The organism is Bradyrhizobium sp. SZCCHNR2028, assembly GCF_032380995.1.
In the GTDB taxonomy this organism is placed as follows: Bacteria; Pseudomonadota; Alphaproteobacteria; order Rhizobiales; family Xanthobacteraceae; genus Bradyrhizobium.
Genome location: NZ_JAUHJF010000007.1, coordinates 57672 through 115342, shown reverse-complemented (window position 1 = coordinate 115342; position 57671 = coordinate 57672). Strand labels below are relative to the sequence as shown.

General features: G+C 66.8%; 25 protein-coding genes (2 of these 25 cut by a window edge). All 25 read right to left on the bottom strand.

What is annotated here, in order from left to right:
- Positions 1-243, bottom strand: partial view of a (2Fe-2S)-binding protein gene (locus tag QX121_RS13985; protein WP_315776971.1) — the 5' portion only. The gene continues 237 nt to the left of window position 1, outside the view; only the first 243 of its 480 coding nucleotides appear in the window; it begins with the start codon at positions 241-243; the stop codon falls past the left edge of the window.
- 3 nt (positions 244-246) lie between these two features.
- Positions 247-1068 carry an FAD binding domain-containing protein gene (locus tag QX121_RS13980; protein WP_315812232.1) on the bottom strand — a complete coding sequence of 274 codons (822 nt, stop codon included), beginning with the start codon at positions 1066-1068 and terminating at the stop codon, positions 247-249.
- Between the two features lie 15 nt (positions 1069-1083).
- On the bottom strand, positions 1084-1527 hold the full coding sequence (locus QX121_RS13975) for an SRPBCC family protein (protein ID WP_315812231.1): 444 nt from the start codon (positions 1525-1527) through the stop codon (positions 1084-1086).
- Between the two features lie 4 nt (positions 1528-1531).
- A complete protein-coding gene (locus tag QX121_RS13970; RefSeq protein ID WP_315758248.1) occupies positions 1532-1969 on the bottom strand; it encodes an SRPBCC family protein in 438 nt (145 codons plus the stop codon).
- Between the two features lie 6 nt (positions 1970-1975).
- Positions 1976-4873: a flotillin family protein gene (locus tag QX121_RS13965; protein ID WP_315812230.1), complete on the bottom strand. Its 2898-nt coding sequence runs from the start codon at positions 4871-4873 to the stop codon at positions 1976-1978.
- Between the two features lie 75 nt (positions 4874-4948).
- The gene (locus tag QX121_RS13960; RefSeq protein WP_315739529.1) at positions 4949-5794 is read right to left on the bottom strand and encodes a phosphoenolpyruvate hydrolase family protein; all 846 of its coding nucleotides are present in this window, start codon (positions 5792-5794) and stop codon (positions 4949-4951) included.
- 4 nt (positions 5795-5798) lie between these two features.
- A complete protein-coding gene (locus QX121_RS13955; RefSeq protein ID WP_315812229.1) occupies positions 5799-8018 on the bottom strand; it encodes an ABC transporter permease in 2220 nt (739 codons plus the stop codon).
- The gene (locus QX121_RS13950; RefSeq protein ID WP_315776976.1) at positions 8011-8793 is read right to left on the bottom strand and encodes an ABC transporter ATP-binding protein; all 783 of its coding nucleotides are present in this window, start codon (positions 8791-8793) and stop codon (positions 8011-8013) included. The genes QX121_RS13955 and QX121_RS13950 overlap by 8 nt, the downstream gene beginning before the upstream one ends.
- A complete protein-coding gene (locus QX121_RS13945; RefSeq protein WP_409999337.1) occupies positions 8786-9874 on the bottom strand; it encodes a branched-chain amino acid ABC transporter permease in 1089 nt (362 codons plus the stop codon). Before QX121_RS13945 ends, QX121_RS13950 begins: the two co-directional genes overlap by 8 nt.
- 1 nt (position 9875) lies before the next feature.
- Positions 9876-10886, bottom strand: a complete 1011-nt coding sequence (locus QX121_RS13940) for a branched-chain amino acid ABC transporter permease (protein ID WP_315812228.1) — start codon at positions 10884-10886, stop codon at positions 9876-9878.
- A gap of 199 nt (positions 10887-11085) precedes the next feature.
- Positions 11086-11910 carry an AraC family transcriptional regulator gene (locus QX121_RS13935; RefSeq protein ID WP_315812227.1) on the bottom strand — a complete coding sequence of 275 codons (825 nt, stop codon included), beginning with the start codon at positions 11908-11910 and terminating at the stop codon, positions 11086-11088.
- Positions 11911-12028: 118 nt separating this feature from the next.
- Complete coding sequence (locus tag QX121_RS13930; RefSeq protein ID WP_315781202.1) at positions 12029-13279, bottom strand: ABC transporter substrate-binding protein; 1251 nt, start codon at positions 13277-13279, stop codon at positions 12029-12031.
- A 313-nt stretch (positions 13280-13592) separates the two neighbouring features.
- Positions 13593-13946: a hypothetical protein gene (locus QX121_RS13925; RefSeq protein ID WP_315812226.1), complete on the bottom strand. Its 354-nt coding sequence runs from the start codon at positions 13944-13946 to the stop codon at positions 13593-13595.
- A gap of 198 nt (positions 13947-14144) precedes the next feature.
- Positions 14145-15476 (bottom strand): lysine N(6)-hydroxylase/L-ornithine N(5)-oxygenase family protein, encoded by a 1332-nt coding sequence (locus QX121_RS13920; protein WP_315739521.1) that lies wholly within the window; start codon positions 15474-15476, stop codon positions 14145-14147.
- A 19-nt stretch (positions 15477-15495) separates the two neighbouring features.
- The gene (locus QX121_RS13915; RefSeq protein ID WP_409999336.1) at positions 15496-16635 is read right to left on the bottom strand and encodes a GNAT family N-acetyltransferase; all 1140 of its coding nucleotides are present in this window, start codon (positions 16633-16635) and stop codon (positions 15496-15498) included.
- 55 nt (positions 16636-16690) lie between these two features.
- Positions 16691-18424 (bottom strand): cyclic peptide export ABC transporter, encoded by a 1734-nt coding sequence (locus QX121_RS13910; protein WP_315812225.1) that lies wholly within the window; start codon positions 18422-18424, stop codon positions 16691-16693.
- Positions 18421-19404: an alpha/beta hydrolase gene (locus tag QX121_RS13905; RefSeq protein WP_315812224.1), complete on the bottom strand. Its 984-nt coding sequence runs from the start codon at positions 19402-19404 to the stop codon at positions 18421-18423. Before QX121_RS13905 ends, QX121_RS13910 begins: the two co-directional genes overlap by 4 nt.
- 7 nt (positions 19405-19411) lie before the next feature.
- Positions 19412-35827, bottom strand: a complete 16416-nt coding sequence (locus tag QX121_RS13900; protein ID WP_315812223.1) for a non-ribosomal peptide synthase/polyketide synthase — start codon at positions 35825-35827, stop codon at positions 19412-19414.
- The gene (locus QX121_RS13895; RefSeq protein WP_315812222.1) at positions 35820-42419 is read right to left on the bottom strand and encodes a non-ribosomal peptide synthetase; all 6600 of its coding nucleotides are present in this window, start codon (positions 42417-42419) and stop codon (positions 35820-35822) included. Before QX121_RS13895 ends, QX121_RS13900 begins: the two co-directional genes overlap by 8 nt.
- Positions 42416-52141, bottom strand: coding sequence for a non-ribosomal peptide synthetase (locus QX121_RS13890; protein WP_315812221.1), 9726 nt, complete (start codon positions 52139-52141; stop codon positions 42416-42418). Before QX121_RS13890 ends, QX121_RS13895 begins: the two co-directional genes overlap by 4 nt.
- A gap of 43 nt (positions 52142-52184) precedes the next feature.
- Positions 52185-53111 (bottom strand): TauD/TfdA family dioxygenase, encoded by a 927-nt coding sequence (locus QX121_RS13885; RefSeq protein WP_315776988.1) that lies wholly within the window; start codon positions 53109-53111, stop codon positions 52185-52187.
- 98 nt (positions 53112-53209) lie between these two features.
- The gene (locus QX121_RS13880; protein ID WP_315812220.1) at positions 53210-53938 is read right to left on the bottom strand and encodes a thioesterase II family protein; all 729 of its coding nucleotides are present in this window, start codon (positions 53936-53938) and stop codon (positions 53210-53212) included.
- Between the two features lie 20 nt (positions 53939-53958).
- Positions 53959-54189 (bottom strand): MbtH family protein, encoded by a 231-nt coding sequence (locus QX121_RS13875; RefSeq protein WP_315781226.1) that lies wholly within the window; start codon positions 54187-54189, stop codon positions 53959-53961.
- A 332-nt stretch (positions 54190-54521) separates the two neighbouring features.
- Positions 54522-56801 (bottom strand): TonB-dependent receptor, encoded by a 2280-nt coding sequence (locus QX121_RS13870; RefSeq protein ID WP_315812219.1) that lies wholly within the window; start codon positions 56799-56801, stop codon positions 54522-54524.
- Positions 56802-57488: 687 nt separating this feature from the next.
- Positions 57489-57671, bottom strand: the 3' portion of a protein-coding gene (locus tag QX121_RS13865) for a hypothetical protein (RefSeq protein ID WP_315812218.1). The gene runs 87 nt beyond the window's last position; the window shows 183 of its 270 coding nt (coding positions 88-270); its start codon lies beyond the right edge, outside the window; it ends in the stop codon at positions 57489-57491.

The following is a 57671-nucleotide window of genomic DNA, read 5'->3' as shown; positions in this document are numbered from 1 at the left end:
CTTGATACCGTCGAGCGTCTCCACCGCGCGGCCCTCGACAGCTTCCGCGAGCGTCAGACACGACAGATGCGCGTCGCCGTCGATCAGCACGGTGCAGGCACCGCAGCCGCCCTGACCGCAGCCGAATTTCGGCGTGACGTCGCCGATCATCTCGCGCAGCACGACCAGGAGATTGGTGCCGCCGTCGACGAACAGCGCGACGTCGCGACCATTGTGCCGGAACTGAAGTGGGGTCTTGGCCATGGTCTAGCTCTCCTGTCCCGACAGCAGCCGCCGCAGATGCACGCCGACCACTTCGCGGCGATACCACGCGCTCGCCAGCGAATTGTCCGTGGGTGCCGTTCCCTCGGCTGCCGCAGCAGCGGCGGCGCTGATCGCGCCGGCATCGAGCGGCCGGCCTTCGAGCGCGCGCTCAGCGGCCTTGGCGCGAACAGCGGTCGGCGCCATCGATCCCAGCGCGATCCGCGCGCCGGTCACGCGACCGCCGCTCTGTGGAAGATGCGCCGCGAGCGTGACCACCGATCCGCCCTTCGGCTTGATGCGCGCGATCTTGCGATAGCGGAACGCATCCGATGACGCCGGCCTGATGCAGGACACGGCGACCACCAGCGCAGCACCCTGGCGGTCGCGCGATTGCAGGAAATCCTCAATCGGCATATCCCGGACGCCAAAGCCGCCCTGCAGCGAGACCATGCCGTCGAGCGCCAGCAGCGCCACCGTGAAGTCGCCGAACGGGGCCGGCGCGAACAGATTGCCGCCGACGGTCCCCATGTTGCGAACCGCCGGGCCGCCGATCGAGCGCGCCGCCGGATGCAGGAAGGACAGCTCGCGCTCGGCCAGAACGCGGGCGAAGGTGACGCCGGCGCCGATCCGGATGCGCCCGCCCGTGGCGTCGATGCTCTGCAGCGCGCGATCGGTGGCGCGGATCACGGTGGCGATCGAGACGTCGCCTTCGTTGAGATCGCGCATGACCAGCGTGCCGCCGCCCAGATAGCGCGCGGCGCGGTCCGACGACAGCGCAGACGCAGCTTCGCTCGCGGCCTGAAACGTCTTCACCGTAACCGGCATCGATTCACCTCGTCCTCATGCCGCCTGCTTCAGATGCGATCGGATCGCTTCGAAGCCGGCTTGGTAGATGTCTTCCGCCACCATGCGAGTCAGCGTCTCGGCCTGTTCGGGCCGCGTCGTGAAACGGCTTTCCCAGTGCCAGAAGGTGCGGTCGCCGTCGGTGACCGGCAGCAGCCGGACATGGGCGACGTAGTTGAACAGCTGTAGCGGCGTATCGAGCAGGCAATAGCTGAAGCTCTGTTCGAGATCGGACAGCGCCAGCAGCTGCTCACGCAGCTCTGAGCCATCCTTGAGACGGAAGCGCCTGACACAGCCGATCTTGTCAGACGTCTGCGAACGCTCGATCGCCGACGTCGCGACCGCCGGGTGCCAGCGGTCATGGCCGTTGAAGTCGCGCAGCACCTCCCACACGGCCTCCGTCGGCGCATCGATGATGGTGCTCTTGACGACGTGCGGCACGGCGTTAGCCTCCGAACGCGCGCTTGAGCGCATCGAAGCCGCCCTGGAACACGCCGCCGCCGATCGAGGCGACGAGATCGGCCTCGCGCTCCGGCGCGCAGTCGAACTCGGCGGTCCATTCCAGGAAGGTCTTATCGCCATCCGTGACGGGGGTCAGCCGCAAGGTGGCGACGTAGTTCGTCACCCCCATCGGCGATTCCAGGATCGAATAGGTGCAGAACATGTCGTAGTCGGACAGGCCGAGCAGCTTCTCGCGGATGCGGTCGCCATTGCGTAAGCGGAAATCCCTGACGCAGCCGATCTTGTCGGCGGGCTCACCGCCCTCGATCCGGCTCTCCGCAATCGCCGGATGCCAGTTCGGCAAGCCGTTGAAGTCGCGGACGCGCGCCCACACCCGATCGTTGCGGGCGCTCACGACGGTGGAGACGTAGACCCTCGCCATGGTGCCTCACCCCTTTTTGCGCGGACCGCGGTCGGCCGGCGGTTCGGTTGGGCTGGTCTCATTTGCTCCACCTCCGCCGCCTGCGTCCTTGCGCGCCGCAGTCTCTTTCCGGATGCCCTGCATGTCCCTGGCTTCGCGGATCAAGCCCGGCATCTTGGCAAGGCTGCCGCCCTCGACGCCGATGTCGGAGAGGATGGAGTCGATCAGCGGCGCCTGGACACGGTAGCGCAGCGCGGAGTCGATCACCTCGTCGGTAGCGCTGCGGCCCCCATTGCCGTTGCCGCCATTGCCGTTCAGGCCGTCGACCTGGAGGATCCGGATGCCCTCGATCTTCTCCATCGGCTTGACGCTCTCGCGCACGATACCCTCGATGCGGTCGAGCAGCTTGCGCCGGAACAGCGAGTAGCGCGCCTGGTCGGTCAGCACATTCTCGGCCTCGTTGAGCAGCTTCTGCGCTTCCGCCTCGACAGCCGCGCGGACCCGCTCGGCCTCGGCGGCGATCCGGGTCTCCTCCGCCTGCTTTTCGGCAATCAGCACCTCCACGGTCTTGCGCCGGCGGGCGATCTCGCTCTCGCGCGCAGTGATCACCTTTTCCGTTGCCTCGGTGGCACGCGTGCGCGCCTCCTCGGCGGCGACCTTGGCCGCGGATTCCTCCAGCGACTTCTGATACAGCGCGATCGCCTTCTCCATCAGCGCCGTCTCGACGTCCTTCTCGCGGTTCACTTCGAGCTTGCGCAGCTCGCGCTCGCGGCCGATGCGGGCCTCGTCGAGACCGCGATCGGAGGCGATGCGCGCGCGCTCGACCTCCTCGCGGGCGGCGATCTCGGCCTCCTGCAGCGACTGCACACGCGCGACCTCGAGCTGCTCGATGGCGCGGCGGCGCTCCAGCCGGACAGCCTCCAGCGCCTGTTCGCGCGACACGTCCGCAGTCTCGACCTGCTTGCGCGCGACGATCTCGGCTTCCTTGACCTGCCGATCGGCATCGATGCGCTCAGCGCGCTTGGCGGCGAGCTCGATCACCCTGATCTCATCGGCGAGCTCGATCGCCTTCTTCTGATCGATGTTCAGCACCTCGCGCGTCCGCGACGAGGCGATGCGCTCAGCCTCCAGCGCCAGCTCGACCTCGATGCGGCGCCGCTCCACGGCCTCGCGCCGCTTCAAATCCGCGGCTTCGACGGCCTCGGTGCGCTGGATCTCCAGGCTCCGCGTCTCCTTCTCCGAGCGGATGCGCTTCTCGGCGACTGCCTGCTCCTGCGCGATACGGGCCGCCTCGATCGCCTCGCGCGAGGCGATGTCGGCCTCCTCGATGGTCCGGATGCGCGCGATCTCCAGCGCACGCACCCGTTCCTCCTGCGCGATGCGGCTGGCTTCCGTCGCCTCGCGCGCGGCAATGCCGGCGATCTCGATGCCCTGGTTGCGCTCGATCTCCAGCTTGCGCGTGGCATGCTCGGCGGCGATGCGCTCTGCGGACAGCACCTGCTCGCGGGCGATGCGCGCGGCCTCGACCGCCTTCTGCGCCGCGATCTCGGCCTCCTGGATGTTGCGCACCTGGGCGATCTCGGTGGCGCGCGTCCGCTCGTCGGAGCTGATGCGCTCCAGATTGACGATCATGGTCTGCGCGATCCGCGCCTTCTCGGTCGCCTCGCGCGCCGCGATCTCCGCCTCCTCGATCGCGCGGGTTCGCTCGATCTCGCGGCGGCGCGTCTCCTCGTCGTTGGCGATGCGCGCATCCGAGACCACGCGATCCTGCTGGATCCGCGCCTTCTCCACTGCCTCGCGCGCCGCAATCTCGGCCTCCTCGATGGTACGCGTCCGCTCGATGTCGCGCTGGCGCACCTCCCGCTCGGATTCGATGCGCGCGGCATCGATCGCGCGCTGGTTGGCGATCCGCGCCTTCTCGATGTCCTCGCGCGCCAGCAGCTCGCGCTCCTCGACCGCCCGCGTACGTTCGATCTCCCGCTGCCTTGTGTCGCGCTCGGCCGCGATCCGCGCCTCCGCAATCGTCAGCTCGTTGGCGATGCGGGACTTCTCGATCGCCTCCCGTGCCATGATCTGTGCCTGCTCAGCCTCGGTCTCACGCAGCGCGCGCTCGCGCGCGACCTCCGTCCGCTGCAAGGCACGGCGCATCTCGATGTCGCGCTCCTGCTCCAGCCGTGCCGTCTCGCTCTCCCGCTCGATCTCCAGCGCCTCGCGCTCGGCTTCGAGATTGCGGGTGCGGATCTTGATCATCGAGTCCTGCTCGATGTCGTTGCGCAGCTTGCGCTTGCTTTCGATGTCCTCCATCAGCCGTGTCAAGCCCTCGGCGTCGAACCGGTTCGAGGGGTTGAAGAATTCGAGATCGGTCTGGTCGAGATCGGTGATCGCGACCGATTCCAGCTCGAGGCCGTTCTGGGCCAGCGCCTCGGCGGCCGCCGCTTTGACGCGCGAGACGTAGTCGCCGCGCTGCTCGTGCATCTGCTCCATGGTCATCTCCGCGGCGACCGCGCGCACGGCGGAGATGAACTTTCCGGACAGCAACGCGTGCAATTTTTCCGGCTCGAGCGTGCGGCGGCCAAGCGTCGCCGCCGCGATCGACACGGCCTCGCGGGTCGGCTGAACGCGAACGTAAAAATCGGCCTCGACGTCGACCCGCATCCGGTCGCGCGTGATGACGGCGTCCTGCCGCGCACGCGTGATGCCCATCGGCAGAACGTTCATGTTGACCGACGTATAGTCGTGGATGAACGGCAGCACGAAGGCGCCCCCATTGATCACGACGCGCTCCCCCATGAAGCCGGTGCGGACGAAGGAGACCTCCTTCGAGGAGCGATGATACAGCCAGTTGACGATGTAGACGGCGACCACGATGACGACGATCGCGACGATCAGCCAAAGGATCAGCTCACCAACCAGAACCCCGGACATCTCATTCCTCCCTCGGTCTCCCGTCCGGCGAGCGCCGCGCCGCGCACCGTTGCTGCCGAATCTCGTGTTGTCGCCTCAGACGCGGCGTGGCCGCGAGCTGATCGCCTTGAAATGTCGCACCTGCTCCGTCAGCGCCCGCTCCACCGGCAGCCGTTCCATCGAGGAGGCGCCGTAGAAGCCGTGGCAATTCTTCGTATGCTTCATGATGAAGTCGGCATCGGCCGGCTCGGCGATCGGGCCGCCATGCGCCAGCACCAGGATCTCCGGGTTGACGCTGAGCGCAGCCGAGGCCCAGCTATCGATCAGGCCGGGGCAGTCATCGAGCTTGGGCGCGGTCTGCGCGCCGATCGAGCCGCCCGTGGTGAGACCGAGATGGCAGACGATGATGTCGGCGCCGGCGATCGCCATGCCCGCGGCCTGGGCCTCGTTGAACACGTAGGGCGTCGTCAGCAGGTCCTTGTCATGGGCGCGCCCGATCATGTCGATCTCCAGCGCGTAGGAAATGCCGGTTTCCTCCAGATTGGCGCGGAAGGTGCCGTCGATCAGGCCGACGGTCGGAAAGTTCTGCACGCCGGAGAAGCCGAGCGTCTTCAGCTCATCGAGGAAGACATCCATGTCGCGGAACGGATCGGTGCCGTTGACGCCCGCCAGCACTGGGGTGGACTTCACCACCGGCAGCACCTCGCTCGCCATCTCCACGACGATCGCATTGGCGTCGCCATAGGCCATCAGCCCGGCGAGCGAGCCGCGGCCGGCCATGCGATAGCGACCGGAATTGTAGATCACGATCAGGTCGATGCCGCCGGCCTCCTCGCATTTGGCCGACAGGCCGGTGCCGGCGCCGCCGCCGATGATCGGCACACCACGGCGCACCATGTCGCGAAACTTCTTCAGCAGCGGTGCGCGCTCATATCTCGCCATCCCCTCACCTCGCCTGTCTGCGCCGCGCCGGCAGCCGCCCGAGCATCGGCCTGATGGCGCCGACGACCACTGCTGCGAACTCATTGTCGTTGATGTGATGCGGCACGCGGATCAGGCGCCGGCTCGAGGTCTGCCGCACGGTCTGTTCGAGGCTGCGGAACAGCGCCTCGTCCGCCTCGCGATCGAAGAACGGCTGGCCCGGCGCATCGAGCGCCGAGACGCCCTTCTCGGGCAGGAAGAACCGGACCGGCCCGTCCATGCGATTGAGCCGCTCGCCGATCCAGCGCCCCATCTGCGCGTTCTCCGCCGCCGTCGTCCGCATCAAGGTGACCTGCGGGTTGTGGACGTGAAACTTGCGGCCGCGATAGCGCTCGGGAATGGTCTCGGGCGCGCCGAAATTCACCATGTCGAGCGCGCCGACCGAGCCGACATAGGGCACGCGGCTGCGGATGATGGCGCCGAAGCGATCCTCGATGGCCGGAAACACACCGCCCATCAGCAGGTCGCAGACCTCGGTCGTGGTGAGATCGATCACGCCGGCGAGCATGCCGGACTCGACCAGCTTCTCCATCGAGCGGCCGCCGACGCCGGTGGCGTGGAAGACCAGGCACTCGTAGTCGTCGCGCAGCTCGGCCGTGAGCTTCTGCACCGCCGGCGTGGTCACGCCGAACATGGTGATGCCGATGGCGGGACGTTGCGGTCGGGTGCGGTCAGCGACGGCGGACTGCTGCTCGCGCGCCGTCACCATGCCGGCAAGCGCATGCGCGCCATTGCTCAGCACCGCGCGCGAAATCGAATTGAGTCCTTGGACGTCGGTGACCGAGTACATCATCGCGATGTCGGCCGGCCCGACATAGGCGCCGACGTCACCGGATGCGACAGAGGAGATGATCAATTTCGGTACACCGACCGGCAGGTCGCGCATTCCCGGCGCGACCAGCGATGTGCCCCCAGACCCTCCGGCCGAGATGATGCCGGCTACGTTGTCCTGCCGCCGCAGCCAACGTGCGAAAGCTTCTGCCATCGCGGTGACCGATGCGCCGCGATCGGGGCCGAACACGGCGGAGCCGCCGCGGGGATGATTGAGTGCGACCTCCTGGGCCGAGACGTCGCAGCTCGCGTGCCGTCCGCTGGTGGAGACATCGACAAGTCGGGTGCGCAGGCCGTGGCCCGCGACGATGTCGCGGATGAAGCGCAGCTCGTCCCCCTTGGTGTCGAGCGTGCCGACCACGATCACCGCCGGCGGGCCCGCCGCGATCGACACGGCGCCCTCGCGACTCTGGCGAGTTGCCTCGTCGAGCCGGGTCACACTGGTGGACAGCGTGCGCGCCTTGGCCTCGATCTGCGCGATCGGCACCGGCTGCGACCAGCGCGTCGGCAGCACGGGATTAGAGACGTAGACCTTGACGGGCGCAGCTTTCGGCGTCGTTGACACCGCCGCACGTGCGACGGGCACCTCCTGAACCTCGCCTGTCCCGAGATCGGTCTCGTCGCCGGCATGCTGGCCGACGCCGAGCAGACGCTGCTGCAGCTCGCGATCGGCGGCGAGCCGGCCCGAGTCGATGATGCGGTTGATGCGGCCGTTGACCATGATGGCCACGCGCGGCGAGATCGCCGTGGCGACGCCGATGTTCTGTTCGATCACGAGGACCGCCATGTCGCCGTCCTGGCCGAGCCGGATCAGCATCTCCTCGACCTGGGCGACGATGACCGGCGCCAAGCCCTCTGTCGGCTCGTCCATGATCAGGAGCTGCGGATTGGTCAGCAACGCGCGCGAGATCGCCAGCATCTGCTGCTCGCCGCCCGACAACTGGCCGCCGCCATTGTTGCGCCGCTCGGCCAGGCGCGGAAATGTCTCGTAGACGCGCTCGACGGTCCAGGCACCGCGGCGCTGGCCCGCTGCCAGGCGCAGATGCTCGTCGACGCTGAGCGAGCGCCACAGACGCCGCCCCTGCGGCACATAGCCGACGCCGAGCCTTGCGATGCGCGCCGGATTGAGCCCGGTGATATCATTGCCGCGCAGACGCACCGTGCCGCCGGACGGCCGCAGCAGGCCCATGATGGCCTTGCACAGCGTCGTCTTGCCCATGCCGTTGCGGCCGACCAGCGAGAACACGCCGCTGTCGAGCCGGAGATCGACGCCCTGCAGCGCATGCGAATGGCCGTAGTACACGTCGAGGCCGCGGACCTCGAGCGCAGGCGCGGAGCGGCGGATGTCATTCATGACCGCCTCCGAGATAGAGCTCCTGCACCTCCGGATCAGATTCGATCTCCTGCGGCGCGCCCTCCTTGAAGATGCGGCCGTTGTGCATCATCGTCACGCTCTCGACGACGCGCAGCGCTACGTCCATGTCGTGCTCGATGATGATGTAGCCGATATGCGGCGGCAGTGACGTCAGGATCTCGACCAGCTCGCGCCGCTCGGTCGGCGACAGGCCCGCCGCCGGCTCGTCGAACAGGATGAATCGCGGCGCTCCCGCCAGCGCCAGCGCGATCTCGAGCTGGCGCTGCTGGCCATGGGCCAGCTCCGACACCAATTGATCGCGCACTGACGTCAGATGCACCGCCTCGATCAGGCGTTCGGTCGCCTGCATCAGTGCATCGTTGACGCTGGGTCGCAGCATGGAAAACCGCGCGCGCGAGACGCCGCGGCAGGCCAGGTAGACATTGTCGCGCACCGAGAGGCCGAGGAACAGCGCCGAGATCTGGTAGGTGCGGCGCAGCCCGCGGCGGATCCGCTCATAGGGCGGAAAGGCAGTGATGTCCTCGCCGAAGAAGCGGATCGTGCCGGAGGTCGGCAGAAAGTCGCCGGTGACGCAATTGAACAAGGTGGTCTTGCCGGCGCCGTTCGAGCCCAGCACCGCGCGCCGCTCCCCAGGCCGCACCGTGATCGTGATGTCGGTCAGCGCGGCGAGCGCACCGAACATCCGCGTGACACCGCGCAATTCGAGGGCTGCAGTCGAGCCGAGCGCCGAGAGCCGGTCCGCGACCCTATCCATGGCCGTGACCTCCGGGACGCGACCGCGTCTGCGATGCCTCGCTGCGACGGCGCCACCGATCATAGAGGCCGATCACGCCATCGGACGACCAGAAGACGATGGCGAGGAAGCCGAGCCCGATCAGCAGCCGGAACCGGTTGCCGTCGAGCCCAACCTTGACCAGGAAGTCGAGCGCAAAGGTGCGCAGGATGACGAAGATGAAGGCGCCGATATACGGCCCGACCGGCCGGGTGATGCCGCCGACGACGGCGACGATGAGAATGTCGATGCAGCGCTCGACCGCGACCGATCCGGGCGAGATCTGCCGATAGTTCCAGACCTGCAGCACGCCACCCATGCCGGCGATCAGGGCCGCGAACGCATAGGCGGCGATGCGATGCGCATTGACGTTGAAGCCGAGCGCCGCCATGCGCCTGGGATTGTCGCGTACGCCCTGCAGCGCCAGGCCGAATGGCGCGCGCGACAGATAGAGCACGGCGAAATAGCACAGCGTGGCCACCGCGAGCGTCAGGTAATAGAACGCGATGTCCATGCGCCAATCGACGCCGAGAAAATGCGGCGTCGCAATCGTATTGATGCCGGTGTGGCCGTTGAAGATCGCCCAGTTCTGGTTGGTGAAGTAGTAGAACGCGGCGCCGATCGCGAGCGTGATCATGATGGTGTAGATGCCCTCGGTACGCACCGCGAGCGCGCCGCCGAGCGTGCCGAACAGCACCGCGAGCACCAGCGCCATGGGCGTCGCCAGCCACCACGGCCAGCCCAGGCTGATATTGGCGTTGCCGCTGACGCCGAACACGGCAACCATGTAGCCGGCAAAGCCCGCAATGGTCAGTTGCATCAGGCTGACCATGCCGCCATAGCCGGCGAGGAACATCAGGCTCAGCGCGATGGTGCCGAGGATCAGGGTGGTGCCGAAGATCTCGATCAGGAAGAAGCCGTTGGCGATCAGCGGCATGATCAGCAGCAGGGCCGCGACCGCCCAGGCCCAGGGCTGCTCGGTGGCCGACCACGCGGCCGGCTGCCGTGCGGCGCCGCCTACCAGCATGCTCTCCCGCGCGCGAGCCTCCTGGAAAAGCGACATCTCACCGCCTCGCCAGGAGGCCCTGGGGCCGCAGCGCCAGCACCAGCACCATGATCAGGAAGGTCACGACGATCGCATAGGTCGGGATGTAGACCGAGCCGAGCTGCTCGGCGAGCCCGATGATGACAGCGCCGAGCGCCGCGCCAGGGATGGATCCCATGCCGCCGACGATGACGACGACCAGCGAGGCCAGCAGAAAGCGCGTATCCTCGCCGGGCGAGATCGACTGGAAGGTTCCGCCGACCACGCCGGCAATGCCGGCCAGCCCCGCGCCCAGCGCGAACACCAGCACGAAGACGAGCTGAATCTGCACGCCGGTCGCCGCCAGGATCTCGCGATCATCGACGCCGGCGCGCACGATCATGCCAACACGGGTGCGGTTGAGCGCGAGCCACATCGCGAGGCCGATCACGACCGAGCCGCAGAAGATCACCAGCCGTACCAGGGGATACTGCAGGAACACCGGCTCGCCCGACGATTTCATCGCCGTCATCAGCGGGAGCTGCACCGGTCCGATCAGCCAGGCCGGCGTCTGGATCTGATAGAAGTCGCCGCCGAACGCCCACAGCATCAGATCGGCGAATACGATCGAGAGGCCGATCGTCACCATGGTCTGGCGCAGGTCCTGGCCCTCCATGCGGCGAAAGACGAGCAGCTGCAGGAGAACGCCGATGGCCGCGACGACGATGAAGGCGGCGACGAAGGCGAGGATCCATGACCCGGTCGCGGCGGACAGGCCGTAGCCCACATAGCCGCCGAGCAGATAGAGCGAGCCGTGCGCAAGATTGACGTTTCGCATCAGGCCGAAGATCAACGTGAACCCGCTCGCGACCAGGAAATACAGTCCGCCCAGCGTGATGCCGTTGAAAACCGCACTCAGGAACACCTTCTTCCGACCGATCGCCTCCTCGAGCCCCGGCGGCCAGACGGCGACGATCAGCCACGCCAGCAGCGCCAAGGCGAGGAGAATGATGAGAGACCAGATCGGGTGGCGCTCGATGAAGCGGCTCATCGTCCCTCCCTCATGGTCAGAGGGACGGATCCGTCATCACAGCGGAAAGGCGCATTCAGCCGAAGATCGCCGGGTGTGCCGGCCATCGCTCGTCCTCCCTCGTCGGATCCTTTTCCGGATCACGTTCCGAAGAGTGTAGCGGCAGACAAGCATGCGCACTTGATCGACAGTCTCTTTTCGCGCGACGCGCAGCAGCGCGTCAGGCGCGCAGCACTTTTGCAGCGCGGCGATAATCGGTCGGCGCCATGCCGACATTTCCGGCGAAGAAGCGCGTGAAGCCGCTCTGGGAGGTGAATCCGAGATCGAAGCCGATGTCGGCGATCGGCGACTCCGTCGCCACCACCGCATCGAGCGCCCGCTCCATCAGCAGCGTATTCAAATAGAGGTTGGGCGTTACTCCGGTCTGGCTACGGAACAGCCGATAGAAATGAGGCCGCGACAGTCCAGATTCGCGGGCGATGTGATCGAGCTCGATCTCGGCGCACGGACTGTCCGACATCAGCTTGATGCACTTGCGAACTCGAAAATCCGTCACTTCCGCGCACGGCCGCTCGGGCATCTGATCCGAGACGCGCCAGCTCTCCTCGTAGCAACTGTCGATCAGCTGCCGCAACTCGCCGTCGAGGCAACCGAGCGATGGCGCGCCACATACCAACGCTGCGGCGCGGCGAATGCAGCGGTCGAGGACGGCGGTTCGCCGAAAGCAGGTACGACCAAACCGCAGGCCCTGCTCGCGCGCGGCCGACGGCGTGAACCACTCCGCATTGACGTAGAGCACGAAGAAGATGGCGCCGTTGCCGACATCGTTCGGCAGGAAGTTGTGCGGCTCCCACGGATTGACCGCGACGATCCAGTCCTCGCCGATCTGATAATGCTGGTCGCAGACGTCGATATCGGCCGGCGTCCCGCCAACATGAAAGATCAGATGTCCCTCGCGGTGGGCATGCACATTGAATGGCCGATTGAGCTGATAAACCGTCGCGCGGCCGAAGCGAGCATGAAAGACGGCGAGCGCCCTACTCATCACTTCCTCACCGAAATGGTTCTTATTGTTCGTCAGCGTCGATCATTGTTTTGCAGAAAGCAAGAGACGCGACGACGCGGCCCGAGCCCGCTCGAGCCGCGTCGCTCTCTGCAGAAGGTCAGTACTTCTTACATTCGGGCACGGTGCGGCTCGGCAGGCCGATCTTGGCGAAGGTGGCGGCGTCGTATCCCAGCGTCTGGTTGACGTCGGGAATCACCTTCACGACCTTGCTGAACAGCGCGCCCTTGCCATCGTCGACGACCTCGGTGACGAAGTTGGTGCCGATCGCCTGGCGGTTGGCGTCGAGCTTGATCTTGCCGTTGGGAGCATCGATCTCGATCTTCGCCAGCGCCGCCTTTAGCTTGGCCTGGTTGTTCGACAGATCGCCATTGACCTCGCGCAGCGCCAGGATCAACGCCATGGTCGAGCCATAGTAGTTGGTGGCAAGCAGCGACGGGCTTGGGAAGCGCTTCTCCGGCGGGAACGAGTCCTGATAGGCCTTCACGAACTTCTGCCAGCGCGGATCCTCCCAGGTATCGGCCTGCCCCGATGCCGCAATCGTACCGATCAGAGCGTTCTTGGCATTGCCCTTCGACGACAGGATGGTCTGGTCGATCATGATCGAGCCGCCCATCAGGTGCGCCTTGCCGCCGGCCTGTTGATATTGGTTGAGGAAGTTGACGGCATCGGCGCCGCCGAGACCGAGATAGATCGCATCGACATCATCGGGCAGCGCCGCGATCACCGACGCGAAATCCTTGGTGCCGAGCGGCACCCATTGCCGGCTGGAGATCTTGCCGCCCAGGCCGCAGAACTCCAGCGCCAGGCCGAACACCTGGGTATAGATGAAGGAATAGTCCTCGCCGACAGTCGCGATCTTGCGATAGCCCTTGGTCTCATAGGCATATTTGCCGAGGCCGACCTGCCATTGGGCGCCATCCATGTTGAAGCGAAAGAAGTTCGGCGCGGGATCGACATAGGTCGTCTCCTGCGCACCGGACGCCGCGTTGACGAATGTCAGTTCCGGGTGCGTCTTGGCGAAGTTCTTGACGGCGATGCCCTCGTCGCCCGACAGCGGCGACAGCAGGATCTGCACCTTATCCTGCTCGATCAGCTTGCGCACGGCACGGACGGCCGAGTCCGGCGTGGCATCAGTCGACGCGACGACGAACTCCAGCTCCTTGTCGCCGACCTTTTTGCCGAGCACGTTCAGCGCGGTGACATGGCCGCGCATCCCGTCCTCGCCGAGCACGGTATAGGTGCCCTCCAGCGTCGCTGTGACGCCGACCTTGATCTTTTCCTGCGCGAATGCCGTGCCGGACAGCAAAAGCGCCGTGAACACGGCGATACCTACACTTCGCATGTGCATCGAACTCCTCCCTTGTCGCCCATTGCAGGGGCACACGAGCGTGTGCCGGCCGCTGTTTGTTGGCCATGTTGGCAGCGGACCTTCCCGACGCCTCGCGTGATCTCTGACGAGCGACGGTGAGCCCCCATCGACCGCGGAGGCTAGCGGATGAGCCGAGGCCGGGCGCAACCCGCCCGGCCTCGGCCTTGACGACGAGTCTCATTTTCCATGATGCGACGCGATAAGCCTGTGATGCACTCCGCGTGCATCGCGGTCCCGTCAGGGCTTCGGCGGCGTGGCAGCGGCCTGGCCGCGCTGGCAGAGCACGGGCAACTCAACTGCCTCGGCCCGGCTCCCTTGGGATCGTCTTGGAGTTCAACCGACGCGATCGTACCGCCACCCGAGACCGCCGGATGCGCCGCTTCCGAAATTCCAATCCGCACATGGCAATATCGATGCTTTCGTTCGGATGCCGCAGACGGCGTCCGTGGAACGCGAGCCATTTCTCGACCTGGCGCACGACCACGCGGCCGAGTCCCAGTCGCCGCACCAACTCGTCGCGCGTATGCAGCGAGGCGATGTCGACGATGTAAGCGAGCCGTTCCGACATGGTCCGGCCGACGAGCCGCGCGTATTCACTCGACACTAGCAAGGTTACGACCCGCTCAGGCAGATGCGGCTCACCCATTTCCAATCCTGCACTCCACCGTGCCCGCCGGCCGACACGAGATGTCGGTCATCCAGCAGTTGCAGGCACGGCGCCCCCCGATGACAATTCGACCGTGACACGCCAGGGACGGCCAGGTCGTCGCAAAGATGCCCTTTCGGCCTCAATCCACGACGTCGCGCGCGGCGCGCTCGTCGCGGCTCCGCATTCGGCTTTCCATCACGAGTACACGCGCTCGGCCCGGTCATGCGAGGACGCTGCGTCCTGTTCTCTCGCCGTTGTCGACACGAGCGACTTCGTGATCTCCTGAGCCCGCATCGGCAGCACCGAGAGCAGCGTATCGCTGAGGCCGTGCGAGGTTTCGGCGCAGCCCTGCACATAGACGTGTGGACGAAACGCGGGACTTGTCTGCAGACGATAGTCGCGATCAAGCGACGCCGACTCGATGTAGCGGCTGATCGGATCGAGACACCCCGGGATCGGAGATCGCTCGTAGCCGGTGGCGAGCACGACGGCATCGTATGCCGCTCGGCGGCGGACCTCCTCGTCCTTGTTATTGAACTCGAGCACCACCCCCTCGGGGGAGGCATGAGCTGCGACGATCTCGCTGCGCGGATGAAGCGCCAGCTTCCGAGCTCCGGCAACGCGCTGCTGATACGTCATCCGGTAGAGCTGATCGAGCAGGTCGGGGTCGACCACCGCATAATTGGTATTGCGGAAGCTGCGGACGATTGTCTCGCGCTGCCCGTCGGACCGCGAATGGAAATAGTCGGTGTAGTCCGGGTTGAAGATCTCGTTTACGAACGGGCTGCTGTCGGCCGGCTTGAGCGCATGCCCGCGGAAGACCAGATCGATCTGGGCGCCCGGAATCCGCTCGCTGAGATCGAGGGTGACCTCAGCCGCACTTTGCCCGCCGCCGATGACCGCCACCCGCGGCGAGCGGCCGTCCGATCCTGCCGCAAGCGTCGAGCCGAGATAGCCGCTGGTGTGCACGACCCGCGGATCCATCGCGACCGCTCGAAATACGGACGGGATGTGCGGCACGCCGCCGACGGCGGCCACGAGGTGCCGCGTGACGCGTGACCGTTCTTTCCCGTCAGCCATGCGCGTGAGCACGCGAAGCGCGGTGACGGACTGACCGGCGTGCACGGGCTCGACAGCCTCGACTGTCTCTCCATATGCGACCATGGCGCTGAACTGGCCGGCGACCCATCGGAGGTAGTCGTTGAACTCGATCCGGCTCGGATAGAACGTCTTGCAGTTGGTGAAGTCGAGCAGCCGGCCGGATTTGTGAAGATAGTTGACGAAGGTGAACGGACTGGTCGGATCGCGAAGCGATACCAGATCCTTGAGGAAGGAGATCTGCATGTTGCTGCCGGGCAGCAGCATTCCGCCATGCCACTTGAAGTCCTGCTGCCTTTCCACGAACAGGGACCGGCATTTCAAGCTTTGCTGCCTGGCGCAATCGTCGAGTGCAATCGCCAGTGCGAGGTTCGATGGCCCGAAGCCAACGCCGACGACATCATATTCAGGGGCAGGATGATACGACATGAGTGATGCTCCGTCCGCGCTAGGCTTCTATGGGTGCTTCCTTGAGCGCCGGCTGCCACAGCCGGTCGCCGAAGAAGCGCTCGCGCAGCAACATGACCAGGGTTGCCCGCTTGTGTGGGAAGTCGAAGTTCTTGATCCGCGCAAAGCCCGCCAGATCCAGGTTACGCAGCTGCTGGGAATGCGCCGCCGCCGGCTCGCCGACGATGCGCTCGGTGCGGCAATCGTCGAGGAACATGTAGTGCATGAGCGAGGGAAGCCAGGCCGTGATGAAGCGGCGGCCCCGGAAGCCGTCCTCGCCGACGATCACATGCCAGCCGCGATCATAGTCCGCCGCCTCGTAGAACGGCGCGATGCGATTTTCCTTCGCCCAATAGAGCTCGAAATAGCCGAATGGCTGATCACCGAAGGAGCCGATCAGCGGCACCATGTGCGGGTCCGACATGATCCGCGACAGATACTCCCGGTGCTTGTCGACGTCCCCCGCCTCGTTCCAGAACGAGTCCACCCGCGGGTCGTTGAGCCAGCGGTGGACCAGCGGGAGATCGTGAGCGATGTCGACGACGCGAAAACTGACGACGTCGGACAGCCAGGGAATGAAACGGGCGTAGACGGTGCCGACCGGCTTGGGCGGTCGCCGTGGATGGCGCCTGCCATCGGTCATCGTGTAGGATAGTGGAAACGGCGGACATGCGGCGTCCGTCAGCCAGTTCTCGCGTCGCTGCATCACCATGTCCGGACGCAGCGTCAACCTGCCGTCAGTGACCACCGCAAGGCCGTCTCTCGCCAAGGCCGATGCTGCTGCCGGGTTGTCGTCGAGCGCAAGGACGAGCCTCTCCAGCGACGGCGTCCAGCCGAAGACCGCTTCGGCCATTGCCGCTACTCCGCGCGACACCCGGCGAAAATCACGGGGTTCGTCGCCCACAGTCAGCCGCATCAGCTCGCCATCTGACCGGAACGACAACAGCGCCGCCCCATCCGCGATCACCTCTATCTCGTCATCGTCGCGAACGACCGACATTGTCGCGTCAATTGCGACGGGAAATGTTCGGGCGCTGCCTGCAGCGCTCGCGGTCGCGCTCATGCGAAACCCTCCCCCTTCATTGATCTGCACGGGCGTCATCCCTGTCCACTCCCGTTCAGGATGTAGATCGGCCGGCACGACGAAAACAAGAAGGTCCGAGGCACCGCGTTTAGATTAACTACAAAGCTGCGCATCACGGCTTCGTTGCCTCAAATGACTCAATGGACTCCTGCAGAGCCGGCGTGAGCGAGCGTTGCCTTCGTGCCGGCTCGCGGCGCTCGGAGGGGTCGCCCACGTCAATATTCCCGTTGCGCAGGCGCACGATCCGATCGGCGCAGTGGAAGTAGCGATCGTCGTGCGAGATCACGATGATCGTCTTGCCGAGACGTTTGAGGTCGGCGAGCAGCTCGGTGTAGAAGATTTGACGGAACGCCGGATCCTGATCGGCCGCCCATTCGTCGAACACCAGCACGGGCCGTCCCTCGATCCAGGCATTGATCAAGGCGAGCCGCTTGCGCTGGCCTGTCGACAGGTCGGTTGTGGAGAATGCGCCGCCTTCGATCGAGACTTTGTGCGCAAGCTCGAGGCGGTCGAGATAGCGCTGTGCGAGCTCAGATCTCTGATTGCTCTGCTGTGCAAGGGTGTCGAACAGGAAATAGTCCGAGAATATTGTGGTGAAGAGCTGCCGGTAGTCGTCGCGGGTCTCGCTGACGACAGGACTGCCGTCGCGCAGCAGCACGCCGCGATCGGGCACATAGAGTCCGAGCAGCAGCTTGATCAGCGTCGTCTTACCGCTGCCGTTCTCACCGACGATGAAGACGATCTCGCCGCGGCGTATGCGAAGGTCGATCGGTCCGATGGCAAAGGGCCGTTCGGATGAGGACGCCGGGAATGCGTAGGAGACTCCGCGCAACTCGATCGATTCAATCTGGTCGGCAGTCCGACCGGCCGGATCATCAAGCAGTTCCGCCTCTTCGGTGGTGAAACGGTCCGACAATTCGGCGATCCGACGCATCGCGAGCTGGGCGCGGCCGAGCGACGGCAGCATACCGATCAACTGGTCGATCGGTCCGCGCATGAACAGCAGCACCAGAACGAAGCCGCTGGACACCGAGGCCGGGCTGTCGGGCCACAGCAGCGGACGCAGCACGAGCGTGGTCCCGATCACCAGAAACAGGAGAACCGTCCCGAGCGCACGCGCCGTCACGAGCAGATTGATGGCCTTGATCTGGACGTCGCCAATCCGGTCGACGGTCTGCCCTATCAGATCGACATGGACGTGGCGTCGGCGCGGGCGGTGCAGCCGCAACTCCTTGGCGCCGTCGGAGATCGCGCGGTAATGCTTCTGCAGGTCGTCTTCGTATTGGCGCGCAAGATTGAAGCCCGTCATTCCACGCTTGCGAGCGAGATAGTGGACGAACGACCCGAGCGCGATCAAGGCTGCCGTGACCAGGAACAGCGGCCACGAGAGCACCGCCAGGTAGATCAGGCAGCCGGCGACGATGACGGCGGACACCAGGAAGGCCGGAAAGAAGAAGGCGAAATCGCTGATGGCGTCGACATCCTTGGTCAGGACCGGGATGAGGCGGTGGGACCGATAGGATTCGAGCTGGTCGATCGGCGCCATCAGGATCTTGGCGGCCAGCGACTTGCGCAGCGAGGCGACGATCCGCTGTCCGACGACGTTGGCGCTGATGTCCGAGCCGACGGAGCCGACCACGATCAGGACACAGAGACCCGCGAACGAGGCGACCAGGCCGCCGACGTCGCCGGGCCCTGCGTAGAGGCCGCGGTTCACCACGGCGAGCAGGCCCGCGACGCTGGTGCCGCCGAGCAGGCCGAGCAGGATGGCTGCGACGAGCAGCAACCAATAAGGCCGCAGCAGGCTTCCGACGTTGGCAAGTCCTGGATTGGATGACGTCATCATCGGTTGCCAGCTCCCATCGGCGTGGCGAAGACAGTGGCGAGCTTGTTGCCGATGTCGGCGCGGGCCCGCAGAGCGTCCGGCACGACGTTGCCCATGCGCAGGAACTCGTGGATCATGCCGGGATAGACCTTCAGATCCACGGCGACCCCGGCCGCGCGCAAGCGTTCAGCATAGGCCCGCCCCTCGTCGGCCAGCGGATCGAACTCGGCGAGCACGATCAGCGCAGGCGCGACGCGCGTGAGATCGGATGCCGCCAGCGGCGCAAATCGCCAGTCGTGGCGATCGGCGTCCTGGGGGAGATAGTGGTCGAAGAACCAGTCCACGGTCTCGCGCTCGAGCAGATAGCCCGAGCCGTATTTTTCGTAGGAATCCGAGATCTGCTGCGGGCTGAGGCCGGGATAAGCGAGGACCTGAAGGACAGGCTGCGGCAAGGCCCGGTCATCGCGCGCGGCGATCGCCAGGGCTGCAGCGAGCGTGCCGCCCGCACTGTCGCCACCGACCGCGACACGCCGCGGGTCCAGACCAAGCGCAGGCCCCTCGCGCCCGATCCAGGCGAGCGCATCCACGCAGTCCTCGAACGCGGTCGGAAACCGATGCTCCGGCGCCAGCCGGTAGCCGATCGACAGCACCGCCGCGCCGCTGTCATCGGCAAGACCCCGGCACAGCGGCTGGTGCGAGTCGAGGCTGCCGACGACGAAGCCACCGCCATGCATGTAGAGCAGCACGGGCATCGGATCGGCGACGTCCAACGGCCGCGGCGCATAGAGCCGCGCGGCGATCTCCGTCCCGTCGCGCATGGGCAGCACAAGCTGTCTCTCGCATGCGAGCGGCGGCGGATCGATATCCAGCAACGGCGAAGAGGCGTCGAAATCGGCACGCGCCTGCGCCGGCGTGAGTTGCGGAAACGGAATGCGCGCGCCGGATTCCGTTCCGAGCTGAATCATCTCGAGCAGCGCGGCGATATCAGGATGAAGGCTCATGATCACCTCATTCAGCCGGTTCGGGCTGCAGATCCGGCGATGCCTGCGCCGCCCGGACGGGCACCAGCCACGCGCCGAGCGCCGCCAGGAAGGATTCGTTGCTAAGGATCGAGAAGTGGTCGTCGCCGGCCACGCCACAATCCGCCGCGTGCGGCAGCCGCGCCGCGAGCCGATCGCGCTGTCGAAGCCGGCCGGACGTCCACCAGCAGCCGGGTGCTGCAACGAGATCGGCCGGCCATTCGGCCGCCCGAGCCAGTTGCGCGAGGTGGCGCCCGACCCTGAAGGCCGCGACGATATCGTCGACGCCGAGAAGACCGTCGCGCGGCTGCAGTGGCGCCATGCCGATTGCATCGGCGACCAGGCGCCGGATCACCTCGTCCGTCACCGGCGCGTCGGCGGAGCGGATCGCCGACACCTGCGACGTGATCGCTGAAGACTGTACGTCCGGTACCGTGACCGACAGCAGCGCCAGCACATCGTCGGTCCAGTGCCGTCCGACCGACGGGTGCTCGCCACCATGCGGATGCGGAACGAAGCTGTCGATCAGCGCCAGGCGCTCGACCCGCTCACCGCGCCGCTCAAGTTCTGCAGCAACCAGGCACGCGACCAGTCCGCCAAGCGACCAGCCGATCAGATGATAGGGTCCCTTGCTTTGCTTCCGCACGATCTCATCGACATAACCCACGGCCATTGCCGCCAGCGACTCGTCGATGAAGGACGGTTCGATCAGCGTCCGGCACTGCAGTCCGATCAGTTGTCTCTGTCCCTCCAGACGGCGCGCCAGCGGCGCATAGTCGAACACCGTGCCGAATCCGCCGTGAAGGCAGAACACCGGCGGCGTGCCATCGACCGGCGAACTCAGGGGCAGCAGCGCCGACGGCCGCGTGGATGATGCTGCGGGGGTGCCGAGCAAGGCGCGAATGGTCGGCTTCTGCAGGAGATCGCGCAGCTTGATCTCGCCATCGAGGACCGGGTCGCGGCGAAGTCGCGCGATCACCTTGAGGCTGAGAATCGAATTGCCGCCGAGTTCGAAGAAGTTGTCGGTGACGCCGACTTGCGCGACGCCGAGAACCTCCGCCCACAGCTTCGCCATCGCGACTTCGGCAGCGCTTTCCGGCGCGATGAACGCGGCCACGGCAGCGGTGTCCGGCGCCGGCAACGCCTTGCGATCGACCTTGCCGCTCGACAGCGTCGGCAGACGCTCGAGCACGATGATGCGAGCCGGCACCATGTAGGCCGGCAAGGTCCGGCGCAGCGCGGCAGTCAGCGCCGCGGACAGCCGCTCGGCCGCAGCGGCGGCGGCGTCGCATGGCGCTCGCGGCGCCACATAGGCCACCAGCTGATTGCCACCCGCTCCGGGTACGGCGATCACGGCGGCCTGCGCGACTGCTGGGTCGCTCAGCAAAGCCGATTGGATTTCGCCAAGCTCGATCCGGAAGCCGCTGACCTTGACCTGATCGTCGCTGCGTCCGAGATATACGATCGTGCCGCTCGCATCCCATCGCGCAAGGTCGCCGGTGCGGTAGAGACGTGCGCCCTCGTTCGTCGAAAATGGATCCGGCACAAAGCGTTCCGCCGTCATGCCTGGCTTGGCGTGGTACCCGCGCGCGAGCCCGAACCCGCCGATGTAGAGCTCGCCGGCGGCGCCCGCTGGAACGAGATTCAGGAAGACATCGAGGATGTAGGCCGTGCGGCGGCCGACGGGACTGCCGATCGGTGCATAGGCCTTGTCGCAGTCCGTGTTGCCGTCGACCTTCCAGACCAGCGGTGTCACGACGGTCTCGGTCGGACCATATCCGTTGATCAGGATCTGCGGCTTCAGCGTCCGTCTGACCTTGTCGAAGCCGGCCTTCGGCATGGCCTCGCCGCCGAACGAATACAGCCTCACCGGCGGCGGATTGCCGGTCTGGTCCACCCATTCGGCGACCTGCTGGAGATAGGCCGGCGGCAGGCCGATGTGCGTGATGCGCTGGGCATGAAGCGTCGCAACGGTCTGCTCGGGCGTCCATAGCTCCGCATCGCGCATGACCAGCCTTGCGCCCTGCGACAGCACCGTGAGCCAGCGCTCATGTGCGCCGTCGAACGCCAGCGACAGGAAATGCAGCTCGCTTGCGTGCTCATCGAGCTCGTAGAGCGAAGCGGTCGCCCTGCAATGCATCGCGAGCGGGCCATGCGAAACCGCAACGCCCTTCGGCCGCCCGGTCGATCCTGACGTGTAGATCACATAAGCGAGGTTCTCCGGATGCAGATGAGGATCCGGCGCATGATGCGGACCGGCTTCGAAATCAAACGAGGCGAGATCGATGGCCCGAACGCCGGCGATGGCGGCGATGTGACGCGAGCCGGACAGCAGGACCGTGATGCCGGCGTCACGCATCACAAAGTCAATGCGGTCCGGCGGCAGCTCGGGATCGAGCGGCACATAGGCTCCGCCGGCCTTCAGCACGGCGAGCAGCGCGGCCATCGTGGCGTCGTTGCGCTCGACGACGACCCCGACTCGCTGGTCCGGCCCGAGCCCGGCCTCGATGAGATGGTGCGCGAGCCGATTGGCGCGACGATCGAGCTCGCCGTAGGAGACGTTGCTGCCGCCGATCGTGAGAGCGACACGCTCAGGATTGCGCTGTGCATGACCGCCGATCATTTCGTGCACGAGCGGACGCGTCGCGGCAGACGCCGCCCGACCATTGCAGACACGTGCTCGCTGCACGTCCTGAGCAGCCGCCGCATCGATCGCGCCGAGCGGGGCATCCGGACTTCGCATCATGACCGCAAGCAGATGTTCGAACTGTGCCCTCACCTGCTCCGCCTGATCCGGCGTGAAGTGACTCGGCATATAGGTGAATTCGACCTGCAGCGTATCCTCGACCAAGACGGACAGATCCATCGGATAGTTGGTGACGTCGACATTGCGCAGCTCGCCGAATTGAAGCGAGCCGTCACCCTGCAGCAGGCCACGCTCGACCGGATAGTTCTCGAACACGATGATGCTGTCGAACATGGTCTCGCCGGCACGCCCGGCCCAGCTCTGGATGTCGTAGAGCGGCGTCTGCTCGAAGTTGCGGATCGCGGCGTTTCGGTCCTGCATGGCGCGCAGCCAGTCACCGATCGTTGCGGCCGGCGAAGGCGTCTCGATCACGGGCAGCGTATTGATGAACAGGCCGATCATCTGCTCGGCGCCATCGAGACCGGGCGGACGGCCAGCGACGGTGACGCCGAACGTGATGGTCTGCTGGTCGGTGTAGCGCTGCAGCAGCAGCGCCCAGACGCCCTGGATGAGCGTGTTCAGCGTGATGCGCTCGTGCCGTGCGAACGCCTTCAATTCCGCGGTCGCATCCTTGTCGAGCCGCGTGTAGCAGCGGCGATGTCCGTGCGCATCGTGGCGCCGCGCGCCGAAGGCATCGGCCAGTTGCGTCGGCTGGTCGAAGGCCGTGAGTTGTCCTCGCCAGAAGCGCTCGGCCGCCTGCGCGTCCTGGGCCAGAAGCCAGGCAACATAGTCGCGATAGTGCGCCGAACGAGCCGTGAGCTCCCGCCCGGCATAGCGCTGCAGGATTTCGGCGATGAAGCGGGCCGAGCTCCAGCCATCCATCAGGATGTGGTGGTAAGTCCAGATCAGACGATGGCGATCGCGGTCGAGTTGCAACAGGCGGACACGCTGCAGCGGCGGTACCGCGAGATCGAACTCGGCGTCACGCTCTGCGGCCAGGGCCGCTGACAGCCGCGCCTCATCGACGGCCTGTCCGCGCCAGTCTTCCGTCGTGAACGGCACGCTCGCCTCGCGATGGACCGCCTGCAGCGGTGCGCCGGACAGCTCGCGCCAGAGGAAACCGGTGCGCAACATCGGATGACAAGCAGAGACCTCCTGCCACGCGCTGCGCAGCCGCTCGACGTCCAGCCCTCGGATCTCGACGCTGACCTGGTTGACATAGACGCCACTGCCGGCATCGCGCAGGCTGTGAAACAGCATGCCCTGCTGCATCGGCGAGAGCGGATAGACGTCCTCGATGCGGTCCCAGTCGACACCAAGCCGCGCGAGCTCCTCGCTCGTCAGCCCCGACAATGCGCCGCGCGCGACGGTAACCGGGGGCTGGTCGTTCCGCGCCACCAGGCAAGCCGGCGCGAGCAGCTCGATCGTCTGCAGCCGGAACACGTCTCTCGGCTCCAGCTCGAGACCGGCGCGACGTGCGCGACTGACCATCCGCAGCGAGATGATCGAGTCGCCGCCGAGCTCGAAGAAGTTGTCGGTGACGCCGACATCCACCTGGTGCAGCAGCTCGGCCCAGATCGCAGCGAGTGCGGCCTCGGTCGGATTGCGTGGCGCGATGCGCTGTCCCTGTCCAAGCCGCGTATCGGGCAACGGCAACGCCTTGCGATCGATCTTGCCGTTTGGTGTCAGCGGCAGCCGCGGCAGCACCATCACGCGCGACGGCACCATGTAGTCTGGCAGCGCTGACGCGAGAGTCGCGCGCAGCTCGGCCCCGTCGAGCGCATCGTCGCCGCTGACATAGCCGACGAGCTGCCGGCCGCCGCCGAGTTCCTGCGCCACCACGACGCTGTCGCGCACGCCGGGTTGTGATCGCAACCGCGCCTCGATCTCGCCGAGCTCGATACGGTGGCCGCGGATCTTCACCTGGTGATCGGCGCGGCCGACATAATCGAGCAATCCATCGGGCCGCCACCGCGCCAGATCGCCGGTCCGGTACAGCCGCGCACCGGGATCGCCGAATGGGTCGGGAATGAAGCGCTCGGCGCTGAGCGCCGGACGGCTCCAATAGCCACGGGCCAGGCCCTCGCCACCGATGAAGAGTTCGCCTGGCACGCCGACGGGCGCGCGGTTGAGACCGCCGTCAAGCACATGGAGCGTTGTGCTGCCGATCGGGCCGCCCAGGACGGGTGCGGGATCGCGCGCATCGAGCCGATGGCGCGCCGACCACACCGTGGTTTCCGTCGGTCCAAACAGGTTCCAGACCTCGTCTCCGAGCGCGAGCAGCCGGAGCGCCAGGTCGGGAGCCAGCGCCTCGCCGCCGCTCAGCAACCGGCAGCCCCGAGGCAGCCATCCGTGCAAACCGTCGTCGTGATCGAGCAGCATGCGCCAGCTCGACGGCGTCGCCTGGATCATGGTCACGCCCTGCCGGGCCACGATCGCCTTCAAGGCCGCCGGATCATGGGGTGAGGCGCGATCCGCCAGCACGATCCGAGCGCCACGCGTCAGCGGCAGCCAGAGCTCGAGCACCGCGATGTCGAACGACAGCGAGGTCAAACCGAGCACGCGGTCGTCGCGCGCAATGCCGGGCTGCTCAGCCATCGTCGCCAGGAAATTCGTCACGGCGCCATGGCGCACCATCACGCCCTTGGGCAGGCCGGTCGAGCCGGAGGTGTAGATGACGTAAGCGAGGCTTTCAGGATGGATGGCGACGTCGAGATTGCCTGCGTCGACCCTTTCTTCTCCAGCCACCTCGTCCAGCAGCCAAGCCTGGGCGTGGCCGCCTGCCAGCACCGGCGCGAGCCCGTCGTGGAGCGTCGCTTGCGTCAGCAACAGCTTCGCGCCGCTGTCGCTCAGCATGTGCGCGAGACGCTCGGCCGGATAGTCCGGATCGAGCGGCAGATAGGCTCCGCCTGTCTTGAGCACCGCGAGCAGCGCCACCATCATCGTGACACCGCGCTCGAGCGCCAGCCCCACCACCACGTCGGGACCTACGCCATGCTCCCTGAGCCTGTGGCCGAGCCGGTTCGCGCGCGCGTTCAGCGCGCCATAGCTGATCGTCTCCTCATTGTGCACGAGCGCGATCGCATCGGGCGCGCGCTCTGCTTGCGCCTCGAACTGAGCGACGACGCTCGGTGTCGTCACGGCCCCCGCCGAATCGTTGACCCGCGCCAGCAGCGCGAGGTCTGCGGAATCATCGGCCGCAATGCAGCCGACCGCCTGCTCGGCATCGCGAGTGATGGCCGCGAGCAGTTGCACGAACGCCATCTGCAGCCGACGGATCTCGACTTCGTCGAAATGTTGCTGCTGGAAATTGAACACCAACCGCAGCTCTCTTTCGAGACCGACGCTCACGAACAGCGGATAGTTGCTCGTTTCGAAGATCCTCGTCCGGCTGACGCTCAGGCGGCCATCCTTGGTCTTCAAGGCCTCGTCGACCGGATAGTTCTCGAACACGAGAATGCTGTCGAACAGCGGACGCCCTGCCCGGCCCGCGATCCGCTGGATGTCGGCCAGCGGCATCCAGCCGTGATCCCGCAAGGCGAGATTGCGATCCTGCAGGTCGCGCAACCACGCGCCGATCCGCTGCTGCGGATTCTCGGCGTCGACCACCGGCAAGGTGTTGATGAAGAGACCGACCATCTCCTCGGCGCCGGCGAGCCCGGCGGGTCGGTCCGACACCGTCACACCGAAGCAGACCGTGTCCTGGCCGGTGAATCGACGAAGCAATTGCGCCCATGCCGCCTGCATCACCGTGTTCAGCGTGACCCGCTCGCGGGTCGCGAAACGTTGCAGTCGCTCGCTGAGATCGACGTCCACCGCCATGGTGAGCGAGCCATGGCCCACGCGCCCGTCGACCGCAGGCTGCGCCAGCAGGCTCGGCTCGTCGAGCTTGGCCAACGCCGCTCGCCAGAACCCGGCCGCAGCACCATGGTCCTGCGCCTGCAGCCAGGCGATGTAGTCGCGGTAGCGCGGCGGCTGTCCCTGCAGCGCCGCCTGCTCCTCGTGCTGCATCACCTCGGCGATGAAGCGGGCCGAACTCCAGCCGTCCATCAGGATATGATGATGAGTCCAGATCAGCCAGTGCGCATCGTCGGCGATCCGGATCAGCCTCACGCGCTGCAGCGGCGGCCGCGAGAGATCAAAGCCGTCGACGCGCTCGCGGTCTGCAACCGTCGTGAGCACAGCATCCAAGGCGGCCGGAGCCAGCCCAGCCGCGCGCTCCCGCCAGTCCTCCTCGACGAAGGAAACGTCGGCGTCACGATGCACGACCTGCTGCGGCGTTCCTGACAATTCACGCCACAAGAAGCCGGTGCGAAGCACGGCATGACGATGGCTGACAGCCTGCCATGCGGCCCGCAGCCTGCCGGCGTCGAGACCGCGGATCTCGGCCGCGACCTGATTGACGTAGACCCCGGTGCCGTCGTCGTGCAGCGCGTGGAACAACATGCCCTGTTGCATCGGCGACAACGGATAGAGGTCCTCGACCTCGCGCCAATCCAGCGTCAGCGCGTCGAGCTCGGCCTGGCTCAGCTTCGACAGCGGCACATCGGATGGCGTCACGCCATGGACGCCGCTCGTGCAGTGATCGACCAGCTCACGAAGCGCCGCCTCGAAACAGCCTGCGACGCGGGTCACGGTCTCGCGTCGATAGCGCTTTCTGCTGAAGCCGAACGATAGCTCCAGACGACCGTCGAGCACCCTCGCATTGATGGCGATATGGTGGCGCAACGGGCTCGATGCCGCGCGCGACGGGCCGGCGCTCTCGGGCGCGATCGAGAACAGTGCAGTCTCATCCGTGCTGCCATCGACCTGACCGAGATAGTTGAACCCGATGCGCGGCTGCGCTCCCGTCGTCAGCGTCGCACGCTGGGCATCAGAACCCAGATAGCGCAGGACGCCGTAACCAAGTCCCCGGCTGGGGACTGACCGCAGCATCTCCTTGGTCGTCTTGATCAGCACCGCGGGTGGCTGCGATCCAGCCATCAGATGTACCGGAAACGCAGTCGTGAACCAGCCGATGGTTCGTGACAGATCGAGCCCGCCGCCCAGATCCTCGCGGCCGTGGCCTTCGAGCTCGACCGTCATGATTTCGCGGCCCGACCACTGCCATACCGCGCGCGCGAGCGCCGACAGCAGCAGATCATTGACCTGGGTTCTGTACGCGCCGTGCGCCGTACCCAGCAGACGCGCGGTCAGCTCGGCGTCGATCGCAAGCGGCACGTCGTCGGCGTCGGCGATCGTATCCCGATCCGCATGATCAGAATCGCATGGCACGTCGTCCGCCCGCCGGAGCCCTGACCAGTAGTCCAGCTCGGCAACCAGCGCATCCGAGGCCGCGTGTGCGCGTAGCGCTGCGCCCCATTGGGCGTAGGCGTGCGTCTTGGCCGGCAGTGTCGCCTCTTGCCCGCGCATGAGCTGCTCGTAGGCAGCCGCGAGATCCTCCAGCAGCACGCGCCACGACACGCCGTCGATCACGAGGTGATGGATCACGATCAGGAGGCGCTGCTCGCCTTCCGGCAGATCGATGCCGGCCATCCGCACCAAACGACCATGCGCGAGCGAGAGGCTCGCCTGGACCTCTGCGGCGAGCGCGGTGACCGCCTCGCCGTCGGCGAGCTCGCACGACCGCAACAGGTCCGAGACAGCCGGCCCCGGCCCGTGCTCGGCGCGCCAGACACCGTCGATGCGTTCGAAGCGCAGTCGCAGTGCGTCGTGATGCGCGACGACGGCCACCGCTGCGCGTCGCAACACGTCCCAGTCGAGCCGCCGCCGCGGCCGCAGCAGCAAAGCCTGATTCCAGTGATCAGGGGCGTCCAGTTCCTGCTCGAAGAAGCGGAGCTGAATCGGCAGCAACGGAAGTGGCCCGGCGATGCGCCCCTGCTCTGCCGTCGTCTCCGGCCGGACGATCACCCGCGCGTCGCGCGCCAGGGCTTCCAGCGTCTGGTGCTTGAAGACGTCTCGCGGCTCGACCAGAAGGCCGGCCCGCCGCGCACGGCTGACCATCTGCAGCGAGATGATGGAATCGCCACCGAGCTCGAAGAAATTGTCGGTCATCCCGACATCCGGCTGATGCAGCAGCTCGGCCCAGATGGTGGCCAACGCAGCCTCGGCCGGCGTCCGCGGCGCAATCCCCTCGGCTGCAGCGCGCGCCTCCGGCGTCGGCAGCGCGTTGCGATCGACCTTTCCATTCACCATCAGAGGCAGGCGGTCGAGGACCATGATCCGCGCCGGCACCATGTGGTCCGGCAGCGTTGCGGACAGGGCCTCACGCAGCGTCGCAGCATCGAGCACGCCGTCGCCGCAGACATAGCCGACCAGCTGCCGACCCACGCCGAAATCCCTGGCGATCACGACGGCCGCGCTGACCGAGGGCTGCTGCAGGAGCCGCGCTTCGATCTCGCCGAGCTCGATGCGGAAGCCGCGAACCTTCACCTGGTGATCGGCCCGGCCGACATAGGCGATGGCGCCGTCGCTGCGCCAGCGCGCCAGATCGCCGCTTCGATAGAGCCGCGCGCCGGGAGGTCCGAAAGGATCGGGAATGAAGCGCTCGGCCGTCAGCGCCGCGCGCCCGAGATAGCCGCGCGCCAGCCCGTCTCCGCCGATATGGAGCTCGCCCGTCGTTCCCTCGGCGACCGGATTGAGATCGGCATCGACAATGCGCAGGATCGTGCCCGGGATCGGGAAGCCGATCGGCACGCCCGACCCGCTCGGCCCGCGACAGTTCCAGAAGCTGGCATTGATGAGCGCTTCGGTCGGCCCATACCGATTGTCGAACCGGATCGCCGGGAACACCGAATAGACTTGGTCCTTCAGCTGGACCGGCAGGGCCTCGCCACCGGAGAACAGGCGCTTCAAGGTCACGCACCGCTGAACCTCTGGCTCAGCCACGAATTGCGCGAGCATCTGCGGCACGAAATGCAGCGTGGTCACGCCATGCGCAGTGACCGCATCGATCAGCCGCTTCGGCTCGCGATGTGCGCCTGGCGCTGCAATCGCAAGCCGCGCGCCGACGATCAGCGGCCACAGGATTTCCCACACCGCGACGTCGAAGCTGAACGGCGTCTTCTGCAACAGCGTTTCGCTGGGATCGAGCCCGTACTCCTTCTGCATCCATCCTAGCCGTGCCGCCAGGGCGCCGCGCGTGCAGGCCACGCCCTTGGGCACGCCGGTTGAGCCGGACGTGTAGATCACATAGGCGAGGCTCTCGGCATGAACCGGAATCCGAACATCGGAGCCATCAGTGGCGCGCAAACCGCGCCCCTCACGGGCGCCGTCGACCACGATCAGCTCGGCGCCCACCCCTGCCGTGATCTCGATCAGCCGATCGCGCAGTTGCGCCTGCGTCAGCACCAGCCGGGCGCCACTGTCGCACAGCATCGCGGCGAGCCGCTTGGCGGGATAGTCCGGATCGAGCGGCAGGTAGCCGGCGCCGGCTTTCATAACGGCCAGCACAGCCACGACCAGGTCGTCGCTGCGCTCGAATGCCAAGCCGACCGGAGCATCCAGAGCGACGCCGGCCTGCCTGATCTGTCGCGCCAGTCGGTTGGCCCGCGCATTCAGTTCGGCGTAGCTGATCCTCTCCTGACCGGAGATCACGGCAATGGCCGCAGGCGACCGTGCGACCTGCTGCTCGATCTGCGTCACGACGTCGACGAAGTCGTCATTCACCGCCCGCGCGACAGGTCCCGAGCCCCAGCCGAGCACTCGATGCAAAGCGGCGGCATCCAATCCATGCAGCTCTGCAACCGGTCGGCTGCCGTCGTCGGCAATGCGCGCGAGCAGACAGGCGAAAGCTGCCTGTATCCGCTCGATCTGCGCCTGGTCGAACCGGCTGCGATCGTAGCGGAATCCAAGCCGGATGCCCCTGTCCGTCACGAACACCGCGACCGTGAGCGCATAGTTCGTGATCGAGATCTGCTCGGCGCGGCTGGCACGCGGCCCCTCGCCGGCCTGATCGCGCAGCGCCGCATCGACCGGATAGTTCTCGAACACGAAGATGGAGTCGAACAGCGGCCGGCCGGCGCGGCCCGCAAGCCGCTGAATCTCGTGGAGCGGCATCCAGCCATGCTCGCGCAGGTCGACGTTGCGATCCTGCAAACCGCGCAGCCAATCACCGACCGACGTCTGAGGTCTCGCATCCTCGAACACGGGCACGGTGTTGATGAACAGGCCGACGGTCTCCTCCACGCCCGCGATCTCAGGCGGCCGGCCGGAGATCGTGGCGCCGAAGCAGACGACATCCTGGCCGGTCAAGCGCCGCAGCAGCTGTCCCCAGGCCGCTTGCACGACCGTGTTCAGGGTCACCCGCTCGCGCCGCGCCACGACCTGCAGCCGCTCCGTCGTCGCCGCATCGATGACGAGATCGATCGAGCCATGGCCGTCGGCAGGCGCGGCCGGCCCGCCCAGCGCATCGGCAAGCAGGCTCGGCTCGCCGACCGTCGAGAGCGAGCGTGCCCAGAACGCACTCGACGCATCGCGATCCTGCTGCTGCAGCCAGGCAATGTAGTCGCGATAGCGGCCGCGTGGGGCGGACAGCGACGCGCCACCGACATGCTGCATGATCTCGCCGATGAGCCTTGCCGCGCTCCAGCCGTCGAGCAGGATGTGATGATGTGTCCAGATCAGGCGGTGCACACCGCCGCCGAGATCGATGAGACGGACCCGCTGCAATGGCGGACGCGACAGGTCGAAGCCGGCCCGCCATTCGGCTGCGGCCACATCGGCCAGCGCCGCGTCACGCGCGGCCTGATCCATCGAGTCCACACGGTCGCGCCAGTCCTCCTCGACGAAGGGGACAGGAACCTGCCGGTGGACGACCTGCTGCGGCGCGCCCGACAATTCTCTCCACACGAACACTGTCCGCAGCACCGCGTGTCTCGCCGTCACCGCCTGCCACGCCGCGCGCAATCGCGCCGCGTGCGCACCGCTGATGTCGACGGCGATCTGGCTGACATAGTTGCCGCTGTCACCATCGCGCAGCGCGTGGAACAGCATGCCCTGCTGCATCGGCGACAGCGGATAGATATCCTCGATATCGCGCCAATCGCGCGACGCTCCGAGCAGGTCGAGCTCCGGCTGGCTGAGGCCTGAGAGCGGAACGTCCGACGGCGTGAGGCCGTATACGCCGCTCGTGCAATGCGCGACGAGTTCGCGCAGGGCCGCGGAATAGCACGCGGCCAGCCGCTCGATCGTCGCGCGGCGATAGCGTCGGCGGCCGAAGCTGAATGTCAGCCTCAGCTGGCCATCAAGCACTTGACCGTTGATGCTGAGCCAGCGCCCGAGCGGCGCGCTGGCGCTGCGTGACGGCCCCGCGCTTTCCGGCGCGAGCGCGAAGGCAAGGTCAGAGCCGGCGCCGAACTGGCCGAGATAGTTGAAGACGATCCGCGGCTCGGCTCCGCCCGTCAGGGCGGCGCGCTGCTCGGGGCTGCCGCAATAGCGCAGCACGCCGTAGCCGAGCCCGCGCGCCGGGATGGCCCGTAATTCCTCCTTGATCGATCTGATCAGCGTGGCGCTATCGCCAGCACAGCCGGCGAGTCGAACGGGAAACGCGGTCGTGAACCAGCCGACCGTTCGCGACAGGTCGAAGCCCTCGAAAATGTCTTCCCGGCCGTGACCTTCGAGCTCGACCAGACATTCATCGAGCCCGCTCCAGCGGCTGACCGCGCGGGCCAGCGCCGCCAGCAGCAGGTCATTGACCTGGGTCCTGTAGGCAGCGGGCGCCTGCTTGAGCAGTTGCCCGGTCATGTCGGTATCGAAGGACACGACGACATCCTCGCCATCGGCGACGCGATCGGTCTCGCCACGATCATCGTCGCATGGCACGTCGCCGGCGGCAGTCCGCTGTCTCCAATAGTCGAGCTGACCAGCCAGCTCCTCGCTGGCGGCGTAGTCTTCGAGACTGATGCCCCATGACGCCATGGACCGGCTCTTGGAAGGCAGAGCAATCGCGGCCGCGCCCTGCGCCACCTGTCGATACGCCGAGGCGATGTCCTCGAGCAGCACGCGCCAGGACACGCCATCGACGACGAGATGATGCACGACGATGAGAAGCCTCTGGCTGCCGTCGGCAACGTCCATGCCGACGAGCCGCAGCAACGGTCCCTGCAGAGACAGGCTTGCCTGCGCGGTCGCGGCAGCCGAGGTGATCTCAGCCGCATCGGCGACGGTGCGGATCCAGAGCAGATCGGCGCTCGCCGGCATCGCGCCGTATCTCGCCTGCCACTCTCCGTCGCTTTGCCGGAATTGCAGCCGCAGGGCATCGTGATGCGCCACCACGGCCTCGACCGCCTGCGCCATCACCCGCCAGTCGAGCCGCGCCGACGGCACGAGCATCAACGCCTGATTCCAGTGATGCCGTTCGCCGGCGTCCTCGGCAAAGAAGCGGCGCTGGATCGGCAACAGCGGCACCGGATCGCCATCGCGCGCAAGCGGCTCAGCGGATGCAACGACGGCCCGATCGCGACGCGCGACCCGCGCCAGCTCCTGCAGCGTCTGATGCCGGAACAGGTCGCGCGGCTCGATGGCAAGCCCGCGCTGGCGCGCACGTCCGACCACCTGCAATGAAATGATGGAATCGCCGCCGAGCTCGAAGAAGTTGTCGGTCAGCCCGACCCGCGAATGGCCGAGCAATTCAGCCCAGATCGCCGCCAGCTCCAGTTCGGCCGGGGATTGCGGCGAGACGTAGTCGGCCTCAGCAGACAACCGCTCGGGCACCGGCAAGGCGTCGCGATCGACCTTGCCATGCGCCGTGAGCGGCATCCGCGACATCAGTACGATGCGGGCCGGAACCATGTAGTCCGGCAGCTCCTCGGACAACGCCGCGCGCAGCCCCGTCTCGTCGAGGCCATCCTCGCCGCAGGCATAGCCGATGAGCTGCTGGCGTCCGGCGATCTCGCGTGCCACCACCACCGCCGACCGAACACCCGTCTGCCGCGTCAGCCGTGCCTCGACCTCGCCCGGCTCGATGCGAAAGCCGCGGATCTTGAGCTGATGGTCGGACCGTCCGACATAGTCGATCACGCCATCGGCGCGCCAGCGCGCCAGATCGCCGGTGCGATACAGCCGCGCGCCAGGTGCGCCGAACGGATCGGGGATGAAGCGCTCCGCCGTCAGCGCCGGCCGATTCCAATAGCCGGCCGCGAGCCCCTCGCCGCCGATATGAAGCTCGCCGATGACGCCGACCGGAACGATGTTGAGATCGCCGTCGAGAACATAGGCCGAGCGCCGGCCGACTGGACGGCCGATCGGCGCATAGCCGCAGTCGATCTCGGCATCGGCGTCGACCTTCCAGACCAGCGGTGTGACCACCGTCTCCGTCGGACCATAGCCATTGATCAGCTTGCGCGGCCGCAGCGCCTGCCTGACATTGTCGAAGCCGGATTTGGGCATTGCCTCGCCGCCGAACGAATACAGCGACACGGGCGGCGGATCGCCGCGCCACGCCGCGAAGTCGGCGAGCTGCTGCAGATAGGCCGGCGGAAAGCCGGCATTGGTCACCCGCTGCGCGCCCATCACGTCGAGCGTCTTCTCCGCCGACCAGAGATCGGCATCACGCATCACCAAGGTCGCGCCGCAGCTCAGCGCGGTCCACAACCGCTCATGCGCGCCGTCGAACGTAAAGGAGAGGAAGTGCAGCTCGCGCGACTGCCGGCCCATCTCGTAGAGCTCGGCTGTGGCCTCGCAATGCATTGCGAACGATCCGTGAGCGACCGCAACGCCCTTCGGCACGCCGGTGGAGCCGGACGTATAGATCACGTAGGCGAGGCTCGAGGGATGGACATCGACCGCCGGGTCGCTCTCCGTCGTCTCAGCCGCCATCGCGCCGAGATCGACGACCGCGATCCCCGGCATCGGCGGCCATTGCGACAGTCCCGCCGCATCGACCAGCACGACGCGCGCGCCGGCATCTCGAACGGTGGCGGCCAGCCGCGCTGGCGGATGATCAGGATCGAGCGGCAGATAGGCCGCGCCGGCCTTCAGGACGGCAACAAAACCGGCGACGAGATCGGGCGAGCGCCGCATCGAGAGGCCGACGAGCTCGCCGGGACGAACGCCGAGCGTTGCAAGATGCTGCGCGATGGCGTTGGCGCGGCGATCGAGCGCCTGATAGGTGATCGTCTCGGCCCCAAACACCAGGGCCGCTGCGCTCGGCGTCTCCTTTGCGTGCCGGGCGAACATCCGATGCACCGGCTGGAACGGCACGAGCGCGGGAGGGCAAGCGTTCCACTGTCTGACGTCGTCGCGTTGCCGGGCCGACAACAGCTCCAATGCCGCGATCCGACGTGTGGGATCCGCGACCATCGCCTGTAGGATCGTGAGCCAATGCCCGGCGAACCGTGCGATGGTCGACCGGTCGAACAGCGCGGTGGCAAAGGAGAACAGCGCCGAGACGTCTCCCGACGGCGCCTCCTCGCTGTCGAGAGCGAGGTCGAATTTCACCGTGTCGATCTCTGCCGCGATCGTCTCGATCTGCAATTCGGACGCAGCCGGCGCATGCGCCGGCTCGCGCCGGTGCTGATGGTTATAGAGCACCTCGAATAGCGGAGTCTGGCTTAGGCTGCGCTGCGGCTGCAGCACGTCGAGCAGCCGCTCGAACGGAAGATCCTGGTGATCCTGGGCCTCGAGCGAGGCCTCGCGCAGGGCGTGAATGACGTCGGCGATCGTGCTCCGGCTGTCGATCCGTGTGCGCAGCACCTGGGTGTTGACCAGCAGGCCGATCAGACGCCGCGTCTCCGACCGGTCGCGATTGGCGAGCGGAACGCCGATGCTGATGTCGGGCTGGCCGCTGTAGCGATAGAGCACCAGCTTCAGCGCCGCCAGCAGAACGACGAACAACGTCGTGTGCTGTCCCCGCGCCAGCTCGCGCAGGCGATCGGCAAGCTCCGCCCCGAGCGACAGCCGTATGGCATCGCCGGATTGATCGGCCTGGGCTGACCTGGGCCGATCGAACGGCAGCGGCAGCATGGCCGTGTCATGGAGACGGCCGGTCCAGTAGCGAAGCTGCCGCTCCTCCTCGACGGCACCGAGCCACAGTCGCTGCCAGGCGGCGAAATCGGCGTAGTCGATCTCGAGCGCCGGCAGTGAGGCGGTCTCGCCGCGGACGGCGGCGCGATAGAGCTGCCAGAACTCGTCGGTGAGGACCTGCATCGACCAGCCATCGGCGACGATGTGATGCAGCGTGACCGAGAGGACATGGTCGTGCTCGCCAAGACCCAGCAGCGCCGCGCGCAGCAGCGGTCCGGATTCCAGATCGAACGGCAACGCCGCTTCCTCACGCAGCAGCCGGCTCGCCCGCTGCTCGCGGTCATCGCCCGCGATCTCGATGCGGCGAAGCGCGACAGGCGCCGGCAACCCTACGATCTGCTCCGCCTCGCCGTCGTCCTGCCGGAACGTCGTGCGGAGCGCGGCATGGCGCATGACGAGTTCATCGAGCGCCCGTTGGAGCGCACCAACATCAAGCCGACCCCGCAGGCGGATCGCGACCGGCATGTTGTAGGCGGAGCCGCCCGGATCCATCCGCCACAGGAACCAGAGGCGGGCCTGCGCGAACGATAACGGCGCGCGCTGCAGATGCTGCCGGGCGATCGGCAAGATCGACAGATCGATCCCCTTGGCCGCCAACTGCGTCAGGAACGCGCGCTGCTTCGAGGCATCGAGACGCACCAATCGACGCGCGATTTCGCCGAGCTGCTGGGCCTGGAGTCCGGACTGATCATTCATTGGCGAACTCAACTTCCTCAAGCAGATCGAACATGGCGGCGATGTCGTCACTCCGCCCGCTCGTCGGCGGGTCCGCGGCGAGCGCAGACGCCATGGCCTCGATCGTGGTCAGTTCGAACAACCGCTTCAGCGGCACCTCCCACGCGAGATCGCGCTTGATGCGGCCGACGAGCTGGACGGCCACCAGCGAGTCGCCGCCGAGCTCGAAGAAATTGTCGGTGACGCCGACGTCCGGCCTGTGCAGCAGCTTTGCCCAGATCGCCGCGAGTGCGGCCTCGGTCGGATTGCGCGGGGCGATGCGATGCGCTTCGGGAGCCCCGACATCGGGCCGCGGCAGCGCCTTGCGGTCGATCTTGCCGTTCGGCGTCAGCGGCAGCTCCGGCAGCACGATCACGCGCGACGGAACCATGTAGTCCGGCAGCGCTGCTGCGAGCGCAGCGCGGAGGCCGCCGCCGTCGAGCGTATCCTCGCCGCTGACATAGCCGACCAATTGACGGCCGCCGCCGAGCTCCTGCGCCACGACGACGCTGTCGCGCACGCCCGGCTGCTCCCGCAGCCGCACCTCGATCTCGCCGAGCTCGATCCGATGTCCGCGGATCTTCACCTGATGATCGGCGCGGCCGACATAGTCGAGCACACCGTCGGCCCGCCAGCGCGCGAGGTCGCCGGTCCGGTACAGCCGCGCGCCGTCGCTGCCGAACGGATCCGGGATGAAGCGCTCCGCGCTCAACGCGGCGCGTTTCCAATAGCCGCGCGCGAGCCCGTCACCGCCGATGAAGAGCTCGCCAGTGACGCCGACCGGCGCCAGATTGAGTTCGGTGTCGAGCACGTACAACCGGGTGTTGCCGATCGGGCTGCCGAGCAGCGGCACCGGATCGGTCGCATCGAGGCGGTGACGCGCCGACCACACCGTGGTCTCGGTCGGCCCATACAGGTTCCAGACCTCGCTGCCCAGCGCGCCCAGCCGCCGCGCCAGGTCCGAGGCCAGCGCCTCCCCGCCGCTCAGCAGGCGACAGCCCTTCGGCAGCCATGGAGCCGTCTCGTGTGTATCGGCCGCGTCGTGATCGAGCAGCATGCGCCAGCTCGACGGCGTCGCCTGGACCGTGGTCACGCCGTGCCGTGCCACCATCGCCTTGAGCGCCACCGGATCATGGGCCGCGGCACGGTCGGCGAGCACGATCCGGGCGCCATGGGTCAGCGGCAGCCACAGCTCCAGCACGGCGATGTCGAACGACAACGAGGTCAACGCCAGCACGCGGTCGTCGGCCGCGATGCCCGGCTGCTCGGCCATCGTCGTCAGGAAGTTCGTCACCGCGGCGTGACGCACCATCACGCCCTTGGGCCGACCGGTGGAGCCGGAGGTGTAGATGACGTAAGCGAGGCTCTCCGGATGCACGTCGACAGCAAGATTATCGGTCTGGCCGAGGCCCTCGCCAGCCGCCACCTCGAGCAGCCATGCCTCGGCCTCGCTCCGGGCCAGCACCGGCGCGAAACGGTCGTGCAGCGTGGCTTGCGTCAGCAGCAGCTTGGCGCCGCTGTCGTTCAGCATGTGCGCGAGCCGCTCGGCCGGATAGTCCGGATCGAGCGGAAGATAGGCCCCGCCCGCTTTGAGCACCGCGAGCAGCGCAACCATCATCGTGACGCCGCGCTCCAGCGCCAGCCCGACCACAACATCCGGCCCGATGCCGCGATCCCTGAGCCGCCGCGCCAGGCGGTTCGCCCGCGCATTCAGCGCGCCGTAGCTGATCGTCTCCTGCCCGTGTACGAGCGCGATCGCATCGGGAGATCGCGCCGCATGCACCTCGAACTGCCGGTGCACGCAGAGCGTATCCGCGAAGCTGACAGCCGTCGCATTCCAAGCGCGCAGCAGCCGCGCGCGATCGTCCTCTGGAACGACATCGAGCTGGCGCACCGGCGCGTGCGGCGCCGCTTCGAGCGCCAGCGCCAGCCGATCGAGCGACTGCTGCATCATCGCGCCGACCCGCTCGGGCGCAACCGGCGCCACGGCCTGGACCGTCAGGTGAAGTCCATGACCGTCGTCATCCACCGCCAGCATCAGCGGATAGTTGGTACGCTCCTCGCCACCGAGCCATTCGACGCCACGCAGAGCCTGAATGGGCTGCGCGTCTGCCCGCGCGTCCTGCCGCTGGCCGTGCCGATAGTTCAGGATCGCGGAGAACAGCGGCGTCGGCGGCGCGACGCCGCTGCAACGCTGGGCCATTGCCAGCGAGGCATGCTCATGAACCATCAGCTCCGCCAGCCGCGCATGCGTTGCGCGAACGCTGTCCTCAACCGACGTGCCGTCGAGATCGAGCCGCAACGGCAGCGTGTTGATGAACAGGCCCAGGCTGCGGCCGGTATCATGGCCAGCCTGCATGCGGCCGAGCAGCACGGTGCCGAACACGACCTGCTCACGTCCGCTGCTGCGCGCCAGCACCTGGCCCCAGGCGACATGACAGAGACTGGCGAGGCTCGCGCCAACGCGCCGCGCCTGCGCGCGCAGCCGCGCATCGAGCGCAGCCGGCAGGGGCAGCTTTGCCTCGCGCACGCCGGCGCCGTCGCTGCGCACCTCGATCAATCCGAACGGCGCCGTCGGCGCATCGATGTCGGCAAGCATGCTGCGGAAGAAGCGCTGCTGAGCATCCTGTCCGCCCGGCTTGCGAGTCTCGGCGACGAGATTGCGGAATGGAATCGACGGAGGCAGAGCAGTGCGGCGTCCCGACAGGATCAGTTGCACCTCCTCATGCAACGCCTGCAGGGTGGAATGGTCGCCGACCATGTGATGCAGCACGACCAGCAGCAGCAGGCGATCACTTCCTGGGTCGCGGGCGACAACGAGACGCAGCAATGGCGCCTGGGTCAGATCGAGCCTGCAGGACTTCGGATCGAAGCGGCGCGCCAGCTCGACCTGGGCCGGCGCGTTGCCTTCGAGCTCAACTTCGGTGACGCTTAGCGGTGCCTGGCGCCAGACCACCTGCGCCGGCACCGACAGCCCATCCCAGAGGAACGACGTCCGCAGGACGTCATGCCGGTCGATCACGTCCTGAACGGCCGCAAGATAGCGATCCAGCAGATCACGGCCCGCAAATGCCATCTGCGCGACCAGCACGTAGGGGTCGCCCTCGGTCGCGAGCAGATGATGGAACAGAATTCCCTCCTGCAACGGCGACAGCGCGTAGATGTCCTGGACGTTGGCGACGCCGCCCGGCACACGGCCCACCACGCGGTCGATCTCGCCCTGGCTCAGCGCAATCAGCGGCAGCATGTCCGGCGTGATGGCCGGGCTCTCCGCCGTGATCAGGTTGTCAGGAATTGCGGTCTCCTCGCCCTGCCGCAGGCTGGCCGCGAGATCGCGCAGCACCGGCTTGGCGAACACCATCTGCGCATCGATCGTCAGCGCATGGCGCTTCAGTCGATCCAGCATGCGGACGACGAGCAGCGAATGACCGCCGAGCTCGAAGAAATGATCGTTGCGGCCGACGCGCTCGACGCCAAGCAGCTCGCGCCAGATGGCAGCGAGGGCCTGCTCGATTTCGCCGCGGGGCGGATCATAGGCGCCACGGCCAAACGCCTCGTCGTCCGGCGCCGGCAGCGCCTGCCGGTCGACCTTCCCGTTGGGTGTCAGCGGAAACGCATCGAGGTGAACGATCGCCGACGGAACCATGTAGTCCGGAAGACACGCCTGCAATTGCGTGCGCAGGCGCGCAGCCCATGCGCTGGGATCACCTGCATCGTCCGCCGGCACCACATAGGCGACGAGCGTGAGATCGCCCTGCGCATCGCGCCGCGCCAGGACTGCCGAGTCCCGCACGCCGGCCTGCGCATTCAGCCGATGCTCGATTTCGCCGAGCTCGATGCGGAAGCCGCGGATCTTCACCTGATGGTCGTTGCGGCCCAGGAATTCGATGTTGCCGTCGGCGAGATGGCGGCCGAGATCACCGGTTCGATACATCCGCGCATCGGTCGAACGATCGAAGGGATCCGCAGCAAAGCGCTGCGCCGACAGATCGGGACGGTTGAGATAGCCGCGGGCAATCCCTGCCCCGCCGATCCAGATCTCGCCCACGGCGCCGCGCGGCACCGGCATGCCCTGGGCGTCGAGCAGATAGATCCGCGCGTTGGCGATCGGGCGACCGATGGAGACGACGCCGCCGGCGAAGCCGGGCGGTCGGCGCCATGCGGTGGCGCAGACGGTCGCTTCCGTCGGCCCGTAGGCGTTGAAGACCGCAATCTCGGGCGGCAGCGCTTCGAACAGCTCCGGCCTTGGCAACTCGCCGGCGAGAACCAGCACCTCGAGCCCGGAGAGCCGGGCGAGGTCCGAGCGGCCCTGCAGCATCGCGGGCGGCAAGGTGGCGTGGGTGATGCGATGTTCGGCGAGATAGTTCAACAGCTCCGCCGCGTCGCGGTGCTCGCGGCTTCCGAGCAGATGCAGTTCGGCGCCGGCGCAAAGCGCCATGACGATGTCCCACACGCTCGCGTCGAAGCTGAAGGAGGCGAATTGCGCGATCCGGCTGTGCGGACCGGTGTCGAACAGCCCGATCTGGGCCTGCGCGAGATTGACCAGGCCGTGGTGCTCGACCATCACGCCCTTCGGCTGTCCGGTCGAGCCCGACGTGTAGATAACATAGGCGAGATTGCGCGGCGTCAGGCCACGGGCAGCAACATCCGGTGAGCTCTCCGGCAGCCGGCTCCAGGCCGGCGCATCGCTTTCCACATCGATCACAGGGTACGCCACGCTGCCGAGCGTGCTGGCGCTCTCACCGTCACAGAGCAGCAGCGTCGGCTGGGCATCGGCCACGGTCTCGCGCAGCCGCTGCGGCGGATAGGCAGGGTCAAGCGGCAGATAGGCCGCTCCCGCTTTGAGAACCGCGAGCACGCTGACGATCGCATCAATGCCGCGCTGCTGGCAGATCGCGACCAGCCGGTCCGGACCGACGCCCAGCGCAACGAGATGATGCGCGAGGCGATTGGCGCGCTCCTCGAGCTCGCGATAGCTCAAGCTGACCGCGCCATGCACCAGCGCCACGGCGGAGGGGCGGCGGCGCGCCTGCTCTGCGACGAGCTCCTGGATGCAGCAGTCGGCTGGCGTGAACGACTGCGTGCGGTTCCAGACATCCAGCAGCAGCGTACGTTCCTCGGCCGGCAGCAGCTCGATCCGATCGACCGGCTGGCTGGTGTCGGCGACCATGGCGCGCAGCGCAGCCAGCAGATAGAAGCGATAGCGCTGTACGGTATCGGCGTCGAACAGCGCCGTCGCGTAGTTGAGCTTGCCAGTGATGCGGCCGCCACTTTCGCTGAGATCGAGCTCGAGATCGAACTTGACCTTGTGCTGATCGATCGCAAGGCGTTCGACCGCCAGGCCGGGCAGTGCGAACGAGCCGACATCGTTACTCTGCCACGCGAACACCACCTGGAACACCGGCGTGTATTCCGGATGCCGCGGCGGCTGGAGCGCCTCGACCAGGTGCTCGAAGGGCAGATCCTGATGATCCTGCGCCGCGAGGACCGCCGTCTTGACGCGGTCGATCAGCTCGGCGACAGCAGGACCATGCGAGAGGTCGAGCCGCAGCGCCAGCATGTTGACGAAGAAGCCGGCCAGGCCTTCGAGCTCCGAACGCATCCGATTTGCGCTCGGCGTGCCGATCACGAGATCTTGCTGGCCCGCCAACCGCGACAGCACGATGGCCCAGGCCGCCAGCACGATGACGAACGGGGTGGCGCCGACCGCGTGGCCCAGCCGCCTGATGTCGGCCGATAGACCGTCGTCGATCTCCACCGGCACCGCGGCGCCGGCGTTGGATCGCGGCGCAGAACGCGCACGGTCGGTCGGCAATGTCAGCAAGGATGGCGCATCGCGCAGCACGGCGGTCCAATGATCGAGCTGCCGCTGCAGTCGATCTGCCGTCAGCGAATGGCGCTGCCATGCTGCATAGTCCGGATACTGAATCGCGAGCGGCGGCAACGGATCATCGCCGCCTGCGGCGAAGGCGCCATACAGTGCCGAGAGCTCGCGGACGATGACGCCCATCGACCATCCGTCGGAGATGATGTGGTGCTGGCTGAGCAGAACAACGTGATCATCATCGCCCAGACGGATCAAATGGCTGCGGATCAGCGGCCCCCGAGCGAGATCGAACGGCGCGCTCGTGCACTCATCCAGCACGTCGCCCACCCGCTTCTCGCGGTCCGGCCGGACGCGAAGATCATGCATCTCCAGCGGCAGGCTGGTGTCGGACGGCAGCAGCGCAATTCGCGGCTCGCCGTCCTCGGCGACAAAGACCGTCCGCAGCGCCTCGTGCCGGGAGAACAGGCGGTCGAGGCTGCGGCGCCATGCGCCGATGTCGAGCCGGCCGCGCAACCGCAGCGCCACGTCGATGTGATAATTCGCGCTTCCGCCATCGAGCTGCGCCAGCAGCCACAGCTGCTGCTGCGCGAAGGAGAGCGGCAGCCGGCCCCCGCGATCGACGATCGGGATCGTGCTTGTGTCGCGTCTGGCGGCGTTGCGGCCGCGCTGTCGCGCGCGCGATGCCAACCGGCGCAGCGTCTCCAGATCGAGGTCACGCAGAAGAGGCTGTCCTGATTGTCCGCTCATGATAGCTCCGCCGTCATCAGTTCCTGGAGCTCACCTTCGGCGAACTCCTGCTCGATCAGACTGATCGAGAGGACGCGCGCGAATTCCGCCAATTCCGGATGAGCGAACAGCTCGGACAATTGCACCGACGTGCCGAACTCCTGCGCGACACGGCCGAGCAGCCGCACCGCCAGCAGAGAGTGGCCGCCGAGCCTGAAGAAGTGATCGCCCCGCCCGATGCGATCGAGGCCGAGCAGCTCCGCCCAGATGCCGGCCAGGATGATCTCGATCTCACCGACCGGAGCCTGATAGTCGTCTCCCGCTTCGCCTTGTGAGGCCAGCGGCAGCGCCTTGCGATCGACCTTGCCGTTCGGCGTCTGCGGCAGCCGCGGCAGCACGATGACGCGCAACGGCACCATGTAGTCCGGCAGCATGGCCGTGAGCATCGCGCGCAAGTCGCCGCCGTCGAGGGTGCTGTCACTGCTGACATAGCCGATCAGGTGTCGCCCGCCGCCGAACTCCTGCGCGACCACGACGCTGTCGCGAACGCCGGGCAGTGCGCGCAGCCGCGCCTCGATCTCGCCGAGCTCGATGCGATGTCCGCGCATCTTGACCTGGTGATCGGCGCGGCCGACATAGTCGAGCGTGCCATCGGCACGCCAGCGCGCCAGATCGCCGGTCCGATACAACCGCGCACCAGCACCGCCCAACGGATCGGGAACGAAGCGCTCTGCGCTGAGCCCGGCGCGCCGCCAATAGCCCCGCGCCAGTCCCTCGCCGCCGATGAACAGTTCGCCGGCCACGCCGGGCGGCGCAAGATTGAGATTGGCGTCGAGCACGTAGAGCGTGGTGTTGCCGATCGGACCACCCAGCACCGGCATAGGATCATTGGAATCGAGCCGGTGGCGCGCAGACCACACCGTGGTCTCGGTCGGCCCATACATGTTCCAGACCTCGCCGCTCAGCGCGACGAGCCGCCGCGCCAGATCGGGAGCCAGCGCCTCGCCGCCGCTGAGCACGCGACAGCGACGAGGCAGCGCGGTCCCGTCATGATCGAGCAGCATGCGCCAGCTCGACGGCGTCGCCTGGATCATGGTCACGCCGTGCCTGGCCACGATCGCCTTCAGCGCCGTCGGATCCTGCGCCGAGGCGCGATCGGCCAGCACGATCCGGGCGCCCCGTGTCAGCGGCAGCCACAGCTCCAGCACCGCGATGTCGAACGACAGCGAGGTCAATGCCAGCACCCGGTCGTCGGATGCGATCCCTGGCTGCTCGGCCATCGTCGCCAGGAAGTTCGTCACTGCGCCGTGACGCACCATCACGCCCTTGGGCAGGCCGGTCGAGCCCGAGGTATAGATGACGTAGGCGAGGCTCTCCGGATGGATGGTGCTGCCGAGATTGTCGGCGTCGCCCGCATCATCGTCGCGATCGAGCAGCCAGGCCTCGGCTCCGCTGTCGGCCAGCGCAAGCGCGAACCGATCCTGCAGCCCAGCTTGCGTCAGCAGAAGCCTCGCGCCGCTGTCGCTCAGCATGTGAGCAAGACGCTCGGCCGGATAATCCGGGTCGAGCGGCAGGTAGGCCGCACCCGCCTTCAGCACGGCGAGCAGCGCGACGATCATCTCGGCGTCGCGCTCCAGCGCCAGTCCGACCACGACATCGGCGCCGATCCCGCGCGCGCGCAGTCGCCGCGCCAGCCGGTTTGCGCGCGCGTTCAACTCGCCGTAGCTGATCCGGCGGTCGCCGCTGACGATCGCAACCGCGTCCGGGACAACCTTCGCCCGCGCCTCGATCTGCGCCACCACGCCGGGCGCTGCGTCGATCAACGGACGTGGGGATGACGTCTCGCCAATCGCAGCTCCACTCCAGCGCAAGAGCCACGCCAGCGCCTCCCCATCGACCATTCGAAGGCTGCCGGTCGGACGGGTGGCATCCGCCGAAATCTGCATCAGCCAGTCCCGCAACGACGCGCTCACCCGTCGAATCGCGTGCTCGTCCAATTGCGCACGATCGTAGTTGAAGTCGAGGCGCAGGCCCTCGGGTCCGTCGAACACGATGACCGCGATCGGATAACTGGTCGGCGTCACATGTTCGACCCGCCCGATCTGCGGCCCGGCACCGTTGCGCGCGGTGAGCGCCTGATCGATCGGATAGTTCTCGAACACCATCAGGCTGTCGAACAGGGGCTGCCCGGCCCTGTCGGCGAGGCGCTGGATCTCGTGCAGCGGCAGCCACTCATAGTCGCGCGCCGCGACGCTCTGCGCCTGAAGGGTTCGCAGCCAATCGCCGGTCGCGGTCTGCGGGTGCGCGCGGTCGATCAGCGGCAGCGTGTTGATGAAGAGGCCGACCATGTGCTCGGCGCCGGCAAGCTCGGCCGGACGGCCCGAGACCGTCACGCCAAAGCAGACCGAGCTTTGCCCGGTATACTGCCGCAGCAATTGGGCCCAGGCCCCTTGCAGCAGCGTATTCATCGTGATGCGCTGCTGCGTCGCGAACCGCCGCAGGCGGGCAGCGAGATCGACGTCCACGCGCAGCGTCAGCCGGCCGTGGCCGCTCGCAGCGTCGATCGCGCTGCTCGCGCGCAAGGCGTCGGCGAGCGGCGTGGGCTCATCGAAGCCGCGCAGCGTCTCGCGCCAGAAATCCACGGCCGCCGCGTGGTCGCGCGTCTGCAGCCAGGCGATGTAGTCGCGATAACTGGCTTGCGCCGCCGACGGCGCTGCGCCGCCGATCTGCTGCAGCACGTCTGCGAGCAGCCGCGCCGAGCTCCAGCCATCGATCACGATGTGATGATGCGTCCAGATCAGCCACAGCCTGTCATCGCCGAGCCGGATCAGCCGCAGCCGCTGCAGCGGCGGCCGGGTGATGTCGAAGCCGAGCTCACGCTCGCGCCGTGCCGCCTCCGCAAGCGCCGCCTCGATATCCGCCGCCGCGGCCCCATCAGCGATACGGCTGCGCCAATCCTCCTCGACGACGGGCACGTCGAGCTGCCGGTACACGATCTGCTGGGCCGCTCCGGACAATTGCTGCCAGACGAATCCAGTCCGCAGCACCGCATGCCGCGCACTCGCCGCCTGCCATGCCGCACGCAACCGCGCCGGCGTCACGCCCCGGAGCTCGATCGAGAGCTGGTTGACATAGACATCATCAGCGCCATCGCGCAGGGCATGGAACAGCAAGCCCTGCTGCATCGGCGACAGCGGATAGATGTCCTCGACGGAGCGACAGTCGATCGTCGCGCAGAGCCGGTCGAGCGCCGCCTGATCGAGCCCCGCGAGCGAAACGTCGGACGGCGTGAGACCGCCGGCGCCGCCGAGGCAATGATCGACGAGACCGTGCAGCGCCGCACGATAGAGCTCCGCGAGCCGTTCGACGGTCGCGCGCCGATAGCGCCGGCTGCCATAGCGGAAACCGAGACGCAGCTGCCCGTCACGCACCTCGCCGTTGATGGTGAGCCAGGCCCGCAACGGCGTGTCGGCGGCTCGCATCGGTCCCGGGTTTTCCGGCGCAATCCGGTACGGCGCCGACGCGCCGAGCTGGCCATCGAAGCGGCCGAGATAGTTGAAGACGATACGCGGGTTCGGCACCGTGGCCAGCGCCTCGCGATGCTCCTTCGCACCGAGATGGCGCAGGACTCCATAGCCGAGCCCGCGATCGGGCACGGCGCGCAGCGTCTCCTTGACGCGGGTGATGAGCGCGCCGTCGGTCTCGCTGCCGCCGTCGAGACGGACCGGGAATGCGGTCGTGAACCAGCCCACGGTCCGCGTGAGATCGACGTCCGCAAAGACATCCTCGCGGCCGTGGCCTTCGAGCTCGATCACGACGCCTTCGATCCCGCTCCAGTTCCAGAGCGCGCGTGCCAGCGCAGCCAGCAGCAGGTCGTTGACCTGCGTGCGATAGGCCGCAGGCGCGGCATCGAGCAGCCGTTCGGTCAGCTCCGCCTCGAGCTTCAGCACGACCTCCTCGGCGTCGGCTTCGACGTCGGTGCCACCATGATCGTCGTCGCAGGGCAGCTCGCTGCCGTGGGAGGACGCCAGCCAGAACGGCAGTTCGTCTCCGAGCCGATCGGAGGCCGCATGCGCTCGCAGTCGCTGCACCCAGGAGGACGGCGTGGAGCTCTGGGGCGGCAGGTTGACGGCGCCCGCCTGCCCCGTCAGCTGCTCGCAAGCCGACGCGATGTCCTCGAGCAGAATCCGCCATGACACGCCATCGACGGCGAGATGGTGAATGGCGACCAGCAGCCGCTGGCTGCCATCGCGCATGTCGAATCCGACGGCGCGCAGCAGAGATCCCGATGCCAATGACAGGCTCGCCTGCGCCGCCGACGCGATCGCGCTGACGTCGGCCGGCTCGACTGCCGTGCGGAGCCAAAGCAGCTCAGGCGCGGCAGGCAGGTCGGACGGCACCGCCTGCCATTCACCCGCGACCTGCCGATACGTCATGCGAAGCGCATCGTGATGCCCCACGACGGCAGCGAGCGCCCGCTGCAGCACGCTCCAGTCGATCCGGTCCCGCGGGATCAGCAGCACCGCCTGGTTGAAGTGATCGCGGTTGGAGATATCCTCCGCGAAGAAGCGCAATTGGATCGGCAGCAGCTCCGCAGCGCAGGCGTTCATTGCGTTGCGTGCTGCTGCCGGCGGCGTGATGGCCGGCGCGGAGGTGGTCGCAACCACGCCGGCCAGCGCCGCTATCGTCTGCTGCGCGAACATCTGCTTCGGCGTCAGCATGACGCCGCGCTTGCGCAGCCGCGCGATGATCTGCAGGCTGAGGATGGAGTCGCCGCCGAGCTCGAAGAAATTGTCATTGCGGCCGATCCGCTCGCGGCCCAGCACGTCCTGCCAGACCGCGGCGATTGTCTCCTCCACCGCGCCGGCCGGGGCGGCATAGGATAGCACGGCGTCCTCGTCCGGCTGCGGCAGCGCCGCGCGGTCGAGCTTGCCGTTGGCGGTCAGCGGCAGCCGGTCGAGCACGACGATGCGCGAAGGCACCATGTAGTCCGGCAGCATCGCCGAGAGTTGCTGCCGCAGCGTCTCCGGCTGCAACACGACGCCCGCTGCAGCGACACAATAGGCCACGAGCTCCTGACGCTCCTGCTCAGCATCGACGGCGCGGGCCACGACGGCTGCATCGGCGATGCCGCTCAGCAATGTGATCGCGCGGCGGATCTCGGCGGGCTCGACGCGGTATCCGCGCAGCTTCACCTGATCGTCGCGCCGGCCGAGAAACACGATCCGGCCGGCCTGATCACAACGCACCAAATCGCCGGTCCGGTAGAGGCGTTCGCCTGCGGGTCCGAACGGATCGGGAATGAAGCGCTCGGCCGTCTGTCCAGGCGCACCGCGATAGCCGCGCGCCAGCCCGGCGCCGCCCACATAGAGTTCACCGGTGACCCCGGCCGGGACGATATTCAGCGTATCGTCGAGAACGTAGGCGCGCAGGTTGGCAAGCGGCAATCCGACCGGCAGCACACCTTTGGCCTCGGCGTCCGTCCACTCATGGGTCGTCACGCCGACCGTCGTCTCGGTCGGGCCGTAGTGATTGACGATCCGGCAGTGCGGCCGCAGCCGGCGGACCTCTTCGATCAAGCCGGGATCGCACGGCTCGCCGCCAAGGATCAGCACGTCACGCGGCAGAACGTCGGCCGAGCGCCGCGCCCGCAACAGGCCGCGCAGATGGCTCGGCACGATCTTGACAATCCCGACCTCGCCGTCGCGCATCGCTTGCGCAAACGCATCCGCATCGAACGCGGCATCGGCCGGAAGAAGATTCAACGTTGCGCCGCTCGCGAGCGCGCCGAACAGCACGGTGTGGCCGAGATCGGCGGCAACGGTCGAGACCATCGCCATGCTCGCGTCGGCGCGTGGCCGCAGCCGGGACAATAGCGCCTGCACATAGTTGGCAAGTGCACCGTGTGACACGGCGACGCCCTTGGGCGCGCCGGTCGAGCCCGACGTGTAGATGATGTAGGCAGTCTGCGCCGGATGAACGCGCGGGCGAATGAACTCGCCGCGAGACGCATCGCTGCGCGACTCGCCATCCAGCGCGACGCATTGCAACGCGCTCGCCGCAGCGAGGCATTCGCCGGTCGCGATCAGGGTGTCGATGCCACCATCGTGAAGAATACGGTCAATACGCGCCACCGGCCACGCCGGATCGAGCGGCACGGCGGCGCCGCCCGCCTTCAAGACGCCGAGCAGCGCCGCGACGAAGCTCGGCGACCGCTCGATCCACAGCGCCACCGGCGTCTCATGCGTGACGCCCGCCGCAACGAGCGTGCGCGCGATCTGGTCCGACCAGCCCACGAGCTCGGCGACGCTGACGGTGTCCTGTCCTTGGCGCAGCGCGATCCGATCGTCGCGGCCCGCGAACGCAGCGTCGATCAGATCGAGGATGTCCATCGATGGGAAGCTCTTCACCTCCGCCGCGACGACCTGCCTGACGTCTCGCGCGATTGCGAAGTCGCGCAGCGGCCGGTCGATGCCCGCCGCGATCTGCCGCAGAAAATCGACGAGCTGGCTCCCGATCCGCTCGACCGTGGCCGCATCGAACAAATCAGTAGCGAAATTCAGGCTCGCATTCATGCCCTTTGGGCCGTCGATGATGTCGAGCGCGAGATCGAAATGCGAGCCGGCGAGATCGACGATGCGCGGCTCGGCGTGCAGGCCATCGCCGAGCGCAAATCCGGCCGGCGCGTCCATGTAGTTGAACTTGACCTGGAACAGTGGATTGTGGCCGCCGGATCGGGTCGGCTTCAGCGCATCGACGAGACGGTCGAACGGCAGATCCTGATGCGCCAGCCCGGAAATGACCTCCTCCTTCGCCCGCGCCAGCAGCTCGGCGAAGCTCATGCCGTAGGTCACGTCGGCCCGCAGCACCAGCGTATTGACGAAGCAGCCGATCAGCGACGCCAGCTCGGCCTGGCGGCGCCCGGCGACGGGCACGCCGACGCGCAGGTCGGAGCGGCCGGAGTAGCGGAACAGCAGCAACTGATAGGCGGCGAGCAGCAGCATGAACATGCTGACGCGATGCTCCCTGGCGAGCGCGCGGAGCCTCAGCGCCAGATCGGGCTCGATCTCGACGTGAATGGTGTCGCCGCGATAGCTCGGTACAGGCGGGCGCGGCCGGTCGAACGGCAATGCAAGCGGCGTATCCGCGTCGCCGAGCCGCCCGCGCCAGTAGGCGAGCTGCTGCGCAGCGTCGGGGCCGGAGAGCCAATCCCGCTGCCATGCGGCGTAGTCGGCATATTGGACGGCGGGTGGCGACGGCAGCGTCCTCGCACCGCGCCGGAGCCCGTCATAGAGCGCGGCGATCTCGGCCAGCAGCACGTCGAGCGAGAGCCCGTCGGCGACGATGTGATGCGCCGACAGCAGCAGTTCGTGGCGGTCGTCCGCGTGCTGCATCAGCACGGCGCGCAGCAGCGGGCCATTGATGAGATCGAACGGCCGCGCCAGCTCCTCGCGTGTCCGCGCCGCGACCCGCGACGCGCGCTCCGCCGCCGGGCTGCGCCGCAGATCCTCGACCGCGACCGGAATGTCCGGCGCCGCATGGATGACCTGCACGACGCGGCCATCCGGGGCGGAGAAGGTGGTGCGCAGCGTCTCGTGGCGGGCGACGATTTCGGTCAGCGCCTGCACCATCAGTGCCTGATCGAGCGGGCCGTCGAAATGCACCGTGCAGGCGATGGTGTAGGCCGTGCCGGCCGGATCCATGCTCCAGAGAAACCACAGCCGCTCCTGCGCGGGAGACAGCAGCTCGCGTATGCCCGCCGGTGCCGGCTGCAGCGGCGGGAGCACTTTCGCGTCCGCGCCGGCCGCATCGATAAGCTCTGCGAGCGCGGCGAGCGTAGGCGCATCGAAGAAGCCGCGCAGCGCGAGCTCGATTCCGAACTGCTCGCGCACCATCGCCGTGATCTGAGCGGCTGCGACCGAGTTGCCGCCGAGCATGAAAAAGTCGTCGTCGCGATCGACGGTCTCGCGCCGGAGCACATCCCGCCAGATCAGCGCAAGACGGCGTTCGGTCGCCGTCGCAAGCGCCGGGGACGGCGATGGGTCCGCCGCCTCGCGTCGCTGCTCGAACACCATGAAGCTATCGAGCGTGCCCTGCGCCCATCTGGCGCGACAGGCGGACCGCTGCAGCTTGCCGCTGGTGGTCAGCGGCATGCCTTGCGGGTTCAGCAGCACGACCACCGCCGGATATTCCTGCGTCTGCCGCATGACCGCGTCGCCGATCGCCTTGATCAGCACGTCGGCCGGCGTTCGCCGCAGCACTGCCCTGCTGAACTCGGCAGCTACGCCGATGCCTTCGACGCCATCGATCTCGACCGGGAAGGCCGCGACACGTCCCTTCCGAACCGAGGCCACCTCGGTCTCGACGGCCTGCTCCAGATCGAATGGATAGATGTTCTGGCCGCGAACGATCAGCAGATCCTTGAGCCTGCCGGTGACGACGAGATCGCCGTCGCGGACGAAGCCGAGGTCGCCGGTCCGCAGCCAGCGCGCGCCGTCGCGAACGACGAACGTCTGCTGCGTCGCCCCGGGATTGTTCCAATAGCTCTGCGCGACGCTCGGGCCTGCGACCCAGATTTCGCCGACCTCATTCGTCCCGGCGCCGGCGGACGCATCGACCCTCATGATGCGCACGGCGTGGCCGTCTGCCACGGCGCCGCACGCCATCAGGTCCGTGCCCTCGCCGGCGTCCGCAACGCGCCCGCCGGCGAGCGCTGCGGGATCGAGCGTGTGACAAACCGCCCGGCTCGCGCGGTCGCCTGCCGTCACCAGCAAGGTCGCCTCGGCAAGGCCGTAGCACGGCGTCAGCGCGCGAGGATCGAAGCCCGCCGGCCGGAAGCGCGCGGCAAATCGATCCAGCGTCGCGCGGCGCACGAACTCCGAGCCGGAGAACGCGAACCGCCATCGGCCGAGGTCCAGCCGCGCGATCGCTTCGTCCGAGATCCGGTCCGCACAGAGCGCGAACGCAAAGTCCGGCCCGCCGCTGCAGGTGCCGCCGTGGCGATGGATGGCGTCGAGCCAGCGCCGCGGCTGCTCCAGGAAATTGCGCGGCGACATCAGCACCGCCGTGAAGCCCGTGAACAGCGGATTCAGCAATCCGCCCATCAATCCCATGTCGTGATAGAGCGGCAGCCAGCTGACGAAGACGTCATCCCTGGTCCCGCCGAGCACCGCCTCTATTGCGATCTCATTGGCGACCAGGTTCCGGTGAGTGACGCAGACACCCTTCGGCTGCGACGTCGAACCCGACGTATATTGGAGGAACGCGATCGCTTCGCCGTGCAAGTCCGTCTCGCGCCAGGATGCGGCGGCATCGACCGGCACCTCGTCGACGGCAACAACATGAGCCTTGGGCTCGCCGAACGCAGCGACGATGGCGTCGCGCAGACGCGCCTGGGTGAGAATGAGCCGCGGCGCGGCATCGCGCAGGATGCCGTCGAGCCGGCTCGTGTAACGCTCCTTGCCGGTTTCCGGCGGATAGGCCGGCACGGCAATGACCCCGGCATAAAGGCACGCGTAGAACGCGACGGCATAGTCGGGACCGTTCGGCAGCAGAATCACGGCGCGCTCGCCTGCGCCGGCAAGCTCCTGCAGATGTGCGGCCGTTGCGCGAATGCGTCGATCCAGCGCGGCGAATGTCAGCTCGTCGACGACATCGTCGCCTTCGATGAAGCGCAGCGCCGGATGATCGGCACGCGAGGCGGCATGCTCGCGGAGTCGTTCGACGAGGGTCTGTGTCGGCATCTTCCGAAGGTCCGATAACAATGTGAGGATCGATCGCGCAGGCTCAATTCACGCGATGGGCTTGCGCCATCGCGACGATCACCCTGCGCGGCCCCTTGAACGGCTCGCGCGCGTGCGCCGTCAGCATGTTGTCGAGCATGACGACGTCGCCGGTCTGCCAGGGAAAGACGATCTTGTGCCGGTCGAGCACGGCTCTGACCGTGGCCAGCGTCTCATCCTCGATCGGCGAGCCGTCGCCGTAGAACGCATTGCGCGGCAGCTCGAGCGGATCACCAACGATGTCGAGAAGACTTTCCCGCACCTCGGGCGCGAGGCTGGAGACGTGGAACAGATGCGCCTGATTGAACCACACCATGTCCCCGGTCACGGGATGCACCGCCGTCCCCTGGCAGACCTGCCGCGTCCGCAGCTCGTCGCCATCCTTCCATTCGCAGGCGATCGCATGGGAGGCGCAATAGGCCTCGACCTCGGCCTTCGACCCGGTGCCGAACACCTGCCGCCAGTCGACGTCGAGTCCGCTGCCATAGTTGCGGACATACATGACGCCCCGCTCGGCGAAGCGGTTACGTATCGCGGCCGGCATGTCGCGATGGATCGACCGGCTGTCGGCGACCGGCGTCTCGCCGCCCTGCTGTGCCGCCTGCTCGCAATAGAACCAGATCTTCATCGGCCAGTCGCGCGTATAGGCCTGCTCGTTGTGCAGCGGGATGCTCTGGTGCGGCGGATATTCGGTCGAGGTGTAGACGCCGGCGCTGACCTGCGATCGGGGCGTCGAGCCGAATTCATAGGACAGCAGCGGATGGCCGAAGCTCGCGGCGAAGCTCCTGAACGCCTCGGCGCCGTCGAGATGGAAGCCACGGAAGAGAATTCCGCCGCACGCGTAGAGCTGGCGCTCGACCATGTCGCGGACCTCGCTGACGGCCTCCATCAGCGGCTGCTGCGTGCGGCTGGCCCGCAGAAGGAACGGCAATGATTCTTGTTCTATTTTAGATTGTATCGCGAACATGACCTCTCCCCGTCTCCCGTCGATTTCAGCTTCCCGGCTGGGTCCTGCTTTCGGCGCGCCGCTCAAGGCCCCGCGCGAGCAACGGCGAGCTCCGGCCATGCCCGACGTACCAGCAATGCGGCAACAAGCTTCAGCAGATCCGCCTGCTGGCTGTGGATGAAGAAATGGTCGCCCGGCAGCATGTCGCGGCCGAACGTGCCGGAGGTCTCGGCCCGCCATGCCTCCAGTGCCTCGGCACGCGTCTCGTCGAGATCTCCGCCGAACACGTGCAGCGGACACGGCAAGGGCCGGCGCCGCCGATAGACGTAGTTCCCGCACATCAAGAAATCGGCCCGCAGGATCGGCAGTGTGCCGCGCATGATCTCCATGCTCTGCAACGCCTCCGGCGGCGTGCCGTTCAGCCTGAGAAGCTCCTCGCGCAATGCGGCGTCACCGAGCGGCTCGCGCCAGCGGCTGCCGTCGCGCACGGCAGGCGCTTCCGTTCCGGACACGAGCAGCATCTGCGGCCTTGGCGCGCCGAGCGCGAGCAGCCTGTGCGCGAGCTCGAAGGCGAGCAAGCCGCCGAGGCTGTGCCCGAACAGGACGTAAGGCTCCGCCAACGGCGTCCCGATCAGTTCGGACGCGAGCTGATCGACCAACGCCGTCGCATCCGTTTGCAGTGGCTCATCCATCCGCGCGCCCCGTCCTGGCAGCTCCAGCGGCAGGACCTCGATCCAGGACGGAAGACCTCTCCTCCAGCGCGCATAGACCATGGCGCTGCCGCCGGCATAGGGCAAACAGATCAGCCGCATGGCAGCCAGCCTCCTTCGCTTCAGGATTCGGCAGAAGCCTGCGCGTTCTCCTGCATGAATTTCCGCAGCGAGAGCGGCCGCATGTCGGTCCATACCTGCTCGATATGGTCCAGACACTCCTTCTTGCTTCCGGTCACGCCGACGGCCGTCCACCCGTTCGGGATGTCCTTGAAGGTCGGCCAGATCGAATATTGTTCTTCGTGATTCACGACGACGGTGAAGGTGACGTCATCTCTGTCGAAGATCATCATGCCCGGCTACTCCTACTAACAATCGACGTTGATGAACTACGAGTAATGCAGTTGATAATGACAGTCAAAAGGATACCGCCGATCGAAGTTTTTAATCTCTCCAAGGTGACACGCAGGTGACGATTCAACACGAGGATGTATCGGCTCCAACTAGATGATTTGCTGACCCGACCGCTTTGTCACCGCGGAGATGATCACGCCTCGACGCAATCGATGAGCTACGCAAATTTTCATCAGATTGGAATTGAACGCCGTCCGCATCGCTCAGACTAACAAGGCCGCCGCACAACGGCCGTGCGGCGGCCCCATCATCGCCAACGCGTATCGACGTCCTAGAAATTGAACGTCGTGGAAACGAGATAGGTGCGCGGCGCCCCCAGGGTGATCACACCGCTATAGGCCGACGCCCAATACGCCTTGTCGAAGACATTCTCGACGCTCGCCCGCAGCACGATCGGCTTGCCGTTCCAGGGCGAGGTGAAGGTGTAGCGGGCGCCCAGGTCGACGCGTGTCCAATCCGGCAGCGAGAGTTTGTTGGCCGCGTCGACATATTGTGCACCGGTGTAGACGACCCGCCCCGTCAGCGTCAGATCCCGCACGAACGGTGTATCCCACTCGGCGCCGAGATTCACGGTGAGCTCGGGCACGCCGATCGCCCGCTTGCCGTCAGTCAGGCCGCCCGAGGTCTTCTCCTGCACGCCGTGAATATACGCGACGCCCCCTAGCAGCCGCAGCGTCGGCGTGACCTCGCCGAACACGTTGAACTCGGCCCCCGTATTGCGCTGCCGGCCATTCAGCTCTTGAGTCAAGACTCCCCCTGAACTCGTGGTAATCACGCTCGGGCGCGAGATATCGAAGGCGCTGACGGTGGTCGTGATTCGGCCGAAGTCGACCTTGATGCCGGTCTCGACCTGCTTGGTCTGCCCTGGCGGGAAGACCGTGCCGCTGTTGGCATAGCCGGCGGCGACGACGGTCGGGGTCTGCAGGCCTTCGATGTAATTGGCATAAAGCGACACAAACTCGACGGGCTTGACCACGAGTGCATAGGCTGGCGTCCACACCGAGGTGTCCTCGAAGGGGCGGCTCGATGCCGGAGTAACGAGATTCGTGACTTCCGTTCCCGCGGTTTGTCTGCGCACACCGACGGTCAGTTGAATCCGCTTGTTCAGCAGCGACATCGTGTCGGAGACGCCGATGCTCCAGAGATTGGCGCCGACGGTCTGATTGGCCTGGAGCGTCGCAAAGCTTGGCAACGCGATGTTGGTCGGCTCGCTGTAAAGGCTCCAGTTGGGCATCTTGCCGGAGACCACCTGCTGGGTATAGGTGCGGTCGGTGATGGAATAGCCGACATTGACGGCATGGTTGATCGGGCCGGTATCGGCCGTCATGCGCAGGCCAGCCTCCCCGGCGTACGTCTTGTACGTCTCGCTTCCCGTTCCCGGAGTCCCGGACAACAGGCCAGCATTGCTCGAGAGCACCGGCGATGGATAGCGGTAGTTGATGTTGCTGTCGTGATAGCCGAATCCGGCATAGGCGGTGATGCGATCGTTGAGATCGACCTCGCCTTTCACCGTCGAGAAGAAGTCGGTTGGCGCATAATACGCCCACGGCACCTGGAAATTGGTGCCGGACGACGGCGGCGAGGGAATGCTGGTGACCCCAGCGCCCACGCCGAAGAATCGCAGCGGCGGATTCAGCTTGTCCGCCTGATAGCCGACATCGGCATCGATTCGGACATTCTCGCCATGATAGTCGACGGCGAGGTGGGCATTGCCGAACTCGTCGGTCTGCCGGTTCCAGGGGGTATCGCCGTTCGAATACTTGCTGTTCAGCCGGACGCCCCACTCCTTGTGCTCGCCATAGCGACGGCCGACGTCGATCTGCTCGCCGAATTGCGTCTTGGACGCATAGGTCGCCGTTAGCTGCGTGATGTCGGTGTCGAGCGCGTGCTTGGTGACGAGATTGACGCTACCGCCGACCGCGCCGCCGCTTGAGGCGCCAGTGCCGCCGACCGTCATGCCGTTGAGCAGAGCCGCGGGCCCCTTCAGCAATTCGACCCGTTCGATGAAATTGGCGCCCGTCGAATAATATGGCGCGATTCCGGCCAGCCCGTTCAGGGCGTAGTCACCGCTGTCGTAGTAGAAGCCGCGGATGAACAGGCTGTCGGCGCCGCCGCCGGCGGCTTGGATCGTGCGCACCGAGGGATCATTGATCAGCACGTCGCGGATCGTGCGCGCCTGCTGGTTCTGGATCAGTTGCGATGTGAAGCTCGTCTGATTGAACGGCGTGTTCATCACCCCGCGGTTGCCCAGCAGCCCAAGGCCGCCGCCGCTCGCGACCTGGCCGCCGGCATAGGGCGACGGCGGCGCGCCGATCGTACCCGTCGACGGCGTCACATAGGCCACCGGGGCGGTCGGCGGCAGGTTGCGCGGAGCGACGCGGCGCTGCTGAGCGGTCCGCGTCGCGGTCGTCTGCGGTCTCGAAGCGGTCTGCCGGACTTTCGGCTTCGGCGCGTCGACGGTCACATCGGGGAGCTTGGTCTGCGCGAAGGCCGATTGAACGCCTCCGACATTCAGCGTGAGCGCCAATGAGCTCACAAGTCCCAACGACATCGTCAATCCAACGTCTTTATCCCAAATGCGACAGACCATCCTGACACCCCGATCATTCCAAGTTCCAACTCGGCTCGTCGGTGGTCCTAACACACAGGTATTTGAGGATGGCGCCGCGCGACGTAGAACTCGTCTAACGAGCGACATCTTCGCCGAATCGATCGGCTCAACAGATTGTCGCTACTACGAGATTCTTTTCCCTCCGCTTCTTTGAAGCCTTCAAAAGAAGCGCATGTCGCGGGGAAGAGCGATGCGATCGCGTCGGCTGATACAACTCACGACACCGATCGTCTCGAACTCATCGAAATAATTTCGATCAATCATACGATGATAACTAATCACATTGCCACTTTTGAATCAATCTTTTCTTTCAAATGCGCCACATCTCCGCCGCGCCGCGCGCAGATCGAAGAAAGCACCGGGACCATTGTATCTGTTTGTTTCCAGGGCGGAGCGACGCCGCTCGCGTCGGCGCTCGCTGCACGAGACCGATCACGCGCCGCCGACGCAGCGCGCTGCCATCGCAATGAGGCGCCGCGCGCGAGAGGACGCGTGAGAGAAGAGATGCGTGGGATCGTTGGCCGGCCGAGCGCATCAGGGTCATCGCGCCTGGCGCATCGTCCAGCAGCGCGGATCGAGGTCAATGATGCGGGGTATGTTCCGCCGACCGACGGCGGACGTCAGCGCTCAGAGCGGCAGATCCTGCGTCCGGGCCCGAGCGCCTTGCGCTCCGGCCTTCGCGCCGCGGCTTAGTTTCGTGCCGTATGCGAGCGACAGCAGAATCGGAATCGACAGTCCGAGCCAGCACAGGCCGTCCCAGAGCCCGTCGCCGAACAGTCCGAAGGCGAGCCCGGCTGCGGCGACCAGGCC

Excerpts from the sequence above, each read along its gene's own strand:
- QX121_RS13930 (WP_315781202.1), bottom strand. The coding sequence starts at position 13,279 with ATGCACATGCGAAGTGTAGGTATCGCCGTGTTCACGGCGCTTTTGCTG.
- QX121_RS13940 (WP_315812228.1), bottom strand. The coding sequence starts at position 10,886 with ATGAGCCGCTTCATCGAGCGCCACCCGATCTGGTCTCTCATCATTCTC.
- QX121_RS13905 (WP_315812224.1), bottom strand. The coding sequence starts at position 19,404 with ATGAGCCTTCATCCTGATATCGCCGCGCTGCTCGAGATGATTCAGCTC.
- QX121_RS13935 (WP_315812227.1), bottom strand. The coding sequence starts at position 11,910 with ATGAGTAGGGCGCTCGCCGTCTTTCATGCTCGCTTCGGCCGCGCGACG.
- QX121_RS13895 (WP_315812222.1), bottom strand. The coding sequence starts at position 42,419 with ATGAGCGGACAATCAGGACAGCCTCTTCTGCGTGACCTCGATCTGGAG.
- QX121_RS13875 (WP_315781226.1), bottom strand. The coding sequence starts at position 54,189 with ATGATGATCTTCGACAGAGATGACGTCACCTTCACCGTCGTCGTGAAT.
- QX121_RS13970 (WP_315758248.1), bottom strand. The coding sequence starts at position 1,969 with ATGGCGAGGGTCTACGTCTCCACCGTCGTGAGCGCCCGCAACGATCGG.
- QX121_RS13965 (WP_315812230.1), bottom strand. The coding sequence starts at position 4,873 with ATGTCCGGGGTTCTGGTTGGTGAGCTGATCCTTTGGCTGATCGTCGCG.
- QX121_RS13980 (WP_315812232.1), bottom strand. The coding sequence starts at position 1,068 with ATGCCGGTTACGGTGAAGACGTTTCAGGCCGCGAGCGAAGCTGCGTCT.
- QX121_RS13920 (WP_315739521.1), bottom strand. The coding sequence starts at position 15,476 with ATGTCGTATCATCCTGCCCCTGAATATGATGTCGTCGGCGTTGGCTTC.
- QX121_RS13955 (WP_315812229.1), bottom strand. The coding sequence starts at position 8,018 with ATGAATGACATCCGCCGCTCCGCGCCTGCGCTCGAGGTCCGCGGCCTC.
- QX121_RS13945 (WP_409999337.1), bottom strand. The coding sequence starts at position 9,874 with ATGTCGCTTTTCCAGGAGGCTCGCGCGCGGGAGAGCATGCTGGTAGGC.
- QX121_RS13960 (WP_315739529.1), bottom strand. The coding sequence starts at position 5,794 with ATGGCGAGATATGAGCGCGCACCGCTGCTGAAGAAGTTTCGCGACATG.
- QX121_RS13900 (WP_315812223.1), bottom strand. The coding sequence starts at position 35,827 with ATGAATGATCAGTCCGGACTCCAGGCCCAGCAGCTCGGCGAAATCGCG.
- QX121_RS13910 (WP_315812225.1), bottom strand. The coding sequence starts at position 18,424 with ATGATGACGTCATCCAATCCAGGACTTGCCAACGTCGGAAGCCTGCTG.
- QX121_RS13880 (WP_315812220.1), bottom strand. The coding sequence starts at position 53,938 with ATGCGGCTGATCTGTTTGCCCTATGCCGGCGGCAGCGCCATGGTCTAT.
- QX121_RS13890 (WP_315812221.1), bottom strand. The coding sequence starts at position 52,141 with ATGCCGACACAGACCCTCGTCGAACGACTCCGCGAGCATGCCGCCTCG.
- QX121_RS13950 (WP_315776976.1), bottom strand. The coding sequence starts at position 8,793 with ATGGATAGGGTCGCGGACCGGCTCTCGGCGCTCGGCTCGACTGCAGCC.
- QX121_RS13870 (WP_315812219.1), bottom strand. The coding sequence starts at position 56,801 with ATGTCGTTGGGACTTGTGAGCTCATTGGCGCTCACGCTGAATGTCGGA.
- QX121_RS13925 (WP_315812226.1), bottom strand. The coding sequence starts at position 13,946 with ATGGGTGAGCCGCATCTGCCTGAGCGGGTCGTAACCTTGCTAGTGTCG.